At 42.1% G+C, this 41,249-nt stretch carries 43 protein-coding genes, 20 tRNA genes, 1 rRNA gene and 1 riboswitch; of the genes, 54 read left to right on the plus strand and 10 right to left on the minus strand.

Annotation, left to right across the window (positions count from 1 at the left end; all coding sequences use genetic code 11):
• The first annotated feature begins 226 nt into the window (after positions 1–226).
• From rrf to QT711_RS17685, 21 genes are all read left to right on the plus strand, one after another.
• Positions 227–342 (plus strand): 5S ribosomal RNA (gene rrf / locus QT711_RS17585).
• A 131-nt stretch (positions 343–473) separates the two neighbouring features.
• Positions 474–549: transfer RNA gene (locus tag QT711_RS17590), tRNA-Val, on the plus strand.
• A 22-nt stretch (positions 550–571) separates the two neighbouring features.
• Positions 572–647: transfer RNA gene (locus tag QT711_RS17595), tRNA-Thr, on the plus strand.
• Between the two features lie 5 nt (positions 648–652).
• A tRNA-Lys gene (locus QT711_RS17600) sits at positions 653–728 on the plus strand.
• A gap of 28 nt (positions 729–756) precedes the next feature.
• Positions 757–838: transfer RNA gene (locus tag QT711_RS17605), tRNA-Leu, on the plus strand.
• Positions 839–846: 8 nt separating this feature from the next.
• Positions 847–921: transfer RNA gene (locus tag QT711_RS17610), tRNA-Gly, on the plus strand.
• Positions 922–932: 11 nt separating this feature from the next.
• Positions 933–1,021: transfer RNA gene (locus tag QT711_RS17615), tRNA-Leu, on the plus strand.
• Positions 1,022–1,049: 28 nt separating this feature from the next.
• Positions 1,050–1,126, plus strand: a tRNA-Arg gene (locus QT711_RS17620).
• 13 nt (positions 1,127–1,139) lie between these two features.
• Positions 1,140–1,216, plus strand: a tRNA-Pro gene (locus QT711_RS17625).
• Between the two features lie 7 nt (positions 1,217–1,223).
• Positions 1,224–1,299 (plus strand) — tRNA-Ala (locus QT711_RS17630).
• 22 nt (positions 1,300–1,321) lie between these two features.
• Positions 1,322–1,395: transfer RNA gene (locus QT711_RS17635), tRNA-Met, on the plus strand.
• A 7-nt stretch (positions 1,396–1,402) separates the two neighbouring features.
• Positions 1,403–1,479 (plus strand) — tRNA-Ile (locus tag QT711_RS17640).
• A gap of 19 nt (positions 1,480–1,498) precedes the next feature.
• Positions 1,499–1,591 (plus strand) — tRNA-Ser (locus QT711_RS17645).
• Between the two features lie 200 nt (positions 1,592–1,791).
• Positions 1,792–1,866, plus strand: a tRNA-Met gene (locus QT711_RS17650).
• 2 nt (positions 1,867–1,868) lie between these two features.
• Positions 1,869–1,944: transfer RNA gene (locus QT711_RS17655), tRNA-Asp, on the plus strand.
• A gap of 79 nt (positions 1,945–2,023) precedes the next feature.
• Positions 2,024–2,099 (plus strand) — tRNA-Phe (locus QT711_RS17660).
• A gap of 6 nt (positions 2,100–2,105) precedes the next feature.
• Positions 2,106–2,179 (plus strand) — tRNA-Gly (locus tag QT711_RS17665).
• 1 nt (position 2,180) lies between these two features.
• Positions 2,181–2,257, plus strand: a tRNA-Ile gene (locus tag QT711_RS17670).
• Positions 2,258–2,260: 3 nt separating this feature from the next.
• Positions 2,261–2,335: transfer RNA gene (locus tag QT711_RS17675), tRNA-Asn, on the plus strand.
• 9 nt (positions 2,336–2,344) lie between these two features.
• A tRNA-Ser gene (locus QT711_RS17680) sits at positions 2,345–2,435 on the plus strand.
• Between the two features lie 7 nt (positions 2,436–2,442).
• A tRNA-Glu gene (locus QT711_RS17685) sits at positions 2,443–2,514 on the plus strand.
• A 554-nt stretch (positions 2,515–3,068) separates the two neighbouring features.
• On the opposite strand, the gene QT711_RS17690 is transcribed toward QT711_RS17685, so the two are convergent.
• Both QT711_RS17690 and QT711_RS17695 read right to left on the minus strand, forming a co-directional pair.
• Entirely contained in the window at positions 3,069–3,803 is a 735-nt protein-coding gene (locus QT711_RS17690; RefSeq protein ID WP_317946423.1) for a TraR/DksA C4-type zinc finger protein, read from the minus strand.
• Positions 3,804–4,028: 225 nt separating this feature from the next.
• Positions 4,029–4,976 carry a 1,4-dihydroxy-2-naphthoate polyprenyltransferase gene (locus QT711_RS17695; RefSeq protein WP_371389683.1) on the minus strand — a complete coding sequence of 316 codons (948 nt, stop codon included), beginning with the start codon at positions 4,974–4,976 and terminating at the stop codon, positions 4,029–4,031.
• Between the two features lie 148 nt (positions 4,977–5,124).
• Here QT711_RS17695 and QT711_RS17700 point away from each other — a divergent pair, with 148 nt between their 5' ends.
• From QT711_RS17700 to QT711_RS17720, 5 genes are all read left to right on the plus strand, one after another.
• Positions 5,125–6,510 (plus strand): isochorismate synthase, encoded by a 1,386-nt coding sequence (locus tag QT711_RS17700; protein ID WP_317946427.1) that lies wholly within the window; start codon positions 5,125–5,127, stop codon positions 6,508–6,510.
• Positions 6,503–8,215 carry a 2-succinyl-5-enolpyruvyl-6-hydroxy-3-cyclohexene-1-carboxylic-acid synthase gene (gene menD / locus QT711_RS17705; RefSeq protein WP_317946428.1) on the plus strand — a complete coding sequence of 571 codons (1,713 nt, stop codon included), beginning with the start codon at positions 6,503–6,505 and terminating at the stop codon, positions 8,213–8,215. Before QT711_RS17700 ends, menD begins: the two co-directional genes overlap by 8 nt.
• Positions 8,208–9,047, plus strand: coding sequence for a 2-succinyl-6-hydroxy-2,4-cyclohexadiene-1-carboxylate synthase (menH, locus tag QT711_RS17710; RefSeq protein WP_317946430.1), 840 nt, complete (start codon positions 8,208–8,210; stop codon positions 9,045–9,047). The genes menD and menH overlap by 8 nt, the downstream gene beginning before the upstream one ends.
• 1 nt (position 9,048) lies before the next feature.
• The gene (gene menB / locus QT711_RS17715) at positions 9,049–9,867 is read left to right on the plus strand and encodes a 1,4-dihydroxy-2-naphthoyl-CoA synthase (protein ID WP_317946432.1); all 819 of its coding nucleotides are present in this window, start codon (positions 9,049–9,051) and stop codon (positions 9,865–9,867) included.
• A gap of 100 nt (positions 9,868–9,967) precedes the next feature.
• Complete coding sequence (locus tag QT711_RS17720; protein WP_317946434.1) at positions 9,968–11,401, plus strand: o-succinylbenzoate--CoA ligase; 1,434 nt, start codon at positions 9,968–9,970, stop codon at positions 11,399–11,401.
• A gap of 203 nt (positions 11,402–11,604) precedes the next feature.
• Here QT711_RS17720 and QT711_RS17725 read toward each other — a convergent pair whose 3' ends face one another.
• Together QT711_RS17725 and yidD are read right to left on the minus strand one after the other, a co-directional pair.
• Positions 11,605–12,723, minus strand: coding sequence for a metal ABC transporter solute-binding protein, Zn/Mn family (locus QT711_RS17725; protein WP_317946436.1), 1,119 nt, complete (start codon positions 12,721–12,723; stop codon positions 11,605–11,607).
• 113 nt (positions 12,724–12,836) lie between these two features.
• Positions 12,837–13,070, minus strand: coding sequence for a membrane protein insertion efficiency factor YidD (gene yidD, locus QT711_RS17730; protein ID WP_317946438.1), 234 nt, complete (start codon positions 13,068–13,070; stop codon positions 12,837–12,839).
• Between the two features lie 94 nt (positions 13,071–13,164).
• On the opposite strand from yidD, the gene QT711_RS17735 reads away from it, so the two are divergent.
• The 11 genes from QT711_RS17735 to QT711_RS17785 all read left to right on the plus strand — a co-directional run bounded on the left by QT711_RS17735 (position 13,165) and on the right by QT711_RS17785 (position 21,217).
• A complete protein-coding gene (locus QT711_RS17735; protein WP_317946440.1) occupies positions 13,165–13,614 on the plus strand; it encodes a Dps family protein in 450 nt (149 codons plus the stop codon).
• A 56-nt stretch (positions 13,615–13,670) separates the two neighbouring features.
• Positions 13,671–13,856 (plus strand): putative motility protein, encoded by a 186-nt coding sequence (locus QT711_RS17740; RefSeq protein WP_317946442.1) that lies wholly within the window; start codon positions 13,671–13,673, stop codon positions 13,854–13,856.
• 116 nt (positions 13,857–13,972) lie between these two features.
• Positions 13,973–14,302 carry a transposase gene (locus QT711_RS17745; RefSeq protein ID WP_317946443.1) on the plus strand — a complete coding sequence of 110 codons (330 nt, stop codon included), beginning with the start codon at positions 13,973–13,975 and terminating at the stop codon, positions 14,300–14,302.
• 56 nt (positions 14,303–14,358) lie between these two features.
• Complete coding sequence (locus QT711_RS17750; RefSeq protein WP_317946445.1) at positions 14,359–14,823, plus strand: NUDIX domain-containing protein; 465 nt, start codon at positions 14,359–14,361, stop codon at positions 14,821–14,823.
• Complete coding sequence (locus tag QT711_RS17755; RefSeq protein WP_317946447.1) at positions 14,813–15,607, plus strand: alpha/beta hydrolase family protein; 795 nt, start codon at positions 14,813–14,815, stop codon at positions 15,605–15,607. Before QT711_RS17750 ends, QT711_RS17755 begins: the two co-directional genes overlap by 11 nt.
• 114 nt (positions 15,608–15,721) lie before the next feature.
• Complete coding sequence (locus tag QT711_RS17760; protein ID WP_317946449.1) at positions 15,722–16,618, plus strand: carbon-nitrogen hydrolase family protein; 897 nt, start codon at positions 15,722–15,724, stop codon at positions 16,616–16,618.
• On the plus strand, positions 16,602–17,270 hold the full coding sequence (locus QT711_RS17765; protein WP_317946451.1) for a GNAT family N-acetyltransferase: 669 nt from the start codon (positions 16,602–16,604) through the stop codon (positions 17,268–17,270). Before QT711_RS17760 ends, QT711_RS17765 begins: the two co-directional genes overlap by 17 nt.
• Positions 17,271–17,293: 23 nt before the next feature.
• A complete protein-coding gene (locus tag QT711_RS17770) occupies positions 17,294–17,965 on the plus strand; it encodes a GNAT family N-acetyltransferase (RefSeq protein ID WP_317946453.1) in 672 nt (223 codons plus the stop codon).
• Between the two features lie 135 nt (positions 17,966–18,100).
• The gene (locus QT711_RS17775; protein WP_317946455.1) at positions 18,101–18,727 is read left to right on the plus strand and encodes a TetR/AcrR family transcriptional regulator; all 627 of its coding nucleotides are present in this window, start codon (positions 18,101–18,103) and stop codon (positions 18,725–18,727) included.
• A gap of 1 nt (position 18,728) precedes the next feature.
• A complete protein-coding gene (locus QT711_RS17780) occupies positions 18,729–19,616 on the plus strand; it encodes an ABC transporter ATP-binding protein (protein ID WP_317946457.1) in 888 nt (295 codons plus the stop codon).
• A gap of 32 nt (positions 19,617–19,648) precedes the next feature.
• On the plus strand, positions 19,649–21,217 hold the full coding sequence (locus tag QT711_RS17785) for an ABC transporter permease (RefSeq protein WP_317946459.1): 1,569 nt from the start codon (positions 19,649–19,651) through the stop codon (positions 21,215–21,217).
• A 380-nt stretch (positions 21,218–21,597) separates the two neighbouring features.
• Here the strand turns inward: QT711_RS17785 and QT711_RS17790 are convergent, their stop codons facing one another.
• Entirely contained in the window at positions 21,598–21,912 is a 315-nt protein-coding gene (locus tag QT711_RS17790) for a hypothetical protein (protein WP_317946461.1), read from the minus strand.
• A 169-nt stretch (positions 21,913–22,081) separates the two neighbouring features.
• On the opposite strand from QT711_RS17790, the gene QT711_RS17795 reads away from it, so the two are divergent.
• Positions 22,082–22,363: a hypothetical protein gene (locus QT711_RS17795; RefSeq protein WP_317946463.1), complete on the plus strand. Its 282-nt coding sequence runs from the start codon at positions 22,082–22,084 to the stop codon at positions 22,361–22,363.
• Between the two features lie 203 nt (positions 22,364–22,566).
• Here the strand turns inward: QT711_RS17795 and pckA (QT711_RS17800) are convergent, their stop codons facing one another.
• The 3 genes from pckA (QT711_RS17800) to QT711_RS17810 form a co-directional block, all read right to left on the minus strand.
• Positions 22,567–23,928 (minus strand): phosphoenolpyruvate carboxykinase (ATP), encoded by a 1,362-nt coding sequence (gene pckA, locus QT711_RS17800; protein ID WP_317946465.1) that lies wholly within the window; start codon positions 23,926–23,928, stop codon positions 22,567–22,569.
• 51 nt (positions 23,929–23,979) lie between these two features.
• A complete protein-coding gene (locus QT711_RS17805; RefSeq protein WP_317946467.1) occupies positions 23,980–24,117 on the minus strand; it encodes a hypothetical protein in 138 nt (45 codons plus the stop codon).
• 412 nt (positions 24,118–24,529) lie between these two features.
• A complete protein-coding gene (locus tag QT711_RS17810; protein ID WP_317946468.1) occupies positions 24,530–25,147 on the minus strand; it encodes a hypothetical protein in 618 nt (205 codons plus the stop codon).
• Between the two features lie 242 nt (positions 25,148–25,389).
• On the opposite strand from QT711_RS17810, the gene QT711_RS17815 reads away from it, so the two are divergent.
• Positions 25,390–25,689 (plus strand): hypothetical protein, encoded by a 300-nt coding sequence (locus QT711_RS17815; RefSeq protein ID WP_317946470.1) that lies wholly within the window; start codon positions 25,390–25,392, stop codon positions 25,687–25,689.
• 418 nt (positions 25,690–26,107) lie between these two features.
• Here QT711_RS17815 and pckA (QT711_RS17820) read toward each other — a convergent pair whose 3' ends face one another.
• Positions 26,108–27,694, minus strand: a complete 1,587-nt coding sequence (pckA, locus tag QT711_RS17820) for a phosphoenolpyruvate carboxykinase (ATP) (RefSeq protein ID WP_317946472.1) — start codon at positions 27,692–27,694, stop codon at positions 26,108–26,110.
• Between the two features lie 173 nt (positions 27,695–27,867).
• Positions 27,868–27,983: riboswitch (SAM riboswitch) on the plus strand.
• 320 nt (positions 27,984–28,303) lie between these two features.
• Between pckA (QT711_RS17820) and metK the strand changes: the two genes are divergently transcribed.
• Positions 28,304–29,509, plus strand: a complete 1,206-nt coding sequence (metK, locus tag QT711_RS17825; RefSeq protein WP_317946474.1) for a methionine adenosyltransferase — start codon at positions 28,304–28,306, stop codon at positions 29,507–29,509.
• Between the two features lie 313 nt (positions 29,510–29,822).
• Here the strand turns inward: metK and QT711_RS17830 are convergent, their stop codons facing one another.
• Positions 29,823–30,335, minus strand: a complete 513-nt coding sequence (locus tag QT711_RS17830; RefSeq protein ID WP_317946476.1) for a gamma carbonic anhydrase — start codon at positions 30,333–30,335, stop codon at positions 29,823–29,825.
• A 108-nt stretch (positions 30,336–30,443) separates the two neighbouring features.
• Here QT711_RS17830 and QT711_RS17835 point away from each other — a divergent pair, with 108 nt between their 5' ends.
• The 14 genes from QT711_RS17835 (at position 30,444) to QT711_RS17900 (ending at position 41,153) form a co-directional block, all read left to right on the plus strand.
• Complete coding sequence (locus QT711_RS17835; RefSeq protein WP_317946478.1) at positions 30,444–31,232, plus strand: alpha/beta hydrolase; 789 nt, start codon at positions 30,444–30,446, stop codon at positions 31,230–31,232.
• Positions 31,233–31,256: 24 nt separating this feature from the next.
• A complete protein-coding gene (locus QT711_RS17840; RefSeq protein WP_317946480.1) occupies positions 31,257–31,832 on the plus strand; it encodes a histidine phosphatase family protein in 576 nt (191 codons plus the stop codon).
• Positions 31,833–31,986: 154 nt separating this feature from the next.
• Entirely contained in the window at positions 31,987–32,514 is a 528-nt protein-coding gene (gene lepB / locus QT711_RS17845; RefSeq protein ID WP_398296334.1) for a signal peptidase I, read from the plus strand.
• Positions 32,515–33,072: a nucleoside/nucleotide kinase family protein gene (locus QT711_RS17850; RefSeq protein ID WP_317946484.1), complete on the plus strand. Its 558-nt coding sequence runs from the start codon at positions 32,515–32,517 to the stop codon at positions 33,070–33,072. It begins immediately after the preceding gene.
• A 20-nt stretch (positions 33,073–33,092) separates the two neighbouring features.
• Positions 33,093–33,641, plus strand: coding sequence for a GNAT family N-acetyltransferase (locus QT711_RS17855; protein ID WP_317946486.1), 549 nt, complete (start codon positions 33,093–33,095; stop codon positions 33,639–33,641).
• A 53-nt stretch (positions 33,642–33,694) separates the two neighbouring features.
• The gene (locus QT711_RS17860; RefSeq protein WP_317946488.1) at positions 33,695–33,880 is read left to right on the plus strand and encodes a hypothetical protein; all 186 of its coding nucleotides are present in this window, start codon (positions 33,695–33,697) and stop codon (positions 33,878–33,880) included.
• A gap of 148 nt (positions 33,881–34,028) precedes the next feature.
• Positions 34,029–36,185, plus strand: a complete 2,157-nt coding sequence (locus QT711_RS17865; protein ID WP_317946490.1) for an ATP-dependent helicase — start codon at positions 34,029–34,031, stop codon at positions 36,183–36,185.
• Positions 36,182–36,559, plus strand: a complete 378-nt coding sequence (locus tag QT711_RS17870; RefSeq protein WP_317946492.1) for a fluoride efflux transporter FluC — start codon at positions 36,182–36,184, stop codon at positions 36,557–36,559. The genes QT711_RS17865 and QT711_RS17870 overlap by 4 nt, the downstream gene beginning before the upstream one ends.
• A complete protein-coding gene (locus QT711_RS17875) occupies positions 36,556–36,915 on the plus strand; it encodes a fluoride efflux transporter FluC (RefSeq protein WP_317946494.1) in 360 nt (119 codons plus the stop codon). The genes QT711_RS17870 and QT711_RS17875 overlap by 4 nt, the downstream gene beginning before the upstream one ends.
• 72 nt (positions 36,916–36,987) lie before the next feature.
• On the plus strand, positions 36,988–39,048 hold the full coding sequence (locus QT711_RS17880; RefSeq protein ID WP_317946496.1) for a catalase: 2,061 nt from the start codon (positions 36,988–36,990) through the stop codon (positions 39,046–39,048).
• 179 nt (positions 39,049–39,227) lie between these two features.
• Positions 39,228–39,530, plus strand: a complete 303-nt coding sequence (locus tag QT711_RS17885; RefSeq protein WP_317946498.1) for a hypothetical protein — start codon at positions 39,228–39,230, stop codon at positions 39,528–39,530.
• Positions 39,531–39,643: 113 nt separating this feature from the next.
• Positions 39,644–40,168, plus strand: a complete 525-nt coding sequence (locus tag QT711_RS17890; RefSeq protein WP_317946500.1) for a hypothetical protein — start codon at positions 39,644–39,646, stop codon at positions 40,166–40,168.
• A 41-nt stretch (positions 40,169–40,209) separates the two neighbouring features.
• Positions 40,210–40,416 carry a hypothetical protein gene (locus QT711_RS17895; protein ID WP_317946502.1) on the plus strand — a complete coding sequence of 69 codons (207 nt, stop codon included), beginning with the start codon at positions 40,210–40,212 and terminating at the stop codon, positions 40,414–40,416.
• A gap of 374 nt (positions 40,417–40,790) precedes the next feature.
• Positions 40,791–41,153: a hypothetical protein gene (locus QT711_RS17900; protein ID WP_317946504.1), complete on the plus strand. Its 363-nt coding sequence runs from the start codon at positions 40,791–40,793 to the stop codon at positions 41,151–41,153.
• Positions 41,154–41,249 lie beyond the last annotated feature (96 nt).

A 41,249-nucleotide genomic window follows, 5' to 3' on the forward strand; every position in this document is an offset into this window, starting at 1 on the left:
TGGCGACACGTGCAGCTGACGGATACTAATCGATCGAGGACTTATCCTTTATGTTAATTTAGTATGGTTGAACTTGTGTTTAGCAACAATGTTGGTTTTATTCAGTTTTGAACGAACAAGATTTTCGTTCTATTGAGTTTTTTGAAAATACTTTTATAAAAAAAGTGCTTGTAAAACTCACCAAAGTTGGTATAATGAATATTGTCCTCATTGAACGAGACGAAGGTCTGGTGATGATGGCGAAGAGGTCACACCCGTTCCCATACCGAACACGGAAGTTAAGCTCTTCAGCGCCGATGGTAGTAGGGGGCTTCCCCCTGTGAGAGTAGGACGTCGCCGGGCCTGCAAGATTCATTACATAATGCAGCACGCAAGGACAACTTCCGTTTAAAGCGAAGTAGCAAGTGGATCGAAGAAACGATTGAGTGAATGAAGCTGACAAAGAAGTGCACAGCTTATCACATTTAAACCATGGAGGATTAGCTCAGCTGGGAGAGCACCTGCCTTACAAGCAGGGGGTCGGCGGTTCGAACCCGTCATCCTCCACCATATTATCTATACATTACACTTAGCCGGTGTAGCTCAACTGGTAGAGCAACTGACTTGTAATCAGTAGGTTGAGGGTTCAAGTCCTTTCGCCGGCACCACTTTTGAGCCATTAGCTCAGTCGGTAGAGCATCTGACTTTTAATCAGAGGGTCGCAGGTTCGAATCCTGCATGGCTCACCATTTATAAATTCTGTTTTGAACCAATTATGCGGGTGTGGTGGAACTGGCAGACACGCTAGACTTAGGATCTAGTGCCGCAAGGCGTGGGGGTTCGACTCCCTTCACCCGCACTTTCAATGCGGAAGTAGTTCAGTGGTAGAATACGACCTTGCCAAGGTCGGGGTCGCGGGTTCGAATCCCGTCTTCCGCTCCATATGAATAATTGCCGGGGTGGCGGAACTGGCAGACGCACAGGACTTAAAATCCTGCGGTAGGTGACTACCGTACCGGTTCGATTCCGGTCCTCGGCACCATTATTTTTAGTCAATGAAACATCGATATGCGCCCGTAGCTCAATTGGATAGAGCGTCTGACTACGGATCAGAAGGTTGTGGATTCGACTTCTGCCGGGCGCGCCATTAAGCTTAACGACGGGAAGTAGCTCAGCTTGGTAGAGCACTTGGTTTGGGACCAAGGGGTCGCAGGTTCGAATCCTGTCTTCCCGACCATCATATTGGGGCCTTAGCTCAGCTGGGAGAGCGCCTGCCTTGCACGCAGGAGGTCAGCGGTTCGATCCCGCTAGGCTCCACCAATATAATATTATTACTTTTCTTGGCGGCGTAGCTCAGCTGGCTAGAGCGTACGGTTCATACCCGTAAGGTCGGGGGTTCGATCCCCTCTGCCGCCATCCTAAAGGACCTTTAGCTCAGTTGGTTAGAGCAGACGGCTCATAACCGTCCGGTCGCAGGTTCGAGTCCTGCAAGGTCCACCACTATTTGAATAGTGAATACGGAGGAATACCCAAGTCTGGCTGAAGGGATCGGTCTTGAAAACCGACAGGGGTGTTAAAGCCCGCGGGGGTTCGAATCCCTCTTCCTCCGCCATAATGTATTAAAACAGTAGTGGAAGGTTTATGAAACACTGATAGCGTAGGATTTAAATTTTCTACAACTAATATTATTGCGGGGTGGAGCAAATCACATCACGCAGAATGTGATTTGTGTAATTTCCTAAAAGGAAATTACAACAAAGTCTCATGAAATACCGAATGCGTAGGATTTAAAGTTCCTACAACTAATATTATCGCGGGGTGGAGCAGTGGTAGCTCGTCGGGCTCATAACCCGAAGGTCGCAGGTTCAAATCCTGCCCCCGCAACCAAAGGTCCCGTGGTGTAGCGGTTAACATGCCTGCCTGTCACGCAGGAGATCGCCGGTTCGATCCCGGTCGGGACCGCCATTCTTTAGTACTACATAAAGATTTCGATTTTAGAATAGGTTGATCTTAAAAGATAGAAACTTTTTTCTAAGTCACTTGTGGCTCAGTAGCTCAGTCGGTAGAGCAAAGGACTGAAAATCCTTGTGTCGGCGGTTCGATTCCGTCCTGAGCCACCATTATTTGCGGGTGTAGTTTAGTGGTAAAACCTCAGCCTTCCAAGCTGATGATGAGGGTTCGATTCCCTTCACCCGCTCCATGGGCCTATAGCTCAGCTGGTTAGAGCGCACGCCTGATAAGCGTGAGGTCGGTGGTTCGAGTCCACTTAGGCCCACCATTTTCCGCAGTAGCTCAGTGGTAGAGCAATCGGCTGTTAACCGATCGGTCGTAGGTTCGAGTCCTACCTGCGGAGCCATATTAACTCGGGGAAGTACTCAAGTGGCTCAAGAGGCGCCCCTGCTAAGGGTGTAGATCGCGAAAGCGGTGCGAGGGTTCGAATCCCTCCTTCTCCGCCATATTGTTGGCCCCTTGGTCAAGCGGTTAAGACACCGCCCTTTCACGGCGGTAACACGGGTTCGAATCCCGTAGGGGTCATAACTAGAAAAAGAACTGCATTCATTTATACGAATGCAGTTCTTTTTATTTTGTTTCTATAATATTTCTTGGAGTGTTTGTACAAATTCAATATAATACATGTAGGCATATTCATCATCATGTGTTTTCTCTGTTTTGCTCTTGCCCTTTCCTTTCCTCTCAATTTAGACAATTAATTACGATTCCTAACATCGTGCAATTGATCACTTGATGGATATGGATTGGCCTGTTGCTTCTTTAATATGCTGGATGCTTCAATTTCCACAGCGCTGCATCCGTATTACTTTCGTTACATCGGACGGATGAACAGTTTATAAAGTATTGATTGCTAAAAGCGTATCGTTTACTTGAGCTCTAGTATACAAGAGTGTTTCCTTCGTTCAATATGGATGCAATTTTTTTCGTTGTCTGGAGTTGATATGAGGAAGGGAGCGTTGAGTTAGCTATATTTTTAAGGAAAAAACCGTCATGCCCCTTTGAAAAGGAACTGACGGTTTTATTGCTTTTACAGGGTCAATAGTAATAACAGTAGACTTCAACATATTATCACCATCTCATCTTTCATTCAAATAGCTATCTTTTTGATGATAAGGGATATTGCCCATGGATGACTCCAACCCTTCATCATCTAACGTTTGTTCGTATTCCTCAGATTTCTCTGATCGCACAAAACCGCGTTTTTCTCCGGTAATATCTGTGCTGACGAATTCCTCCATTTGGTCAGCTGCCCCATCAAGTATTTCATCGTCATATAAAGAATTATAGTCATCATGGTCTCCTATAAAATCTGATGGTGTTTCTGATGTGCCTGATTTGGCGATTTCTTGAAAACTGTCTTCACTGTCTCTCCGTATACCTTCTCTTCGATCTGCAAAGGAATTTGCCTTTGCCATAACCAATAATTCATCTTCAACTGGTCGGTCTTCAGGAATGGATCGCTCAGTTGCATGTTCGTAACAATAGGACGTGTAAGGAATTGCTTCCAAACGCTCGTAGGGGATTTCTGTTTGACACTCTTGACAATAGCCATAAGTACCTTCGTTCATCGCTTCTAGAGCGTGCTCAATCTTTTCTAATTCATCTCCAGCATGTACATTAATCGCCATATCCTTTTCCCGTTCATATAATTCGGTTCCCATGTCACCAGGATGATTGTCGTACATGGATAATTCGCCAACATCATTTTGAGAGGATTGTTTAATGTCAGTTTCTTGTTCAGTTTTCGTTAACTGCGTTCGCAATTGCAATAATTCTTCTCGAAGAGACGTTTTTTGGTGATCTGTTAACATGATTAGCACTTCCTTTGAAATTGTTTTCGTAGTATGGTCTATTTCATGCAAGTTCATAGCTAAGAAATAATGCTAAGTAGTATTCAATTCCCTATGCTGTAGAGAAACTAAACATTTATCGATAACTTCGTCAGATTTAATCAAAAAAACCGCATGGCGCAAAGTATAACAAACTTTGACATCATGCGGTTTCGTATGTGTTTTATTGACATAAATGATGGGTGTTTAGACCAAATGTCCAATCAGGATACCAATTCCAAGCAGTAGACCGAATATTGTATTGGTCACTGCTGTATGCTTCATCGCAGGCATTACCTCCAATGGGAGAAGATGTGCATGGAAGATTGTAATAGCTTTAATCGGTTTAGGAATACTGATTAGAACAAGTAATGCCCATGGTGTCAATTGACCAAGAATAACAAGACCTATCACCCATAAATAGCTGATGCAGAAAAACGTCGCAAGTATTTTAATGGCAGCGGGTCTGCCGACGAGAATGGCAAGTGTTTTTCTGCCTCCGATTTTATCTCCTTCAAGATCCCGAATGTTATTGGCTAACATGATTGCTGCAACGAGCAACATGCTTGGAATTGAAATAAGTATGGCTAGTGCGGTTACTGTACCGGTTTGAATATAAAAGGCAATTAATATGAGCAGCATCCCCATGACGACACCTGAAACAAGTTCGCCAAATGGTGTATAGGCGATTGGGTAAGGTCCACCTGTATATAAGTATCCGATCAGCATGGACACAAGCCCAACAAGTGCTAATCCCCAAGAGGTTTGGGAACAGATATATACACCAATCAACATGGAAACAGCGTAAAGTGCCAAGGCGATGGCTAAAACAGTTTGAGCTTTAATGCCATTTCGGACAATCGTTCCACCGATACCTACAGAATGCTCTGTGTCCAGACCTCTTTTGAAGTCATAATATTCATTGAACATATTAGTTGCCATTTGTATGAATAAGCTTGCGATAAGCATAGCCAAAAATAATGGGAAATGTAGGTCGCCGTATGTGAGTGCGATCATTGTCCCTAAAAAGACGGGGGCGAATGCTGCTGTTAACGTATGGGGTCTTGTCAATTGCCACCAAATTCGCCAACCGGTGTCTGCTTTAATAGTATGTTGCAATTTCCTCTCTCCTATTCTAAGGTTTCCGTTATTCATTGTACTCTAAATCGACGAAAAGAGGTATCCTTCTTTGCATTATATATGCGTGTTCTTATGATTTTCGGTATAATGTAAGTAAGATGTAAATAAAACAACTTATATGGTGAACGGAATTTTAATTGATTACACTGAAGGAGAGAAAATGATGAGCTACAAAATAACGGATGTCAGCAGCACGAAACAAGTGCCACTGTCTCCTCATACCCAGTTTTTCACTGAGACAGTGGAGGTTGGTAGGATTTCTCCTTTATCATTTTTCGAAGCAGGTGCATCGCACTATAAGAACGAGCGGTTCTATTGGCAAAATGCTGATAAGACGATGACGCTTGTCGGTGTGGGGCATGCCTATACAATTGTCAGTGAACAGCAGGACAAGCGTTATGAGGAGATCGCAAGTAAGTGGAAGCAGTTGTGTGCACTGTTAGTAAAAGAAGATAAAGATATCGAGCCAGTTCTGTTTGGTGGTTTTTCATACGATGAACGGAACAGACGGCCGTCAGAATGGGATGGCTTCCCATCTGCTTATTTTATTGTTCCGGCCTTTCAATTAAAGATTGAACATGGGAAGACGTACATTTCGATTAACATGGTCACAGATCAAAAAGATGTTTTATCATCTTTTGATGAACTACGTGAAGAACGGGATAGACTTATTCATACTGCACAAGTGGAGGAGCTTTCATTCACAGATACAAATCAAGTCATTGCAACAACCGAGCGTGGCAAAGAGGCGTATTTAAAAGCTGTTGAAAATGTGACTGGAAAAATTCGACTCGGAAAAGCGGACAAAGTTGTCATTGCACGAGCAATTGAACTTGAATTTGAACAAGAGGTATCTGTTGCACGTACATTGCAATCCATTACAAATGAACAGCAAGAAAGTTATCATTTTGGACTTCAACAAGGAAAGTCCTTATTTTTTGGTGCTACACCTGAACGCTTAATTGAGGTGAAAAATGGAGAAGCCTATTCCGCTTGTGTCGCTGGATCAATTCGTAGGGGAAAAACTGCTCAAGAAGACCGAGAATTAGGTGAGCGATTGTTAGGCGATCCGAAAAATCGCGAAGAGCATCAACATGTAGTGAGTATGATATCTGATGTATTTGAGGCGTATTGTGAAGATGTGTGCGTTCCGAAAGTGCCGAAGTTAATGAAAATCCGGGATATCCAGCATTTGCACACACCTGTTCAAGGCACAATTAAGCAGAAGAGTGACATTTTCTCATTTGTACAAGCATTGCACCCGACCCCTGCATTAGGTGGTGTCCCGACAACGGTTGCTCTTGACATGATCCGGAACGAGGAAGGATTAGATCGTGGTTATTATGCAGCGCCAATTGGTTGGACTGATACGGCAGGGAATGGTGAGTTTGCTGTCGGCATACGATCTGCATTGTTGGATGGAAACAAAGCATATTTATACGCAGGTGGAGGAATTGTGGCCGATTCTGTTGCTGAAGAAGAATACGAAGAAACTTGGGTCAAGTTTAGACCGGTGTTAAGGGCGCTTGGAGGAAAGTTGAATGGATGAACGAAAAGTGTTAACCAACCATGTATTACGATTAACGCAGACTTTGATGCAAGCTGGAGTGAAATCGGTCGTCATTAGTCCAGGATCTCGATCAACACCGCTCGCTTATGCATTTGCAGCGAATGAACACATACAAACTTTCATGCAAGTCGATGAACGATCTGCTGGTTATTTTGCACTTGGCTTAGCAAAGGCGACAGGCAATCCTGTCGTCCTTTTGTGTACGTCTGGAACCGCAGCCTCCAATTATCATCCTGCAGTGACAGAAGCGTATTATGCACGCATACCTTTAATTGTCATGACTGCCGATCGACCACATGAACTAAGAGGTGTAGGGGCCCCTCAAGCAATTGACCAATTGAATATGTATGGCAAGCATGTAAAATTCAGTGTGGATTTACCGCTGGCTGAGGATAATGATGAATTGGATACTTTTCTTGAACGGCATACGCAACGGGCAGTTGCTATCGCAATGACAAAGCCAATCGGACCGATTCATTTAAATATCCCTTTACGTGAACCATTACTGATCGATTTTGATAGACCTGCACCACCGATAACGTTTATGGAACGTATTGTAGGAGAGAATGAACTTTCTTTACCAATGAAGGGACAGCTAAATAATCTTATTGCAAATGCAAAAAAAGGTTTGCTTATTGTAGGTGAAATGCCGATTCATTTTGATAAAAAAGCATTTTGGCATTTTGCTAAATCCCTGCAATGGCCAGTACTATGTGATCCATTGTCGAATTTACGTTCAGAGGTTCCGACAGATTGTCTTCATCTGTGCATAGCCCATTATGATGCATTGCTAAAGAGTGAGCATTTTGCAGATATCGCAGTGCCTGATACGGTTATTCGTTTTGGCCCACAACCGGTGTCCAAACCGTTGTCTCTTTTTTTAAAGAAAACAAAGCCTACAGTTTATGTCGTGTTTGATGAGTCTCCTGAATTCCGTGATTCTCTAGGTGTAGTTACGCACCATGTACAAGCATCAGCACATGCTTTGTTTACAGCTGTTGATCAACTTCAGCGTACGGAATATGCAAAGTTATGGGCGACAGCTAATCAAGAAGCCGAACAATGTACACGTCATTATGAAGGGACGTTAGGCGACGAAGGAATCATTGTGAAATGTCTACTAGATAATCTTCCTACTGGCAGTGACTTAATAAGCAGCAGTAGTATGCCAATCCGAGACCTCGATACGTTTTTCTGTGCAACAGAAAAGGAACTCATGGTTTTTGCCAATCGGGGTGCAAACGGGATTGATGGAGTTGTGTCAACTGCGCTTGGCATCGAACGTGCTCGTAAAAGACCTACATTTTTGCTTATTGGGGACTTAGCATTTCTCCATGACGTTAATGGCCTAATTGTGTCGCGTTTTCACGAAACGAGTATAACCATAGTGATCTTAAACAACGATGGTGGTGGTATTTTCTCTTATTTACCACAAGCATCTGAGCCAAATCACTTCGAGGAGTTATTTGGGACACCGCCCGGCTTGACGTTTGAACATATTGGTGCAATGTATGATGCACAGTATGCGTCCGTTCACACAAAAGAAGAGTTTGTGCAGGAAATACAGAAGGACAAAGTTAAACCAATCCGCATCATCGAAGTATTTACAAGCAGACCTGTAAATGTACAAAATCACCGTGCTTATTGGGCTGATGTGGTTGAAAGGGTGAAGACGATTGGTTGAATTGACAATTACTGTTCGTGAATTACCGATTCACGTTGTCATGAACGGAGATGCACAATTACCGACAATCGTCTTTCTACATGGGTTTACAGGTTCAACAACGACTTGGCGAGAAGTTCTTGAACATGTTGGAAGTGAGTTCAGAACAATTGCTGTCGATTTGACTGGACATGGCATGACAGGTGTACCTCAAGCTCCTGCCCGGTATGCAATGGAAGAGCAAATTGCTGATTTACATATGTTATTTCAAAAGCTGTCCTTGCAATCCTTCGTGTTAGTCGGTTATTCGATGGGTGGCCGCATTGCGCTTGCTTATACAATTCAATACCCGGAACAAATCCAAGCACTTGTGTTAGAGAGTGCTTCACCAGGGTTAGCTACAGAAGAAGCACGAATTGCAAGACGCCAAGCAGATGAAAAGTTAGCGTGTAGCATTGAAGCTGAAGGTGTTCGTCCTTTTGTCGATAATTGGGAAAACATCCCGTTGTTTCAATCCCAAAAAAAGTTACCAGAAGAAAAACGTATCCAAATTAGAAACGAGCGGTTACAACAAAGCGGCCAAGGCTTAGCAAACAGCTTGCGTGGAATTGGGACAGGTAGTCAACCATCGTATTGGGGAATAATTGGTAATTTAAAGGGAAACGTATTGTTGATTACTGGAGAGTTAGATGAGAAATTTGTCACTATTGCCCGGGAAATGAATGAAATTGCATCGTTGTGGAAACATACGATCGTACCTGGAGCAGGCCATGCAATTCACGTGGAAAAACCGTCATTGTTTGCTACAATGGTAAAGGAATTTATTTTAGCTATACAAAAGGAGGAGCACTAGTATGACACGTCAATGGGAAACTATCCGTACATATGAGGATATTAAATACGAAAAGTACAATGGAATTGGTAAAGTGACGATTAATCGTCCGGAAGTGCGTAATGCTTTTAGACCGAAAACGGTTATGGAGCTAATTGATGCATTTTCACGGGCGCGTGATGATGAAAGTATCGGTGTTATCATTCTAACTGGCGAAGGGGAAAAAGCCTTCTGTTCAGGTGGAGACCAATCTGTACGCGGACATGGTGGTTATGTTGGAGACGACGAGATCCCACGTTTGAATGTATTAGACTTACAAAGACTAATCCGTGTAATACCTAAACCGGTTGTGGCAATGGTTGCAGGTTATGCAATTGGTGGTGGACATGTATTGCATGTAGTATGTGATTTGACAATTGCTGCAGACAATGCACGTTTTGGCCAAACAGGTCCTAAAGTTGGTTCATTTGACGCTGGTTATGGATCAGGTTATTTAGCACGTATTATCGGACATAAGAAAGCGAGAGAAATCTGGTATCTATGCCGACAATATGATGCACAGCAAGCGTTGGATATGGGACTCGTCAATACGGTTGTTCCTTATGAACAATTAGAAGATGAAACGGTCCAATGGTGTGAAGAGATGCTTGCAATGAGCCCGACAGCTCTCCGTTTCATTAAAGCGGCAATGAACGCTGATACGGACGGATTAGCTGGTCTTCAACAGATGGCTGGAGATGCTACACTCCTTTATTACACAACGGACGAAGCGAAAGAAGGTCGTGACGCATTCAAAGAGAAGCGTAAACCTGATTTTGGTCAGTTCCCACGTTTCCCTTGATGCAACTCCAAGGCACTCATTAAAATGGTGTAGACAAAGTCAAATATGGCTTTGTCTACACTTTTTTCAACAGCTTTTCTGATGAATAGAGGTGAAAAAGATGATTCCAAATTGGTTGGTACAAAGAGCAAATTTAACTCCGAATCGAATTGCACTTTCATTTGACGAGAAAGAGTGGACGTTTCGTCAGCTGTTGGACGAAGCAACAAACATAGCTCAAAAACTACGAACAAATGGGTTACAGGATGGGCAACGTATTGCGTTACTAGGTTCATCAACACCGGATATGGTATTTATGATCCATGGCTGTTTGTTAGCAGGACTCGAGATTGTGATGCTAAACGCACGGCTGACATCTAGTGAATTGAAGTGGCAGTTGGCCGATAGTGAGGCGGTAGCCCTATTATTGGATGATCAGAGTTCATTTCAGTTTACTAATTTATCGAAACCGATCTTGTCTTTTTCCGATATACATGCAAGTGGCAAATCCGAATTATCCATGGTGGATAGGTGGCTGCCTTCCAAGACGCTAACGATTATGTACACATCAGGGACGACAGGTTTTCCGAAAGGTGTCCGACAAACAGCGGAGAACCATACGTCCAGTGCACTTTCTTCCGTTCTGAATCTAGGCTTGACAGAACATGATTGTTGGCTATGTACAATGCCGTTGTTTCATATTAGCGGATTTTCAATTTTAGCCAGATCCGTTATTTACGGTATGACTGTACGTCTGTATGAGAAATTTGATGAGTATGCAGTTGCAGATGAGATACAGCGAGGGCAAGTGACACGAATGTCGGTTGTTGCGGCAAGTTTGCAACGGCTTTTAATGGTTATGGAAGAACAAAATCTGTATGCCTCAACAGCTTTTTTAACGATGTTGGCAGGTGGGGGCCCCATCCCAGTTGACTATTTACGAAGAGCGAGAGAACGAAGATTGCCCGTCCTACAAACGTATGGTATGACGGAAACGAGTTCGCAAACAGCGACTCTATCTGCTGAAGATGCTTTACGTAAAATCGGTTCAGCAGGCAAACCGCTCTTTTTCAATCAAATTAAAATTGATGTTTCAGCTAATGACGCAGTCGGTGAAGTACTTGTGGCGGGGCCGCACGTAACTCCTGGGTATATCGGACATGCAGCTGCAGTTAGTCCAACAACTGATGGCTGGTTCCCAACAGGGGATATTGGCTATGTTGATGAGGATGGATATCTTTTTATTGTCGATCGACGCTCAGATCTAATCATTTCAGGAGGCGAAAACATCTATCCTGCTGAAATTGAGAATATCCTGGCCTCTCATCCGCTCGTGGTGGAAGCTGGGGTTTGTGGTCAAGAAGATGAGAAGTGGGGAAGCGTACCCGTTGCATTTATTGTCAGTAAAGGTAAAATTGTAGAAAGCGATCTAGTGGCTTATTGTAAGCAACATTTAGCGGGCTACAAAGTTCCGAAGGCGTTTCATTTTGTCGAACAGTTACCGCGTAATGCTTCGAATAAATTAGTACGACGTAAATTAAAGGAATGGTTGTAAGGTGTTTTGTGGCGTATTAGAGGGTTAAATTGGATGAAGACTCGAGTAGTTCGGAAAAGTTATCAATCGAGTTCACAATCTTTTCGATTGTATTTGAATAGTTATCAATCAAGTTCACAAAGTACTCGCCATTTCATGACCTTTGGACTAAAAATTACCACAAACAAAACCAGTGCGATTACCTTCTTCGCACTGGTTTCTCTTTACTTACTCAAAGCTTGTTCAAAAACGCTTAAATTTCGTTCCATTAGAGTAAAATAGGTTTCCTTATTCTGAACATCTTCAGGCGTAAGGACGCCAAGGTTATGAAGCTGTAAAGATTCTGCACCGATTTCTTTACGGACGACATCCGTCAGTTTGGACGATACGTTTTGCTCAAACAACACGTATTGGATGTTTTCTTCTTTTGCTTGGTCAACGATTTTTGTAAGCTCTTTTTGGGAAGGTTCACTTTGGGAATTCAACCCAGCAATGGCTACTTGATTTAATCCATATGCATTCGCAATATAACCAAAAGCAGCATGTGATACAAAAAATGTTTTGGATGGGGCTTTATTTGCCATGTCAGCAAATCGTTCATCTAAATCCATTAATTGATCAGCAAGCGCATCATAATTCTTTTCGAATGTTTCTTTTTGCTCAGGCATTTTTGCGATGAGAGCTTCTTTAATGGAGTTTGCTAATTCAATGCTTAACGTTGGAGAAATCCACACATGTGGATCAAATTCACCATGGTCATGGTCGTGGTGAGCTTCCTCACTATGCTCATCATGTCCTTCTTCATCATGTCCATGTTCATCCTCACCGTGCTCATCATGTCCCTCTTCACCGTGACCATGTTCGTCCTCACCGTGCTCATCATGCCCGTCATCACCGTGACCATGTTCGTCCTCACCATGCTCATCATGCCCGTCTTCATCATGATGGTGGTGATTTTCCCCTAAACGATCTTCCGAAATGGATTCTGCAGTGGCAATCATTTCGACGTGTTCGCTCTTTAACGTCTTTTGTGCATTTTCGACGAAACCTTCAAGACCAAGTCCGATATAAAAGAACAAGTCTGCATCTGCTAATGCCATCATATCTTTTTGGGTAGGATCGAATGTATGCTCATCTGCTCCTGCCGGATAAATGGATTGAACATGGACATGCTCTCCACCGATTTGTTCCGTGAAAAATTGTAACGGGTAAACAGTCGTATAGATGGATAATGTACCATCAGTCACCGTTGCTGCTTCCTCATTTTTAGTTGTTTGCCCACAGGCTCCGACAATTAATGTCAGAACAAGCCCGACAAATAGTAGCCATTTTGTTCTTTTCATATTGTACCTCCGAATAATAATAGTAATGATTACGATTTGAACAATAACTACTATACAAGATGATTATTAGTTTGGCAATAAAAAAAGAAAAAAACCGGCAATTGCCGGCACAATCATTTAACAATCTTCTCATTTTTTTCAGGAACTGGATCAAAACCACCTTCGTGAAAAGGATGACATTTAGAAATTCGACGTATTGCTAACCATGCTCCTTTTAGCGCACCGTGTTTTTCAATCGCTTCAACACCATAGTGGGAACACGTTGGGTAAAATCGGCATGTCGGTGGCATAATAGGTGAAATGATTTTTTGATAGATTTTGATGAAACCGATTAGTATGGCCTTCAATTCTAAACACCTTGCTTTCTGTTGTATGTTTAGTTTATTTGTTTTAGTGGTAAATTAACAGGGAGAAGCATTATAAACGAAGAGAGGTTTTACAATGAGTAAAGAATTGATGATGGAATTGAATAAGCAAGTGTCTACATGGTCGGTAATGTATGCAAAACTGCATAATTATCATTGGTATGTAAAAGGTAAACAATTTTTTACCTTACATGAGAAATTTGAAGAACTGTATAACGAAGCGACGCTCCATATGGACGAAATTGCTGAACGAATCCTAACACTCGGAGGAGAACCAACTGCAACATTAAAAGAGCATCTTGAAGAATCAGTCGTCAAAGAAGCGACAGGCAAAGAAAATGCGGAAGAAATGGTTAAAACCATTGCAGACGATTTTGCGAAAATCATGAAATCCTTGAAAAAAGGAATGGAGTTCGCTGCTGAAAATGGAGACGATATGACAGAAGATATTCTGAATGCGGTCTATCAAAGCATTGAAAAACATCAATGGATGCTCAATGCATTTCTTGGTGAAGATAATAAATAATCCTTCATCCTCATCCAATTCCTCCGATAATAGAAGTGTGAAAGGAGGAATGGACAATGGAGTTAAATTCCATTATGGCAAGTCAATTGAGAAGTTTGCAATCCACTGTTCAACTGAGTGTCATGCATAAAGCGATGGCAATGAATACAACTGCAGCAACCGATATGTTGCAAAGCTTACCGGATCAGCCATCCACAGCATCCCATCCTCATAAAGGATTAGTCGTCGATCAAAAGGCGTAACTGATAAAAGCACGAATTCCAATGAGAGAAGGAATTCGTGCTTTTTATTCTGCTACAATTGTACATGAATCGTTTTGTTCCGAAGAACCATACTACGAAAAAAAGGTGGGGTTCATATGGAAAGCGATAAAGTGAAAATGTACGTGTCCGTTCAAAGCCAGCAAGTTTATCCGCATAAATACGCATCACCATGGGAGTACGAAGTGGAAATGAGTAGAGAATTTCTTCCGATATTTGAACAGATCTTCAGAGAGATGGATCGGTTGGAGTTCAGGAATTTCTTACGTGCACACTTGCCGTACGTCCCTTATCATTATGATAAGAACAACCACGAAGTAGACGACAAAACAATGAAAATCTATGCATTGATCCATGAATTTTCGGATGAAGAAACGAAAAAGTTCATTGAAGGACTGCCGTATTTCACAAGACCGGCACTTCCGTAAATGAACGAGCCGCTCGTTTTTCGTCCGTTGATCGGAATGAAAGGACGATGATGGCGATGATTACAACTTACAAAGATTTAAAAGGAGCACATGTTGAGCTGACGTTTGGAGAGAATCGATTTGGCATGGAAGCGAGGCATGTGCTCGTTGTTGTGAAGCACGAAGGGAAATGGTTATTAACTCGTCATTCCATTCGTGGAATTGAATTTCCTGGTGGGAAAGCTGAAGTAGGTGAGTCCGTGATCGATGCTGCCATTCGGGAAACAATCGAAGAAACTGGGGTAACGATAACGAATCTCGTCCGTTTTGCGGAATACGTTGTCAATGGAGAAGAGCCCTTTTGTAAGGCAGTGTTTACGGGAACCGTTACACATATCGATGAACAGCCGACGTTGCATGAAACAGAAGGGGCTCTTTGGTTGACGAATGAACAATTACTGGGTTGTACAACGTTGAGTTTTCATATGAAAGATGCAGGCATGCAGAAAATTCGGGAATGGGTGAATGCCAATGGTTCCTAATGCGTCAATTATACATAGAAGAGGCTATCCATCACCCAATCCACATATTCGATTGGAAGAAATTACGTATATGTCAGAAGGATTAAGGGTTAAAGGAATGCTTGCTACGCCTAAAGCTGACGGGAAGTATGAAGGCATTGTCTATTTGAGAGGCGGCATGCAACATATCGGCATGGTACGGCCAGCTCGCATCGCCCAATTTGCGTCACAAGGATTTGTCGTCTTTGCGCCTTATTATCGAGGCAATCGAGGAGGCGAAGGACGGGATGAATTTGCTGGAAACGATAGGCAAGATGCGATCTTTGCTGTTGATGTTTTGAAGCAACAACCCAATGTTCAACCAGATCGTATCCATCTTTTCGCTTTTTCAAGAGGGGGAATCATGGCGCTTTGGACCGCCATCCTACGTGAAGACATTACTTCCATCGTCACTTGGGCAGGGATTTCAGATGTGATTTTCACATACAATGAGCGAAAAGATATGCGACGTATGATGAAAAGGGTTATTGGCGGAACGCCCATTAATATGCCTGATGCCTATCGGGAACGGACGGCGTTATTTAGAGTAAACGAGATTAATGCACCAATTCTCATCATTCATGGGATGAAAGATGAGAATGTGTCATTCGAGCAGGCGATCCTATTGGAAGATGCGTTACGAGAACACGATCGTAAGTATGAGACATGGTATTTTCCGGAGTATACTCATTACTTTCCGGCTGCTCAAAATGCACAAACTGTGCGGGACCTATGTATGTGGATGAAACAGCAACACACGCATTAAATGGACAATCACTTGTGAATTTTTTATTGAACAGTAAATTGTGCAAATAACCAATGACTTTCCGAGCGTCCTATATTATGATGAGGCTAAACAGTTTTTAAGGGAGGTCAGACGATGAAACTTCGAGTTTCTGCTGTTCAGTATCATCTACATTCCATTCGTTCTTTTGAGGAGTTTGCCAATCAATGTGAGCATTACATTCGGAATGCTCAGGAGTATGAAGCGGAGTTTGTTTTGTTCCCCGAATTTTTCACCACACAATTGCTTTCAATTGGGGATGAGAACGGTAGAGCGATGGGGATTGAAGCATTACCTGGCTTTACGGAGCAATATCTTCAATTGTTCATAAGGCTTGCAACACACTATAACATGCATATCGTGGGCGGCACTCATGTCATTCAGCGTGAGGGGCGCCTTAATAATGTCGCTCATTTGTTTTACCCAGACGGTACAATTGGTGAACAGGCGAAACTGCATATTACCCCTTTTGAAATCGAAGGTTGGAATATGGCTGCGGGCGATGAATTGAAAGTTTTTGATACAGCAAAAGGAAGAATTGCTATTTTAACGTGCTATGATATCGAATTTCCGGAAATTGTACGTATGGTGAAAGCAGCAGGTGCCGATGTCATTTTCTGTCCTTCTTGTACGGATGACCGTCACGGTTTTCATCGTGTTCGGTATACGAGTCACGCACGTGCCATCGAAAACCAAGTCTATGTTGTCTTGACGGGGACAGTTGGTTCATTGCCGACAGTCGACTTAATGCGTGCAAACTTCGGGCAAGCAGCCATCATTACACCAAATGACATCCCGTTCCCACCAAAAGGGCTTGCAGCAGAAGGAGAATTGAATAACGATATGTTGGTGACGGCTGACTTGGATTTAACGTTATTGTACGAAGTACGGGAAAAAGGTTCTGTCACGACATGGCGAGATCGTCGGACAGATTTGTATACAGATTGGGGTTCCAGTACACAAAGAGGTACAGTCAATGACGTATCGCAGTGAACAATTTGTTCTGTTTGAAGGGACGTTCATGCCGATAGTAATCCGAAATTATACAGAGGCTGATTTTGACGAAATGATTGCCTTGCAAGCAGCTTGTTTTCCGCCGCCCTTTCCGGAAGAATTGTGGTGGAATCGTCAGCAACTGACTGAACATGTACAACGGTTTCCTGAAGGTGCGATTTGTATTGAAAGCAACGGCACACTCATCGGCTCAATTACAAGTTTACGTGTTTCAATGAACGATGATGATCTGTCACATCGTTGGGAAGTAGTAACGGATAACGGCTACATTCGTACACACGATCCAAACGGCAATGCATTGTATATTGTCGACATTTGTATTCATCCTGCATTTCGGAAAGCGGGGCTTGGAAAATGGCTCATGAACGCAATGTACCACCTTGTCATCAAACTCGACGTGCAACGAGTACTCGGTGGCGGCAGGATGCCAGGATATGGGGCAGTTGCGAACGAAATGACTGCCGCACAATACATTGAAAAAGTTGTGGCAGGAACGCTTCAAGATCCCGTCGTTTCATTTTTACTGTCAACGGGTAGAATGCCAGTCATGCTTATAGAAGATTACTTGGAAGATGAAGCATCAAAAAATTATGCGTTGCTCATGGAATGGAAAAATCCGTTCCATACGTAACTGTCAATCAGGGGGATTTGTACATGGAATATGTTCGCATCACATCAATTGAAGATCCGTTGTTTCCGAAAATGCATACGTTACTAGGAGAAGTATTTCCACCTGAAGAAGTGTTGGAATTCAATCTTTGGAAAGAACCATTAGAAGATCCAAGCATCCGGGTGTTTGTTGCGGTACATGATGGGGAAGTCGTTGGATCAACGGAATACCGTTACTACCCTCAGTGGGATATTGCAATGACCGATTTTACGATTATTGGGAAAACAGGGTTGGGCATTGGTCGGTTTCTCGCGAAAAAGCGTGAAGAGGATTTAAAACAGTTAGCAGCAGAAAACGGTAAAGTATTGTTCGGGATGTTTGCCGAAATTTATAATCCGCAAGCACGTGAAGATTTTGCATTCGGCAATGTATACGCGATGAATCCGTATGTGCGCCGGGAAGTGTTGTCGCATCTTGGCTACAAACGCTTAGACTTCTCCTACGTGCATCCATCTTGGAAAAATGATGGAGAAGCAGTGGAAGGCTTAGATTTCTGTTTTATGCCGATGAATGAAGAGACAAATGCTGTTCAATCTACACTCATTGTTGATTTTCTAACGGACTACTATTCCGTCCTCTCCAACAAACCAGACAAGTGGTTGAAAATGATCGATATGTTAAAACAGAAAGATATAGTGAAATTACTGCCTTTGTAATAAATGTTCAAGCCCTTTGCTCAATACGAGTGAAGGGTTTTTGTATGTTCTGAAAAATTTGTATTGACCAATGTGGTCGATGATTGATATAGTGGATTCGACCACATCGGTCTAATGGGTAAAGGTGGGTAAAAGATGAAGGCATTTTCTAATCTAGAAGTTGAAAAACGACAAAAAATCATAAACGCAGCATTCGATGAATTTACTGAAAAAGGCTATGAATTGGCTTCTACTAATCAAATTGTAAAAAATGCAGGGATTGGAAAGGGGATGTTGTTTTATTACTTTACGAACAAGCATGAGCTGTTTTTATTCCTTATTGAGTATGCAATTGAAATAACGGAGAAGGAGTTTTTAAATAAACTGTCTGATGCACCTGATTTGTTTGAACGATTTAAAAACGTAGCCATTCAAAAGTTGGCATTTTTAACACAGTATCCGAATGCAATGAATTTCATGGCGAAAGTAATGATCAATGAGGCGGTGCAGCTCGATGAAACTATAAAAGAAAAAATTCGAGTGTTGGAGCAAAAAACACATCAACGTTTGTATTCCACAATTGATACGGACTTGTTTCGTGAAGAGATTGATTCAGAGAAAGCGATCAAAATTATTCAATGGGCGTTTCGCGGATACGAAGAAGAAATAACGGTTCGACTGCAGAATGAAAACATAGATGTGCGAAACTTGGAGAACTATTTTGCGGAGTTTCATGAATATGTTGGCGTCATGAAAAAAGCATTTTATAAGGGGGGCCATTGAGATGGCAGTGTTGGAGACGATTGAACTGACGAAGCGTTTTGGGAATTTCACAGCACTGAACAAAGTAAGTATGTCGGTTGAAGAAGGGGAGGTATATGGTTTTATTGGGCCAAATGGGGCTGGTAAGTCAACAACGATTCGACTTTTACTTGGCATGTTGAGGGCGACAAGCGGACAGTCCACAATTTTTGGAATGGATGCATGGAAGGATGCGGTTGAAATCCATAAACGTCTGGCCTATGTCCCTGGGGATGTAAATTTATGGCCCAATTTGACCGGAGGCGAAGTTATTGATTTGTTTACCAAGCTTCGAGGTGAAAATGTTTCAAATCGGCGGAGTGAATGGCTGGAGCGCTTTGGTCTTGATCCTACAAAGAAGTGCCGAACGTATTCAAAAGGAAACAGCCAAAAGGTTGCGCTTGTAGCAGCCTTCTCTTCAAACGCCGATTTGTTCATTTTCGATGAACCGACATCCGGCTTAGACCCGTTAATGGAAAAGGTTTTTCAAGAAAGTGTCAAGGAATTGAAGCGTGAAGGGAAAAGCATTTTCTTATCCAGTCATATTTTATCCGAAGTAGAACGACTTTGTGACAAGGTTGCCATCATCCGTCAAGGCGAAATTATAGAAGCCGGTACATTGGATGAATTACGTCATTTAACCCGAGTACATCTTGTCGTTCAAACGAGAGAGCCCCTTACTGCCCTTCATACAATGCAGGGAGTTCACCAAATCAATCAAACTGGAAATTCTTGTTCATTTCAAGTAGATGCTGATGCAATGGAGCATGTAATGGCAACGATCAATACTTTCGGGATTGTTTCATTGGAAAGTGCCCCGCCGACATTGGAGGATTTGTTCATGCGCCATTATGAAGGGGCTGATTCCTAATGCAAACGGTGATGTTTAGGAATCTATTCACAATGAGTCGGTTTATCCTCCGTAGAGATCGTGTCAGGTTATTTGTGTGGCTGTTTTCAATAAGTGCGCTGACATGGTTGACCGCGATTTCGTTTACAGGTCTTTATCAAACTGAACAAGAGCGACAAGCCATTGCAGAAACAATGAAAAATCCAGCCATGTCGGCAATGATAGGAAAAGGATACGGGCTAGATGCCTATACAACTGGCGCGATGCTTGCTCATCAAATGTTGTTGTTTACAGCAGTGGCAGTTGCCATTATGAGTATTTTGTTCGTCAACCGACATACAAGAGCAGAGGAAGAAGATGGTCGTTTCGAATTGCTTCGGGCATTGCCAGTCGGTGGGTTAACGAATATTGGGGCGACACTGTTACTAAATGCAACTTTCAACGTATTGTTAGCGATCGTAACAGCAATTGGTCTACTCGCTTTACAGATTGAAAGTATCGATCTAGTCGGTTCAATGCTGTACGGTGCAGCGTTAGTTGTAACTGGAATTTTCTTTGGAGTAGTTACTGCTCTCTTTGCCCAGCTTTCTGAAAGTGCGAGAGGTACGATTGGTTTGTCATTTTCAATCCTTGGATTAGCTTATTTGCTTCGAGCTGTCGGAGACGCAGGAAACGCTATTCTTTCCTGGTTCTCACCTCTAGGTTGGGTGTTAGCAGCAGAAGTATTTGTGAATAATTATTGGTGGCCAATTGTGCTTACGTTGGCAGGCGCATTAGTGATCGCTTGTATTGCCTTCTACTTGCACGCTTTACGTGATCTAGGGGCAGGATACATACGAGCGAGGAGAGGGAGGAAAAGTGCCTCTGTTTTCCTGCAAACTTCATTTGGCCTTGCTTTCAGGCTCCAGAGAACAGCCCTCTATTCGTGGGCAATCGGTATGTTTGTTCTAGGTCTTTCATATGGATCCGTCTTAGGAGACTTGGAATCATTTTTCTTGGAAAATGAAATGCTCGCACAAATGCTACAGCCTGTAGAAGGGTTCTCATTACTGGAACAATTCATTCCGATGCTCATGTCGGTCATCGCCATGATTGGTACAATTCCTGTCTTAATGGTCATGCTTAAAGTGAGACGTGAGGAAAAGAAAGGACGGTTAGATGCAATACTCAGTCGCTCGGTTTCAAGGATTCGATTACTGAGCGAATACGTCCTATTATCCTTTCTAACTTCCATCGTCATGTTAGGTGTGGGTGCTCTTGGATTATGGAGTGCTAGTTCTGCCGTATTAACAGAAAATCTGTCGATTGGTTTGTTATTGAAAGCGGCATACGTAAATGTCCCTGCGATTCTTGTGATGATTGGGATGGTAGTCCTTCTAATTGGGCTGTTGCCGTCGCGCTCAAACGCGATATGGGTCTATTTGATCTATTCTTTTATTGTCGTCTATATGGGCGGTCTGCTGCAATTCCCAGACTGGCTAGGCAAGCTATCTCCCTTCGGCTATGTCCCAAAGGTGCCGATTGAACAGGTGAATGGTACAATAGCTAGTTTGGTCGTACTACTCGGAATCGTCTTGATAGCATTTGGGATGAAAATGTTTAGTAAAAGAGATGTTCAATAGGGGGAGTAGATGGGGTGATGTCCTAGTACATCACCTCAGCCTGTTGACAAACGCTCGCATCCGTTGTTGCTCGTCTCGCTCGTCCGCTCATGAACTTTACGTTCTATTCGCGTCTTCGCTCGACTTCGCGCCTAGGCTGACAAGCGTTTTCAATCAGGCTGAAGAACTTTTTAGGTATTACAAATTTCATTAAAAAGTGTAGACAAAGTAAAAATCGACTTTGTCTACACTCTGAGGTAATGCCCTAGTGCATCACCTTCTCTAATGGAAATCGCGTCAAAACAAGCCTTCACAGGCCCGAATCAACCAATCGCACTCCTATTTTGATAGAGTGGAACGATAATACAAAAGTCAATTGTTATAAGTCTATTAATAAATATTTAATGATTTGAAACAATTATTTCTCCACTATTAGTACTTATATAGTATAAAACATCGAATAAGTACTCTTTAGCAGGTCCTTCAGCAGAATTTACGTGGATTCTATATACTAAAACATCCCGTTCATATTTTATAGAGTATACACTTTGCATCATTGTATTCCAGTCGGAAGAAATTTTAGGTGAGTCGTGTCCATCTAATTTAGCTTGATCTAATGCGATTCGTTCTGCATCCTCTTGTGTAATATTTATAGGATCTTCCCACGCGCTTTTATGGCCAGGAAACCTAGTTGTTTCCTCACTTGTGGCTGACAAATTGCTGCAACCCGTTAAGAACAAGAGACAGATTACACTTGAAAATAAAATCCTTTTGATGAATAACCCTCCCTATTTTATGTAGGATGTATCAAACGTCACGGATATTGTTAGGAATCAAATGACTATGATTGATTTGCAATGCTTATCCAGTTATATTTATAAAATTATGTTAATTTTACCGTATTGTTCATCACAAAACAATAAGTATTCAAAGACACAGGCTTGTTATTGGCTATTTTTAAATAAGAATTCCATCGACTTGGCACCAGTTAAAAATTCAACAGCAGTAAAAAAGCTTCAGAATCCACCATATGAAATTTTCAAAGAACTATTTCAACTGCTCGTCAGTAAATGGAACCTTGCATACAGACGAACAAAAGTGATGAAACGCGAATTAGCAATCCGTCCTGATGAGATCGCGAGCCATTCGGGAATAAGAGAGAGATGAAACTAGCAGGATGTAAAGATAGAAACAGGGATTAGAATTGTATATCGAATTACAAAGATACAGTGGATATTCTTAGCGTGAATGGGGCCACTGAACAAATCTACGTTAAATTTTAGTTTTACAACTAGTTGAGTTGAGAATTACACTATAACAAACAAAAAATCCAAGGCTCGCAATGAGCACTTGGATTTTTAAGGTATCTATTAAGCAGTTGGTCCGCCTTTAAGCGTGATTTCTTCAGAAACGTGACCGAACTTCTTGAAGTTTTCACGGAACAAGTCCGCCAATTCATTTGCTTTTTCGTCGTATGCTGCTGAATCAGCCCAAGCGTTGCGCGGGTTCAACACTTCTGTTGGAACACCGTCGATTGCTTTTGGCATAGCCAAACCGAATACTTGGTTGATTTCGTATTCGACGTCATTCAATTCACCTGCGATTGCAGCGCGAACCATTGTACGTGTATGTTTTAACGACATACGTTGTCCGACGCCGTAAACGCCACCTGTCCAGCCTGTATTGACGAGGAATACTTGTGCATCGTGTTCGTCAATTTTCTTTCCTAGCATTTCAGCATACACAGTTGCTGGCAATGGTAGGAAAGGAGATCCGAAACAAGTTGAGAATGTCGCTTCTGGTGAAGTGACACCGCGCTCTGTTCCTGCAAGTTTGGACGTGAAGCCACTTAGGAAGTGGTACATCGCTTGCTCTTTCGTCAATTTAGAGATTGGAGGCAATACGCCGAATGCGTCCGCAGTCAAGAATACGATTGCTTTTGGATGTCCTGCTACTGAAGGTGTAACAATGTTCTCGATATTGTGAATTGGATATGCTGCACGTGTGTTTTCAGTCAATGAATTATCATCATAGTCTGGTACTCGTGTTTCTTCGTCTACCACTACGTTCTCTAAAACTGAACCAAATTGGATTGCACCAAAGATTTCAGGTTCTTTTTCTTGTGATAAATTGATGCATTTCGCGTAACATCCACCTTCGATGTTGAATACGCCATTATCTGACCAACCGTGCTCATCATCACCGATCAATTTACGGTGAGCATCTGCTGATAGGGTCGTTTTACCCGTACCTGATAATCCAAAGAATAAAGCTACGTCGCCTTCTTCTCCAACGTTTGCGGAGCAATGCATTGGGAGAATTCCTTGTTCAGGAAGCAAGTAGTTCATGACAGAGAAAATAGATTTTTTCATTTCTCCAGCATATTCAGTACCGCCGATTAACACAATTCGCTTCTCAAGTGATACAATGATAAATGTTTCGGATTTTGTGCCGTCAACAGCAGGATCTGCTTTGAAAGATGGAGCAGCAAGAATCGTAAATTGTGCTTCGTGTGTTTTCAACTCTTCCGCAGTTGGGCGGATGAATAGATTGTGGACAAACAAGTTTTGCCACGCGTATTCATTAATCACTTGAAGTGACAATTGAGAGTCTTTATCTGCACCTGCAAAGCCTTTGAATACGAACAATTCGTCTTTCGTTTTCAAGTGATTTAGTACTTTCGGGATTGTTTCATTGGAAAGTGCCCCGCCGACACTGGAGGATTTGTTCATGCGCCATTATGAAGGGGCTGATTCCTAATGCGAACGGTGATGTTTAGGAATCTATTCACAATGAGTCGGTTTATTCTTTGAAGAGATCGTGTTAGGTGCTCCCTTAAACGCAGCTGTCGGTTCCCCCTCTTTGTGTACATACAGCTTCCGTTCCTCTTCATATTCGTTATTTTCTCTTTGCTCTCTCAATCATTTTCCCCCTTTCGTTTTTGTAGCTTACGTAACTCGTGATGGTCTCACAACTAACCAGCAGAACAGTAGGACCGTGCGCTCGTTATAGCCTTTTCTGCTTCACATAGAATACAAGGAAAACAAAATATGAAGGGAAGGAGTAGTTGTATGCTAATGACAAAGTCCAGAGATTGAATCCTTTGATATTTTTCTCGCTTTGCTATATTGCATTCAGGACATGTAAAGGATTATGCATAAGAATGGTGGAAGGCTGATTTTAGAGCTCAAAAATGTACAGTTAGGTTTCGTGGTATAATGCTTACCCTATATCGATAAAGAACAAAGAAGTGCTAGGTAAGGCGAAATATGACGCCTTACCTAGCACTTCATCTTTTTACTTAAGAATGACAAGGAGATTGTTTTAATGGATTCAGCTATCTATGGCTTCTACAGTAACTAATCTTCCGAGACTCGATATTCCTTTAGCTTGAGCTTTTACTGAAGTATAAGACCATGCTACGAAAGCTCCGTAGTTATTTCCCGCACTCAGATTTGCAGCTTGCTGACCAGCATTTGATGTATGTGTTCTAGAATAAACTATACCAATAGCTTTCTCTCCGATAGCTCCATAGGCGGTGTGCTCTAGGATAGCAGAAACTGTCCCTTTGTTAGATCTTGCATATAAATCGCAACTGTAGGAATTTACAAACGGTACAAGGTGATCTATCCTACATGTACCACTAATTGTTGCACTAACACCGCTCAGGCTGTTGGTTGCTGAATAAACCTTGTTGTATATTATCATTGGATTGATTGTTTCGTCTGGTGCGTGCTTCATTGCATATTTCATAATGAAAGCACCGTCCTCTTCAGAAAAAGGTTCGCCAACATCATACTTCGAGTTAATCTCTGCAATCCTAGCATCAATCTTCTCTGCTGATATTTTCTGATTCTCTTTGAAGTCTTTTAGCTCTGCAGCATCTCCTGAAGGAGTTCCAATTAAAAATAAAAACATGGCTGCAAATAAAAAGTAAGTAAATTTCTTCATGTGTTTCCCCCTATAATGGTTCAATTTGTGCGTCTCCTGTCAAAACAACTATATCAATTGAATTCAATAAAAGACAGATTGTTTCGAACTATGAAAGTTGGGAAATATTTTTTTAATTATTAATATAAATTAGACAATTTGACGTGGACAGGGGTCTATACTTCCATCGCCGTAAATTTTGATAAGTGTTAATTGTAGAAAGGTGTTATAATTATCAAAAGAAGCATAATTAGGAGGTTGACATGAGGTTCTTATTAGAGTTTCTTCGTATTATTTTTTTGATTATTGTTGTTGGAGGGGTTCTTGGTTATATGCTTGAAGGTATGTATGCGGCAATTGGGGTTGATACTAGAACGTATGGCTGGATGTTTATGATTGCTATTTTAATCTTGTTGTTTGTTTTTTATAGAAACAAATTGCAATTTGATGGATGGTATAAAGGCAAAGGAAAGGAAAAGTTAACAAAACGAACTTCTAAAATACTTGTTGTTCTTTCAGTTAGTCTATTGTTGTTGCCTCCTATTCTGAATATAGCTTTTTAAGGAGCTGACAAAAGGCGGAATGAATTGCTCTACTATTAATCCGAACAAGAGTCAAAAGAAGCTATCTCCTAGAGGGCGACAGCTTTCACCGCCTTCTGCTCGAATCCTAATAAGCTTTTTTAAGTAGAGAGGCAAATAAGTTTCCCGCATAAGCTAGTTGGCTGGAGTGCAGGCGCCGACTCCTGCGGGGGAATAGCACGAATGGTGAGACCCCGCAGGGAGCAAAGCGGACGAGGAGGCTCACCCGTGCCCCGCGGAAAGCGTGCGCCGTAACGCAAGCCAACGGGTTTGGAGGAGTCTACTTGTAAATAAGTAGTTAATCAACAAACCTGTTAATTTTACATCTAGTTGAGAAATACACTATAAAAAACAAAAAAATCCAAGGCTCGCAATGAGCACTTGGATTTTTCGGTATCTATTAAGCAGTTGGTCCGCCTTTAAGCGTGATTTCTTCTGAAACGTGACCGAACTTCTTGAAGTTTTCACGGAACAAGTCCGCCAATTCATTTGCTTTTTCGTCGTATGCTGCTGGATCAGCCCAAGCGTTGCGTGGGTTCAACACTTCTGTTGGAACACCGTCGATTGCTTTTGGCATAGCTAAACCGAATACTTCGTTAATTTCGTATTCAACGTCATTCAATTCACCTGCGATTGCAGCGCGAACCATTGTACGTGTGTGTTTTAACGACATACGTTGTCCGACGCCGTAAACGCCACCTGTCCAGCCTGTATTGACGAGGAATACTTGTGCATCGTGTTCGTCAATTTTCTTTCCTAGCATTTCAGCATACACAGTTGCTGGCAATGGTAGGAAAGGAGATCCGAAACAAGTTGAGAATGTCGCTTCTGGTGATGTGACACCACGCTCTGTTCCTGCAAGTTTGGACGTAAAGCCACTTAGGAAGTGGTACATCGCTTGCTCTTTCGTCAATTTAGAGATTGGAGGCAATACGCCGAATGCGTCCGCAGTCAAGAATACGATTGCTTTTGGATGTCCTGCTACTGAAGGTGTAACAATGTTCTCGATATTGTGAATTGGATATGCTGCACGTGTGTTTTCAGTCAATGAATTATCATCATAGTCTGGTACTCGTGTTTCTTCGTCTACCACAACGTTCTCTAAAACTGAACCAAATTGGATTGCACCAAAGATTTCAGGTTCTTTTTCTTGTGATAAATTGATGCATTTCGCGTAACATCCACCTTCGATGTTGAATACGCCATTATCTGACCAACCGTGCTCATCATCACCGATCAATTTACGGTGAGCATCTGCTGATAGGGTAGTTTTACCCGTACCTGATAATCCGAAGAATAATGCTACGTCGCCTTCTTCTCCAACGTTTGCCGAGCAATGCATTGGAAGAATTCCTTGTTCAGGAAGCAAGTAGTTCATAACAGAGAAAATAGATTTTTTCATTTCTCCAGCATATTCTGTGCCACCAATTAACACAATTCGCTTCTCAAGTGATACAATGATAAATGTTTCGGATTTTGTGCCGTCAACAGCAGGATCTGCTTTGAAAGATGGAGCAGCAAGAATCGTAAATTGTGCTTCGTGTGTTTTCAACTCTTCCGCAGTTGGGCGGATGAATAGATTGTGGACAAACAAGTTTTGCCACGCGTATTCATTAATCACTTGAAGTGACAATTGAGAGTCTTTATCTGCACCTGCAAAGCCTTTGAATACGAACAATTCGTCTTTCGTTTTCAAGTGATTTAGTACTTTCGTATATAGGGAATCGAAAATTTCAGATGAGATTGGGCGATTCACTTTGCCCCAATCGATTTTATCTTTTGTTGAAGCTTCTTCTACAATATATTTATCTTCTGGTGAACGGCCAGTGTACTTTCCAGTTTTCGCAGTAATTGCGCCATCTGATGAAAGTTTCGCTTCTCCGCGAGCAGTCGCCTTTTCAACCAATTCCGCCACTGAAGGCTGTACATTGACGTTGTTGCCTGAGAGCAACTCGTTTAGTCCATTTTCAATTTTCGCTGAGATCATAGTATCTTACCGTCCTTTGCATGTAATCCCATCGTGTGGGTTTCATCACATTTCCGTAAATAGTATAACACATTAAGAATAATAATCTATACTAATTAAAAACTCAAGCACTAAACTCAGAAAAGATTTGACAAAATCCAACTTTTTTCGTAGCATAGGTAAATGAACGGATACTCTTATCCCGAGCTGGCGGAGGGACAGGCCCTATGAAGCCCGGCAACCTGCGCGGACATTGTCTGCGAAAAGGTGCCAAACCTGGAGCAAGGTACGATTCCTTGGACGATAAGAGTGAAAGGTGCTGCTTTTGAAATCATGCCTTTCCTCATGTATTTACGTGAGCGAAGGGCTTTTTATATTTATTTAGCTTTATGTCAATGATTGTAGAGGGAGAGACGTGTAAGACGGTCAACGAACCTCTAGCTGGCGTTTGAAATACCTACTAAATAAATATAAGCCTACGGTGGAAGTCAAAATTTGCCGAGGCCTAATCGATTTTATATGCCCTTAATCCTTGTGTATGTTGACGTCGACTCTCTTCAGGCGTGGAACAAAACTGGGACAAATAGAGTACCGTATCAATATTTGCAAGCTGTTAAGGAGGAAATTACATTGACTAATCGCCGTTTGTTTACATCAGAATCGGTAACTGAAGGACATCCTGACAAAATGTGTGACCAAATCTCGGATGCCATTTTGGATGCAATCCTTGAAGAAGACCCGAATGCACGTGTTGCGTGTGAAACGACCATTACAACTGGTCTCGTGCTCGTCATTGGGGAAATTACTACAACAACGTATGTGGATATTCCAAAAGTTGTTCGTGATACTGTGAAGGAAATTGGGTATACTCGTGCTAAATTTGGTTTCGATTGGGAGACATCTTCCGTCTTGACATCGATCGATGAACAGTCACCGGATATTGCAGCAAGTGTCGACCAAGCACTTGAAGCGCGTGAAGGAACAATGACAGATGAGGAACTCGAAGCAATTGGAGCAGGGGACCAAGGATTAATGTTCGGTTTTGCGTGTAATGAAACACCTGAACTCATGCCGTTGCCAATTAGTTTGTCACACAAACTTTCACGTAGACTTGCATACGTACGTAAAGAAGAGATTCTTTCCTATTTACGTCCGGACGGTAAAACGCAAGTGACTGTTGAGTATGACGAAAATGACAAACCAGTTCGCATTGATACAATTGTTATCTCAACACAACATCATCCGGATACGCCACTTGCACAAATACAAAAAGAAATAAAAGAGCATGTTATTCTGCCAGTTGTCCCTGCTGAATTATTAGATTATGAAACAAAATACTTCATTAATCCATCTGGCCGTTTCGTTATCGGTGGACCTCAAGGGGACGCTGGTCTAACAGGACGGAAAATTATCGTTGATACGTATGGCGGTTACGCCCGTCATGGTGGCGGTGCATTTTCAGGGAAAGACGCGACAAAAGTGGACCGCTCTGCATCTTACGCGGCACGCTATGTGGCAAAAAATATCGTAGCAGCAGGATTGGCTGAACGTTGTGAAGTGCAACTCGCATATGCAATTGGTGTTGCTAAGCCAGTATCCATTTCCATCGATACATTCGGCACAGGAAAAGTCGCTGAAAGCAAGCTCGTTGAAATCGTTCGAGAATTGTTCGACCTTCGTCCAGCAGGCATCATTAAAATGCTTGACCTTCGTCGTCCAATCTACAAACAAACAGCTGCTTATGGACATTTTGGGCGTACGGATATCGAATTGCCATGGGAACAAACAGATAAAGCGGCTGCGTTAGTGGAAAAAGCTGGCGTTGTCACGCAATAAGTATCTACAAACCGGGAAGCATCCTTGCTTCTCGGTTTTTTTGGCTACAGTGGACACCGTAATAGTAGGAAACTATTCCATTAGCAAAGCGTCTAAATCTATAAGTCGGAGGAGGGAGAGGGGTGTAGTTGGCTATGAGCATCTTATTATTAGTGGTCATTGGCGGCATAGCACTAGTTAGCGTAGCAGCGATTATCATCCTATTAGTAGCAGTTAAGAAATAAAGGTGCAGCTCGAGTGAGCAGCACCTGTTTCAGTCTTAAATGGTATTTTTAATGTTACAAGCTATCTTAATTCGTCTCTAACGATCCGTCTACTTTTGCATTTGCTTATATATTTGCCCTTTTTCGACGTAACTGTTGACAACGCGTTCCATTTCTTTGCGATCCTCTTCATTTAAATCGCGGACAACTTTGGCAGGAGACCCTAATGCAAGGCAACCAGGTGGGATTTTCTTACCCGGAGGAACAAGCGCTCCTGCGCCGATAAAGGCACCTTCACCAATTTCAGCACCATCGAGAATAATGGAACCCATTCCAATGAGCGCTCCTTTTCGAATAACACAACTATGTAATAATGCTTTATGGCCAACTGTTACATCGTCTTCAATGAGTAGTGTCTTCCCTGGACTTTGATGAAGACAACTGAGGTCTTGAATGCTAACTCGTTCACCAATAATTGTTGGCGCAACATCGCCACGAATGACCGTATTAAACCAAATCGAACTGTTTGCGCCAATCGTGACATCCCCAGTAATTGTCGCGTATTCTGCCACATAGACAGAAGGATCGATTTGTGGTGACTTTCCATTGTATGGATAAATCATCAACATCTCCTCTTTCCTTAAAATCGTGTATAATTTATCGTATCATAAATCCTTTCCGTACAGTAAGGGAATCTCTTTCTTGTAGCGAAAGGAACGGAGGTGAGACACATGTGGAAATGGGAAGCGGAAGGACAGCCAAAAGCAGTCGTCGTCATTGTCCATAGTGCATATGAACATCATAGGAGGTATGCATGGCTCATTCAAAAGCTGCGTAATGGCGGTTTTCATGTTGTCACGACTGACTTGCCTGGACATGGTGCTGAAAGTGGAAGAAAGACACATGATGAATCGTTTGCTTCTTACATAGAGCACGTTAAGAAATTAATAGAAGTAGCATTGCAAGACAATTTGCCTCTTTTTGTAGTAGGGCATGGTCTCGGTGCAACATTGGTTATGGACATTTTGCAAAAAGAAAAACTGGAATGTGCGGGCGTAATCCTCAGTTCTCCATGGCTAGCACTGTCCCATCAACCCCCGAGACTTTCAGGGATGTTAACAAAGTTGTCGAGTTCCATGAAAGTGAAGCATGACGTGACGATTGAATTGTTGACGCGCAACTATGATATGTATGTCGAGTTCCAAAATGATAGGCATTATAGTTCCACAGTTGTTGCTTCTTGGTACCGTGAGCTACAAGCGATGATGAAGTCTATTAATATTCATGAGGACACCATCTTTAACGTCCCCGTCTTACTGCAAACAGGCGGCAATGATAAACTTACAGAAACGGCGTTTGCTAAGAAGTGGTTACTAAAACAACAACTAACCGAGTTTCAATATAAACAATGGAAGCATCTCTACCATGATTTGTATCAAGAGCCTGAACGGGAAGAAGTTTACTTGTACACAGAATCGTTCATGAATAATGTTCTCCGTTCACTCGGCTATATCGTGTAGTACAATGACAAGAGGGGGATTTGTATGACAATTATTGGATTTGTAAGACATGGTGTAACAGCTTGGAATAAGGAAGGAAGGGCACAAGGGAGCTCTGATATCCCGTTAGACGAAGAGGGATTTGAGATGGCAGCGCGTGTTGCTGATCGTTTGGCGGATGAACAATGGGACGTCATCTATTCAAGCCAGCAACTCCGAGCAAAGCAAACTGCTGAAGTCATTGCACAGAAAATGGGGAATATGGACGTTCGGATTGATCCTCGCCTCCGTGAAGTGGGAGGCGGAAAGATTGAAGGGACGACAGAAGCAGAACGGATTGAAAAGTGGGGAGAAGGCTGGAGACAACTCGATATGGGTTTTGAACCTGCCGAATTAATTCTTGCAAGAGGTACGGAATGCTTAACGGAAATCCAACAACAACACAAAGGAAAAAGAGTGTTAGTTGTTAGTCATGGCAGTTTCATAAAGCGAATGGTCCAAGCACTTGTCCCTGATCCTGCCTATGAAAAAAGTTTAGCGAATACATCACTAACGGTAATTGAACTAGCGGATGATGAAAACCGGTGTGAACTGTTCAATTGTACAAAACATTTATCGTAATTAATTGACTGTTAGACAAGCATGAGATACGCGTCAACGGGTCCTTGGTCAATACTCATGCTAAAAAGAGAGCAAGTTGTTTCATCGATAAACATAGAATAAGAGAACGAACCGATACGTTTTCCAACGACGTATTGGAATGGGAGGCTTTTCATTGAAAACAGAAACGAAAAAAGAAGTTTGGTCCTGGATTAAATCCATCGTCATTGCATGTGTACTTGTTTTTGTCATCCGACAATTCCTCTTTGCACCCGTCCTCGTGTCAGGTCAATCAATGGAACCGACTTTTGAATCGGAAAACCGAGTTGTCATCTCCAAAATTCATAAACTCGATCATTTTGATCTGATCGTCTTTCATGCACCTGGTTCAAAGGAAGACTATATTAAGCGCGTCATTGGACTACCAGGTGATACAGTTGAAATGAAAGATGACAAACTCTTCATTAATGGAAAAGAATATGAAGAAACGTATGTCCAAGCGAACAAGGAACGGATTTTCGAAAATCAGAAACTGACTGAGGACTTTGAAGTTACCGTGCCGGAAGGACAATTGTTTGTATTAGGGGATAACCGACGAAATAGTACTGATAGTAGAACAATAGGTTGTATCGATGAAAGTGCAGTCGTTGGAAAAGTAGGCTTTAGGTTTTATCCATTTAATTCAATCGGGATTCCGAAATAAGTGAAAACGACCATTATTGGAGTGGATGGATTAGGCGGGTCAGGAAAAACGACTTTTTCGAAAAGGTTGCAACAAACATTTGAGCGAGCGTACTTGTTTCACTTGGATGATTTTATACACCCGCGAAAAATTCGTTACGACGAAAAATACGAAGAATGGGAAGCTTACTACCACGCTCAGTGGCGGTATGACTATTTGTTGCAAACACTCATCCGTCCTCTATTTGACGGTGAACCGATTGACCAAATCATCCAATTTTATCATAAAGAAACCGATACGTACGATTTAAAAAGAATACAAATTCCGGTAGGGTCAACGGTTATTCTTGAAGGTGTATTTCTTCAACGGGACACACTTCGATCCTATTTTTCGCATGTGTACTATATCGATGTTAATAAAGAAACCCGACTAGCGCGTGTTCTTGACCGAGATGGCTATATAGGTGACAAAGCGGCTATTCTTGCAAAATATGAAAATAGGTATTTTCCAGCAGAAGAACAGTATGTAAAGGAATACAATCCAATCAAGCTTGCACATACAGTCATTACCCATTCGTAGTAAATCGGAGGTAGTTGCAGATGACATTCCCTGAATTGACGACAGAGCGGCTTCAATTAGTCGAAGTGAAGGTAGAACATGCACCAGCCTTATTCAAAAATTTTTCCAACCAGAAACTACTTCAATATTATGGTAGCGAGCCGATGACAGAAGTTGGTCAAGCAGAAAAACTGGTGCATCATTTCAACTCAAGCTATGAAGCAAAACGAGGAATACGCTGGGCAATCCTATTGAAGGATGAGCAACATTTCGTTGGAACAATCGGATTAAATCTTTTGTCGATGGGCATGAAACGGGCAGAAATCGGTTATGAAATCCATCCGGACTATTGGCGTAGTGGAATTACATCTGAAGCACTACAAGCAGTATTGACCTATTCTTTTAAAGAATTAGGCCTACATCGAATGGGTGCTGTCACGTTTTTAGAAAATAGTGCTTCCATTGGTCTTTTAGAGAAATTCGGGTTTCAAAAAGAAGGGATCCTCCGTAGCTATATAAGGCAAGGCGGGAAGTCGTATGATGCCCAACTGTTTTCCTTGTTGCATACGGAATGGACTTGTCATGAGTAAATCTTCTTCTTTCGGGTATTCTGAATAAGACTACTCATGAAGGAGTGATGACCATGACAAAACAGGACAAACACAACAAGCAAACAGGTCAAACCGATACGAACCGAGCAGAGTTTACAGAGACCGAGTATACAGACGAACAACGAAGAACGAATGAAGTGGCGTCGACTGCGTACCAAGGTAGCAAGAAGGAAAAAGTGGATATCCAAAACGATCGCCTTGAATCAGGTGGCTTTTAACATCATTTAATGGGAAGTAGAAGTTCGGGTTGTTCATCATCCGAACTTCTACTTTTTTCATGGAACTGTGTTCGATGGAGTATCAGCTCTACAATTGTACATACATATGGTAAATTATATACAACGTCAGAAGAAGGAGTATCTATGCATGACTGATTTTTTTACTAGGAAAAAGAACGAATTACAAATTGAATTGAATAGCGTCCAACAGCAGGCAGTCATCCAGACGGATGGTCCGCTGTTGTTATTAGCTTGCCCAGGTTCAGGGAAAACAACGACGATGATTATGCGAATCGGCTATTTAATCGAAGAGCAAAACGTGCATCCATCTCGCATCAAAGCGATTACGTTCAGTAAATCGGCTGCACAAGACATGACCGAACGTTTCAAACGTCTTTTTCCTCAACACCCACCTATTGACTTTTCAACAATCCATAGCTTAGGATTTGCCATTACGCGAACGTACATGACAAAGACTGGCATCTCGTATGAATTAATTGAAGGTGGGAGAGGGAAAACAGGACTCCACAAATCACAAATCCTTAAAAATTTGTATAAACAAGTGTTAAAAGACGATGGAACAGAGGATGAATTGAATGCGCTCTCTACATTCATTAGTGCGTTGAAAAACCAGATGGTCCCTTTCAAAGACTGGGAAAACGTTTCTGGCCCGTTTGATCGGGCTGGTGAAATTGCGTTGAAATACGAGCAATTGAAATCAAAAACACCGGGGCATCTGTTGCTTGATTTCGATGATATGTTGACGATTGCGGAACAAGCTTTACGGACAGATGAGCAGGTTGCGGGTCAATTTCGTCAACAATACGATTACTTGTTGACGGATGAAAGCCAAGATACGTCACTTGTACAGCACCGAATAGTAGAGCACTTAGTCGCCCATCATGGAAATCTCTGTGTTGTGGCGGATGATGACCAATCGATCTATACGTGGCGCGGGGCAGACCCCCAATACTTGCTCGATTTCAAAAAGGTTTATCCCGATGCACAACTGCTGATGATGGAACAAAACTATCGTTCTTCAAAAGAAATTGTTGAGACTGCTGCAAAATTTATTAAGCGAAATAAACACCGCTATGAGAAAGAAATGATGACCGCAAATGGCGATGCAGGACCCATACATATTCGGCAATTTGAAGATCAGAAACGTCAACTTGAATACATTACGTATGAATTGTTGAATGAGCAGCATTTGAACGAAATCGCGATTTTATTCCGCAATAATGCGTCTTCGACATTGTATGTGAATGAACTGCATCGTAGAGGCATTCCGTTTTACATGAAAGACGCTGACGACAAATTCTTCTCCCATTGGGTCGTTGAAGATATGCTGAACTTCATGCGCCTCAGTTTCAATGTCGAACGGAAAGACATTTTTGCAAAAATCGCTATGAAGCTCAATCTATTCATTTCCCGCACGATGCTCAATGAATTCCTTGGAAAAGACACGGATGGCAATGTATTTGATGCTTTTATGCAAACCGTCCAATTGAAAAATACACAAAAGGACAAGCTCACTGCTTATAAAGCTGTATATAAAAAGATTCCTGACATGCGCCCGGCTCAAGTGATTCGAGTCATTCGTTACGAGTTGGAATATGAAGATGCGCTAAAAAGCCGTGCAGAAAAATTCGGTTACCGGATTGAACACCTTCTCGGGATTTTGGATACGCTTGAAGGCATTGCGTCGCAAGTACGTACCATGGTGGAATTTGCAAATCGATTGAAAGAGTTGGAAGTAGCTGTCCAACAAGCAAAATTTAATCCACCTGCAAATGCGTTGACGTTATCTACTTTCCATAGCGCAAAAGGGTTGGAATTTAGACGCGTCTTCATGATCGACTTAGTAAAAGGAGTCATTCCGTCTGAAGAGGACGAGTTGGATCCACTCCTGTTGGAAGAAGCACGCCGTTTGTTTTACGTTGGGATGACACGTGCAAAAGAACGGTTGGAATTACTTTCGTACCAACAGCACAATGGAAAATCGAAAGAGGATTCCCGGTTTGTCAATGAAGTGCGGGGCATTCTCATGAAACCGGAAGATCGCATCATTGAAAAAGAGAAATTGATGAAACGTAAAAAAGTGAATGAAGCCGACAACCCAAATGGTATTAGTGAGAGAGGAAAGTTAGCAGTCGGTATGCCCGTTTCCCATCGCGTTTTTGGGCGAGGAACGATTGTTGACATCGGGGAAGCCGACATCCACATTCAATTTGAGAAGTCTGAAAAACGTCTTTCTCTTGAAATGATTTTAACGCGACGCTTACTGGAAGAGGTGGACGTATGAAGGTAGCGTTATATGTTGGCATAGCAGGAGCGATCGGTGCACTCAGCCGAGTGGCTATAGGGGAGTTTTTGCATGGATTAACCGTATTTCCGCTTGCCACATTCATCGCAAACATGATCGGTACGTTTCTCCTTTGTTTACTTGGAGGAGGGCTTTTGCAACGGTTCGTTCAAAATGGTGCGCTTCAAACTGCTGTGACGACAGGTTTTTTTGGCTCCTTTACGACGTTTTCCGCAGTCAGTATGGAAACGGTCGATTTATTCCAAAGAGGTAATGGAATGATTGCTAGTAGCTATTTATTGGCAAGTGTTATTGTAGGGCTCTATTTAGGGTTTGTCGGTATGCGGCTCGGTCGAAAGTGGGTGCGGGGATGACGATAATGGAGGGTGTTGTTGTAGCGATGGGTGGAGGTATCGGTGCAATTGTCCGTTATTTTTTCTCCGCTAAGTTAAACAAAGAGGACGGACTTCCGATTGGTACACTTGTCGTCAATGTAACAGGATCATTACTAATTGGTGTTGTTTTCGGCTTACAACTATCGCTGCTTTGGACGCTCTTTCTCGTTTCCGGTTTAGCAGGTTCTCTAACCACTTTCTCCACGTTGAACAAGGAGTTTGTATTGTTATGGGAGAGTGGAAATCGGAAGGCGTTTGTAGGATATCTTCTCTCTACATACGGGTTGGGCTTGTTTAGTGCGTTGATCGGCTATTCTGTTGGTGTGAATGTGTAAAATTTTATACGTTTTGAGTCGGTCCAGTCGGGAATAGAGTAGGTGACTACAAAATCGACTGGAGGAATTGTTTTGACCGCAAACAATGAACGCTTAAGCAAAGACAAACAGCTCGATCAGTATCGTTCACTCGATAAAGGGAAAAAAATGACGACCAATCAAGGATTAAAGATATCCGAAGACGAACATTCCTTAAAAGCCGGTTCCAGAGGACCGACGTTAATGGAGGACTTTCATTTCCGTGAAAAAATGACACACTTTGACCATGAGCGTATTCCAGAGCGTGTCGTCCACGCAAGAGGATTTGCTGCTCATGGCGAGTTTGAATTATATGAGTCAATGAAAGCCTATACAAAGGCAGCATTTTTGCAAAAACCTGGATCCAAAACGCCTGTTTTTACGCGTTTTTCTACAGTGGCAGGGAGTCGGGGATCGGCTGAGACGGTTCGTGATGTGCGAGGATTTGCCGTGAAATTTTACACAGAGGAAGGGAATTACGATTTAGTCGGCAATAATATGCCTGTATTTTTCATTCAAGATGCCATTAAATTCCCGGATTTAATTCACGCAGTAAAGCCTGAACCCCATAATGAAATGCCTCAAGCAGCTTCCGCCCATGATACGTTTTGGGATTTTGTCGCGAACAACCAAGAGTCTGCCCATATGATCATGTGGCATCTATCGGACCGTGCCATCCCACGCAGTTTTAGAATGATGGAAGGTTTCGGTGTCCATACGTTCCGTTTTGTGAATGCGGAAGGGAAAGCGCATTTCGTGAAATTCCATTGGAAGCCGAAACTAGGTGTGCATTCATTAGTGTGGGATGAAGCACAAAAAATTAGTGGGAAAGACCCCGACTTCCATCGTCGTGACTTATGGGAAGCAATTGAAAACGGAGATTTTGTCGAGTTTGAGTTAGGTGTCCAACTCATTGATGAGAAAGATGAATTCATGTTTGACTTCGATATTCTCGATCCGACAAAGATTTGGCCTGAAGAACAAGTTCCTGTAAAAATTATCGGGAAGATGACGTTAAACCGTAATGTGGACAATGTTTTCGCTGAAACCGAACAAGTCGCTTTCCATCCGGGTCATGTTGTACCGGGTATTGACTTTACGAATGATCCACTGCTACAAGGCAGATTGTTCTCCTATACGGATACACAACTGATTCGGTTAGGCGGACCGAATTTCCACGAGTTGCCGATTAATCGCCCTGTTTGTCCGTTCCATAACAATCAGCGGGACGGTTATGGCAGACAGACAATCAATGTCGGCCAAGTAAGTTACCATAAAAACTCTTTAGCGGATAATACACCTTCCACCTCGAGTGAAGAAGAGGGTGGATATGTGCATTATGAAGAAAAAGTAGAAGGACGCAAAATCCAGGCGCGAAGCGATTCATTCAAAGATCATTTCTCCCAAGCGAAGTTGTTTTGGAACAGTATGTCGAAAACCGAGAAAAAACATATTGTCGATGCATTCAGTTTCGAAGTCGGGAAAGTGAAAAACAAAGAGATTCGCCAGCAAGTTGTCGACATGTTTGCGAATGTCGATGTCGGTCTAGCAACAGCAGTGGCGGAAGCAGTAGGGGCTGAGTTCCCGACAGATGTTGAAGAATCTCAAGTGACCGAGACGTCACCGGCATTAAGCCAACTGACGACAGCGAAACTTCCGAACACGCGCAAAGTGGCCGTGCTGATCGGCAAAGGATTTGACGGTGAGGAAGTAGAGTCAGTCGTCAATGCATGTGTGGAAGCTGGCATGACCGTTGACGTCGTCAGCGATAAATTTGGTGTCGTCTACGGTAAAAACGATTTGGCAGTTGAAGTGGATGAAACATTTTTAACTGTCCATTCGACGTTGTATGACGCTATTTATGTAGTCGGTGGAGAAGCTGACAACATGAAAAAATTCACGATGGATACAGTAGAGTTCATCAACGAAGCGTACAAGCATTACAAACCGATTGCCGTTGCATCTACTGGGAAAACGTTCTTTGAAGCTTCTGACGCAGAAGAAGGCCCGGGAGTCATTATAGGAGAAGATTCTTCTAAGTTCGGCAAAGCATTTGTCGATGCAGTGGCGGCACATCGCCATTGGGATCGGAAAGTGTTTGGCTGGGAAGGATGAAAAATGAGAAAACTGTCAACCTGTATGGGGTTGGCGGTTTTTTTTTTTGCTACACGATTTGTCTGTAATTTCGCTGTTTTTAATCCGTAGGAATGGTAGAATAGTGGAAGTAGTTAGATGCCGGCGGAAGAATGCGCTGTGTGCGTTTTTTACAAAAGAATTGTAAGGAGTCAATTGCCGTGGGAATAATGCGTAGAATAAGTCCAGTACTATTTTTACTAGTAAACTTTTGTCTTATTTGGGTTTCTACTAAAATTGCTTACTTTGTTGTTGGGGTGAGTAGACTTGATGAGCGTAAAGGATATGAGATTACAGATAGAGGAATTAGCGTTTTTTCTGTTTTTTTCAATTTCCATGCTGCTTTTTCAACTTGTTTACTTATTTTTTATTTCACGTTACTTCAAGAAAAAACGATACCAAAAACCTATATTACTAGCGAACATAGTGGCGTATTTTCTACTTTTTTTGTGGTTCATCTTTAGTGTGTATCAATTTACGATTAATGGTGATTGAAGAGTATGGTGTGATTGTAAGAACATAAATGAAGTTGAGTTTTACAAATCCGTAATTGCTCTATTTTAAGGGAAACGGATAAATGGTACCTCCGTGGCAACAAAAGAAAGTAATTGGAAAAAATAGCGAAGACGGTGCGAGGTGGGAGATTGTGAGTGAAACACAATGGAATATACAAGAAGTTAAACGTTTGAAGAAAAAACAGTTAATCCTAGCTGATATTGTAATATTATTGATATTTTTTCTGTCAATTTATTACGTAAGTGTTGGGTGGCCGATTTTCGTCTTTTCGACTTTATCTATCGTTCTTGTGTGGATTGTAGTGGCGTATTCACTTTACACACTTATAACAGGAAAAGTGATTGGAACAAAAACAAGTCGGATTCTTCTTTCTTTTGAAAAGGATCGATTGGGCAAGAAGCGTTGGAAGCGAAAAAAAATGATAGAAGTGGTCTTCCTAACCATTGTAAGTGCTAGCTGTACAGTGTTAGTTTTTGCAATGGAACCTAGTATTGAATTGGTGAGTTTTATAAATCTATGGCCGTGTATTGGTGCTTGGCTTGGTTATAATGTTGGTGAGATCTTTAGAATAACTAATTTGCAATAGAATGGGAACTCTTTCGTGTCAAACTTAATGAAACTAGGATGATGAAATTATTAACGTTATTGAAAGACGAACAAGTAGGAGAAATAAAGGTAAGAAATGAAACAGACACACATTTTAAAGATGAAATGTCAAATAAGTTACCGGTTGGTGCGAAAATCTTTTCGCCTAAAAAAAAACATGGACCCATTTTACTGGTAGAGGTAGAGGATAAGATTTTGAAATATTATGCATTGATAGAACCCAAGTAGATGTGGTGGTTACTTTTTCTAAACGAACATCTTATCAACTGGTCAACCGCACTTCATGCTCATATTCGATGCATTGACTGGGTGTTAGCGCACCTAGTCTTTAGAATTATATCAATTTACCACGACTATGGTAAGGAGAGACGTTTTTAAAGAGCGTTCAGATAAACTGGATTTGATTTGTCGATGCTGTGGTAGCTCTCCGTCATAAAAAATATATGGGTAGGAAGTAAGGATGAAAAACTGTCAACCTGTATGGGATTGGCAGTTTTTTTACGCGCATATGGTTAATATATGGAAGAAGAATCAGGCAGTGTACTCTTTTAGATTGTAAAGATCACGACACCTATCGATGTAATTGAACAGGGGGAAAGGATATGTTCAAAAGAAAAATCGCAGCGATGGTAGCGGCGTTTGGAATTTTCCTCGCTGGATGTGTGGAGGATGAAAAGCCAGCAGTAGACTCGGAAGAGAAAGAGAGTGCAGTTGTGGACGGTCAAACAGATGCAAAAGTCGTTGATCATTATTGGTCAATGTCGATTGAATCAGAGATCTGTCAAACAGTTGGCGAGTGCCGTGATCTAGGGGACACATATGGAGATGAACATTTTATTAGTTTTTATGGTTTCCTGAAAACTACCAATCACATGTCCTATTTGAAAGTGAATACAAGTGATGATCCTTCTAAATTTTCGGCGCGTAACACAGAAGACTGTATTTGGCAAGTAGGAAATGCATAGTTTGGCAGTTAAAAATGTAGCTACTTGCCAACATCCATTTTATCGATTTAGTAAAGATTCTTTATGACGAAAACTCTCTCGATTAAATACTATTAA

Origin of the sequence: Sporosarcina saromensis, from assembly GCF_033253735.1 — a bacterium.
GTDB classification, from domain to species: Bacteria; Bacillota; Bacilli; order Bacillales_A; family Planococcaceae; genus Sporosarcina; species Sporosarcina saromensis.

Coding starts and splice junctions, on each gene's coding strand:
- QT711_RS17870 (WP_317946492.1), top strand. CDS start 36,182: ATGAAGGTAGCGTTATATGTTGGCATAGCAGGAGCGATCGGTGCACTC.
- QT711_RS17740 (WP_317946442.1), top strand. CDS start 13,671: ATGGAGTTAAATTCCATTATGGCAAGTCAATTGAGAAGTTTGCAATCC.
- QT711_RS17750 (WP_317946445.1), top strand. CDS start 14,359: ATGATTACAACTTACAAAGATTTAAAAGGAGCACATGTTGAGCTGACG.
- QT711_RS17765 (WP_317946451.1), top strand. CDS start 16,602: ATGACGTATCGCAGTGAACAATTTGTTCTGTTTGAAGGGACGTTCATG.
- QT711_RS17835 (WP_317946478.1), top strand. CDS start 30,444: ATGTGGAAATGGGAAGCGGAAGGACAGCCAAAAGCAGTCGTCGTCATT.
- QT711_RS17855 (WP_317946486.1), top strand. CDS start 33,093: ATGACATTCCCTGAATTGACGACAGAGCGGCTTCAATTAGTCGAAGTG.
- QT711_RS17840 (WP_317946480.1), top strand. CDS start 31,257: ATGACAATTATTGGATTTGTAAGACATGGTGTAACAGCTTGGAATAAG.
- QT711_RS17735 (WP_317946440.1), top strand. CDS start 13,165: ATGAGTAAAGAATTGATGATGGAATTGAATAAGCAAGTGTCTACATGG.
- QT711_RS17860 (WP_317946488.1), top strand. CDS start 33,695: ATGACAAAACAGGACAAACACAACAAGCAAACAGGTCAAACCGATACG.
- QT711_RS17815 (WP_317946470.1), top strand. CDS start 25,390: ATGAGGTTCTTATTAGAGTTTCTTCGTATTATTTTTTTGATTATTGTT.
- QT711_RS17760 (WP_317946449.1), top strand. CDS start 15,722: ATGAAACTTCGAGTTTCTGCTGTTCAGTATCATCTACATTCCATTCGT.
- QT711_RS17770 (WP_317946453.1), top strand. CDS start 17,294: ATGGAATATGTTCGCATCACATCAATTGAAGATCCGTTGTTTCCGAAA.
- pckA (WP_317946465.1), bottom strand. CDS start 23,928: ATGAACAAATCCTCCAGTGTCGGCGGGGCACTTTCCAATGAAACAATC.
- QT711_RS17830 (WP_317946476.1), bottom strand. CDS start 30,335: ATGATTTATCCATACAATGGAAAGTCACCACAAATCGATCCTTCTGTC.
- QT711_RS17875 (WP_317946494.1), top strand. CDS start 36,556: ATGACGATAATGGAGGGTGTTGTTGTAGCGATGGGTGGAGGTATCGGT.
- QT711_RS17755 (WP_317946447.1), top strand. CDS start 14,813: ATGGTTCCTAATGCGTCAATTATACATAGAAGAGGCTATCCATCACCC.
- QT711_RS17745 (WP_317946443.1), top strand. CDS start 13,973: ATGGAAAGCGATAAAGTGAAAATGTACGTGTCCGTTCAAAGCCAGCAA.
- QT711_RS17810 (WP_317946468.1), bottom strand. CDS start 25,147: ATGAAGAAATTTACTTACTTTTTATTTGCAGCCATGTTTTTATTTTTA.
- menD (WP_317946428.1), top strand. CDS start 6,503: ATGGATGAACGAAAAGTGTTAACCAACCATGTATTACGATTAACGCAG.
- QT711_RS17900 (WP_317946504.1), top strand. CDS start 40,791: ATGTTCAAAAGAAAAATCGCAGCGATGGTAGCGGCGTTTGGAATTTTC.
- QT711_RS17890 (WP_317946500.1), top strand. CDS start 39,644: ATGGTACCTCCGTGGCAACAAAAGAAAGTAATTGGAAAAAATAGCGAA.
- QT711_RS17895 (WP_317946502.1), top strand. CDS start 40,210: ATGAAATTATTAACGTTATTGAAAGACGAACAAGTAGGAGAAATAAAG.
- QT711_RS17725 (WP_317946436.1), bottom strand. CDS start 12,723: ATGAAAAGAACAAAATGGCTACTATTTGTCGGGCTTGTTCTGACATTA.
- QT711_RS17720 (WP_317946434.1), top strand. CDS start 9,968: ATGATTCCAAATTGGTTGGTACAAAGAGCAAATTTAACTCCGAATCGA.
- QT711_RS17690 (WP_317946423.1), bottom strand. CDS start 3,803: ATGTTAACAGATCACCAAAAAACGTCTCTTCGAGAAGAATTATTGCAA.
- QT711_RS17780 (WP_317946457.1), top strand. CDS start 18,729: ATGGCAGTGTTGGAGACGATTGAACTGACGAAGCGTTTTGGGAATTTC.
- menB (WP_317946432.1), top strand. CDS start 9,049: ATGACACGTCAATGGGAAACTATCCGTACATATGAGGATATTAAATAC.
- QT711_RS17700 (WP_317946427.1), top strand. CDS start 5,125: ATGAGCTACAAAATAACGGATGTCAGCAGCACGAAACAAGTGCCACTG.
- QT711_RS17695 (WP_371389683.1), bottom strand. CDS start 4,976: ATGAATAACGGAAACCTTAGAATAGGAGAGAGGAAATTGCAACATACT.
- pckA (WP_317946472.1), bottom strand. CDS start 27,694: ATGATCTCAGCGAAAATTGAAAATGGACTAAACGAGTTGCTCTCAGGC.
- QT711_RS17775 (WP_317946455.1), top strand. CDS start 18,101: ATGAAGGCATTTTCTAATCTAGAAGTTGAAAAACGACAAAAAATCATA.
- QT711_RS17865 (WP_317946490.1), top strand. CDS start 34,029: ATGACTGATTTTTTTACTAGGAAAAAGAACGAATTACAAATTGAATTG.
- QT711_RS17795 (WP_317946463.1), top strand. CDS start 22,082: ATGTTAATTTTACCGTATTGTTCATCACAAAACAATAAGTATTCAAAG.
- QT711_RS17785 (WP_317946459.1), top strand. CDS start 19,649: ATGAGTCGGTTTATCCTCCGTAGAGATCGTGTCAGGTTATTTGTGTGG.